The sequence below is a fragment of the Streptomyces sp. AK010 genome, from assembly GCF_014207295.1.
Lineage (GTDB): Bacteria > Actinomycetota > Actinomycetes > Streptomycetales > Streptomycetaceae > Streptomyces > Streptomyces massasporeus.
Genome location: NZ_JACHCX010000007.1, coordinates 1 through 54,915 on the forward strand (window position 1 = coordinate 1; position 54,915 = coordinate 54,915).

The following is a 54,915-nucleotide window of genomic DNA, read 5'->3' on the forward strand; positions in this document are numbered from 1 at the left end:
GTAGCTCCGCTACGAGGGCTTCCCGGCGCCTTGCGACGCACGGCACCAGACCACGCGCCCTGATCGGACACTCATAGTGAAAGGACCCCTTAGGGTCGCCGCAGGCAGGGCCGACCGGGCAACGGGCGGCTCCGCCGCATACGTTGTCGCGCTTTCGGTGAACCCCCGGGCGGCTTGGAGCTGCCGTGGGGGCGGTGAGGAGTAGCCCGTGCGGTTCGACCAGCGTCTTTCCACCGTCGCGACGGTTCTCCTGACCCTGGCCCTGACGGGCTGTGGACCGGCGCAGAAGCCTGCTGCCGAGGCACCTCCCTCCGCGCCCGAGGGCGCGACCCCACCGCGATCCGTTCGGCACTGCCCCGGCTCACCCAGGGCCTCGACGCCGGCCGCGCGCACACCGCCGAGGTGCGCCTCGCCGTCGCGGAAGCCACCTGTGCCCGCAGTACGGGCTTCGCCGAGACCGCCCGCCGGCTGGAACGGGAGCACAGCGCTCCCGTGCGCGCACGGTTCGCGCGGGACATCGCCACGCGTGACCGCCTCCAGCGAGCGGCACTCACCCGCGCCGAGCGGATCCTCGGCGAGTAGAGCCCCCGCGGCAGACCGCCGCGGAACACTCGAGACACAGGAGAGTCATCCATGCGCAAGGCACGACACCTTCTGGCGACACTGGTCACCACGGCGGCGCTCGGACTCGCCCTCCCGCTGCCTTCGGCTCAGGCGGCCGGCAACGCCGCGGCGGGGCCCGGCTGTGACGCCGAGTACTTCAAGTACAAGGGCGACGGCAAGGTCCGCGCCTACCACGAGACCGACTGCCGCATCCTGCTCGGCGCCGACGCGGGTGACGACCCCAACTGGGGTGACGGTGCGGGCATGTTCCAGGGAGGCGACAACGACAGCGCCTTCTCGGTCCTCAACACCGGCACGTACTCCGGTGGTTACGACGTGGTCGCCTTCTACGTCAGCCCCGACTACGACTGGCAGCGAGGTGGTTACAGCTGCCTCAAGCGCAGCGAGATCTACGTCGACGATCTCGCGCGCAACGACAGCACCGGGGGCTACCCCATGTGGTACAACATCAGCTCGCACCGGTGGGTCACCGCGAGTGCCTGCGCCAAATTCATGAGCTGATCTGCGGGAACGCACTGCGATCCGGGGTTCCGCCGGGCCGAGGAATCGGCTTCGGCGGCGCCCCGGCTGTCCGGGCACGGGTCGGTTGTCGGCGGGGAATCCGGCTGCGGCGGTTGATCGGCTTGAGCAACACTGTGCGGATGAGCTTCACAGCCGCCCGGTCATCACAGGACCGGGCCCTTGGTCATGTGGCCGAACTGGCGTCGGGCCCTCCGTTGGATCCGACGCACCGCCAAGAGGTTCGCGGTGTTGCCGCCGCCGACGTAGACGACGTCCTGGCTCAGCAGAAACGTCCGCAGGGCTGCGTCGTCCAGCTGTCGCCGGAACAGCTCCAGCACGGAAGGCTCGCAGTCGCGCGGCTTGAACGCGCTCAGGAACTGATCGACGTAGGCGGGTGCGTCGCCACTGGCTGTGGGGACGAAGCACACCTTGGGACGACTGCTCCTCGCGTGGCTGAGCAGCCAGTCGTCCAGCAGTCCGTCCTCATCCGTTGAGAACCCTCCGCCGAGGAGAGCCACGCCACGAGCCGGACCGCCCATCACTCATGCCCTTCCAACCACCCGCCACCCCTCGGGGTTCAAGGCGGTCACAGGTCCTCACTCCTCAGTCGAGACAGAACTCGTTGCCCTCGATGTCCTGCATCACGATGCACGACTCGTTGTCCTCATCGGCCTCCAGCAGTCGCTCTCGGACCGCGCCGAGTGCGACCAGTCGTGCGCATTCGGCCTCGAGCGTGGCCAGGCGCTCCTCACCCACGAGTCCGGTGCCGACGCGTACATCGAGGTGCACCCGGTTCTTGGCGACCTTGCCTTCCGGGACGCGCTGGAAATACAGGCGCGGGCCCACACCCGTGGGATCAAGGGCTACGAACCATGCCCCCCGCTCCTCGGACGGCAGCGAGCGGTTGAAGTCGTCCCAAGTCGTGAAACCCTCCGGGGGCGGCGGTACGACGTACCCCAGCACCTCGCACCAGAAGCGAGCGACTCGCTCGGGTTCCGCGCAGTCGAAGGTGACTTGGATCTGCTTGACCGTTGGCATCGCGCCACCATAGCAAGCAGCTGTGGCCCTCAACTCGGGTTTTTGATCAGCGTGTTGACGCTGAGACGGCCCGCACTTCGCCCGGGGCTACTGTCAGGTGAAGGTGACCCGCATATGGCCCTCGGCCAGGACTTCAAGCACCAGGGCGACCAGGTCGTACGGGTCGCCCTCGGGTGTCAGGACGTGGGACAGGTGCTCGCGCGCGGGCGCGATGTCACGCCAGAGCAGGGTCGCGGGGGCGGTGTACCCGAAACTGCCGCGCAGACAGTCCACGAGGGCGTCCACGCAGCCGCCGAAGTAGCCACCCGGCCCGTTGACTGCCTCGCCGAGAGCCAGGAAGAGGCTCGGCTCGTCGGTGATGTGCCGGCCATCCAGCTCGTAGACGCGTCCGGCCGGTCGGCCCTCGTGCTGCAGCCGGCAGCCCCGCTCGCGGACGAGATCGAGCCATGCCCCGCGCTGCCGGGTGTCCAGGCCGGCCCAGAGGCCGGGGGCCCGCGGCGGCCTGGCGAGCCAGCGGTTCCAGACGGGACGGGCATGTCGCGGGACGGGCGCGTCGAGCTCTTCGTCGAGTTCCAGGTCGATCAGGTCCGGCCCCTGCGCGGACGGGCGCCACGCCTTGATCCTCGGCCGCAGCAGCCGGTCGCTGAGCGGCTCGCCGCTGTCGTCGCGTATCCGCAGCCAGGCCTCGTCCAGGTCCAGCGCGCGCCGAGTGCCCGTGGCCAGGGCCCGCCGCAGCCGGCCGCTCGGCGAGAGGCCCCGCAGGACGAGAGGGGGAGCTGCCTGCTCGTCGGGCAGGACGCGCGTGAACTCCCGGGACGAGCCGAGCCACCGGTACCGGTCATGCACACGGATCGCAGCCCGGTGTCCCTCCGGCGGACCCATGTAGTCGTCCATGCCCGTGAGGACGAGAGCATCCCCCGGTCGCCGCCCCGGGAGGCTCTCCGCGTCCTCCAGCAGCCAGGGGTCCAACGTGTCGTCGTCCGGCACCAGCCACACCCGGTGTCCGACCCAACCGCGCACCTCGGCGCCGTCCGGCACCCAGCCGAAGAGTTCGTAGGTCGCGCGCCCGGGCTCCCTGAAGAGTCCCTCCACCTCGGCGCAGACGCCCCAGACGTGGCCGTTCTCCGACTCCGTCAGGGCGTATCGTCCCGGCTCGCGCTGACTCCTGCCTCCCTGCGCGGGGGAATCATGCCCGGATGGGGAGGGCACCGCGCAGCATTTCGCGCGAGGGCGGGATGCGCGGGTGCACCGTCCGCCCTCCACCGTTCGAGCGATCGGGCGCGACGTGTGGTGGGCGCAGCGATGACTTTCACAAGCGTGCCGGGTCTATTGGTACGAGGGTCACCGCAGGCCGCCGGAGGAGATCGCCGGTCTCGCCCCTGCCCACTCACACCGATCGACCTCACATGAGGAGCACGGCATGGCCGCCACGTACACCTTCGACGTCTTCTCCAGCCTCGACGGCTACGGTGCCGCCGGCGGCGACTGGACCGGCTACTGGGGCAAGCAGGGGCCCGAGCTGCTCGATCGCCGCCTCGCCCTCTACGGCGGGGAGCAGCGCATGGTCTACGGAGCCAACACGTTTCGCGCCTTCGTGGAGATGCTGGGCTCGAGCACCGAGGAATCCGACGTGCGGGACCCCTGGGTGACGCGGATGAGGAACCTGCCCACGACGGTGGTGTCGACGACGCTGGAAGGCCCCCTCGACTGGCCGGACGCGACCGTGGTCAGCGGTGACGCCGTCGACGTCGTCGCCCGGCTCAAGGCGGAGTCGGACGTGCCGTTGCGCTCGCACGGCAGCCTGTCGTTGAACCGGGCGCTGATGACCGCCGGCCTGGTCGACCGGCTGCAGGTGACACTCTTCCCCGTCATCACCGGCCGGACGGGGTTGGACCCGGTCTTCCGGGATGCGGCCGACTTCGATCTGGAGCTGGTCGAGCATCGCACGCTCGACGGTCACATCCAGGAGCTCGTCTACCGGCCGACCCTCCACTGACCCGGGCGCGGGTTGAAGACACGGATGGAACGGCGGAGTGGTGGAGCACGGGACGACGACTCGGCTGAATCCAACCGCGTCTGCCCGGTAGCCTCACGTCATGGACGGACTGCCCGCGAGTGTGGACCACGACATCCTGGCGCACCGGAGCATCGCCGCGATCGCGACGATCCGCGAGACCTTGGGCTGCACGGTTCACCAGGCTGTCGACGCCTACGCGCGGCGGTACGAGGAACTGCGCCGCGATCGGCCGGGCGACTTCCGGCAGGAACTCCGCGGCGATCGGCCAAAAGACTTCCGTCCGAGCCCGGAGGAGTAGGGCCGATGACGGCCCAGGGCCCGGGCTCCCCCCCCATCAGGCGTTGGCGTGCCGGCGCCAGGCCGTCCTCCGGGGAGCGGCATGGTGCACGGGTTCCTCCGCACGGTCGGCCTGCCGACGCCTCAGCCACAGAACCGTCATGCCCAGCAGAGCGGCGAAGACCATCAGGAACGCCACCGACACCCACATCGGCCGACCCCCGGGGTCGTCCCACCCCGCCGATGCGGCCGACGTCGCCCACAGGACGGCGCCCCCGGCGTAGAAGGTGCGCATCCGGCGCAGCTGCCGCAGGGCTCGTACGGATTCAACGTGATCGGTTTCCGAAGCCATGCCGACGCAGGTACCCCGGAACGCGCTCCCTATCAGCTTCGGCGTCGGGCTCTTGTCGTCGGGGCCCGCAGGCCCGGGTGCCGACCATCGGCGGCACGCCACGATCATGTCCCTTCTCGAAGCCTCGCGGCACGGGCCGAGTCAGGCACTGTCGGCCGACGGCTGCCCGAGCGGGTACTTGGCGCGGCTCTGCCAGCGTTCCCCGTCCCGGACGACCCCTCTGCGCTGCGGCGCCACTGGGACCGTCTGCTGCCTCTCCTGGAACGCACGCTGACCAAGAGCTGACACCGCCCTGATCGACGTGTCGGGCGTCCGGACGGTCCCGCATCGTCACCCCTCAGGGACTGTCTCCGCGGTAGTGGAAGCGGCACGCCACTCCGGGGCCGAGTGCACGCGGCTCGCCCGGGCCGGGATCGTACAGCGCGCGGCCGCCGGGGAACTGCCCGAGTTCAGTGGGCAGTGCTGCACCCGTGCCGATCTCGTCCGGCGTCCAGCCCGTGACATCCAGCAGCAACCCGTCCAACGGCCCTCCGACGAGGTGGGCATAGGTCCTCCCGGAGCGGGGTCCCGGGTCGGGGTCGTCGTGGTCGTGGCCGTAGACCCGGCCGCGCAGCAGTTGCTCGTCGCCGTTCATCCGTCCAGCGTTACAGCCACCACTGACAACGCGGCCGGCCGAGAGCCGGGGCGTCGGTCCGCGGGCCGGGGGGAACCTGGAGCCACCGCGTGCCGACGACCGAAATCGCGGGCATCGCGAGCACCTGGGCCCATGATGAAGACATGACCGACCGTGACGATTTCCTGGAGTGGGTCAGAACCGCCCTGTACGAGGCGGAGCTTGCGCTGCACAACGGCGATGCGGCTCCCCGCCGGGCACTCTGGTCGCGCAACGAACCGGTGAGCGTTCTGGGGGCGTGGCGAAACGCCTACGGGCAGCAGGAGCTGGACGAGCTCTTCACCACCCTCGGCAGGAGCTTCTCCGACTGCACGTCGTACGTCTTCGAACTCCAGGCGTACGACGTTGCGGGAGACCTGGCCTACACGGCCGGTCTCGAGCACACCTCGGCCTCCGTCGACGGAGTGCCGCGCACCTACACGCTGCGGGCCACTCAGGTCTACCGCCGCGAGGAGGGCCGGTGGAGGGTGGCCCACCGTCATGGCGACTCGGTGACCGAGTGAGTACTCGGTGACCGCGTGAGCGCACCGACGGGTTCTCCGCTGCCACCGTCTACGGAGTGATGCCGTCGATCAGGTTGGAGACCAGGGCGACGACGAAGTCGTCGGTCACCGGCTCGTCCGGGACGAGCATCCGGTGGTAGACGGCGCCCCACAACTGGTCGACGAGGATCTGGACGTCGACGTCGTCGCGGATCTGTCCCTGCTCCTTGGCGCGCAGCAGCCGCTCCCCCGCCAGTCGCCTGCGTTCGGAGGAGTACAGGGAGCGGAAGGCGGTGGCCAGGCCTTCGTCGGTCTGGGACTGGCCGATCAGCTCGGTCACCACCCGCCCGGCCGGCGTACCGGTCATGATGTGCGCGAACGCACGCAACTGGCGGGTGAGGTCGGCGCGGATGTCGCCGGTGTCCTCGAAGGCCGGCGTCTCCTCGACGGCGTGGAAGTAGCCGTCGAGGGCGAGGGCGCCCTTGGAGGGCCACCACCTGTACAGCGTCGTCTTGCTGACACCGGACAGGCGGGCCACCCATTCGAAGGGCAGGTCGGCGATCCCTTCCTCCAGGAGCACCTCTCCGAACACGCGGAAGACGTCCGCGCGGACCTCGTCGGCCGGGCGGCGCCCACGGGCCGGGCGCTCGGCGGCGCCTTCGGCCGGCTTCGTCACGATGTCTCTCCCTCGGGTGTTCCAGGTCGGCTCAGTCCAGGAAGCCGTGTGAGCGTAAGCCCCGGCCGGGCTGGTGCTCACGGCTCCCCTGACACGCAGGGGATGCGCCGGTGATGAGGACGACGGACGGCATGGGCTTCTCCAGCGGGAGTGCCGCGCGAGCGGTGCCCGAGCGGGGTGTCCCGAGGTCAGGCCAGGCCGCCGTTGGTGTAGAGGACCTGCCCGTTGACCCAGCGGGCCGGGCCGGCGAGGAAGGCGACCGACTCGGGGGATCCGGCGCGGACCGCACGTACCGGTTGTCGCGGGTCCTGGAGGCGGAGGAGATTTCCGAACCGGCACGGCGACCGGACCAGGTCCATCTGGACCGGGTCTGGCCCGAACGCTGCGCGCAGTTCTTGTCCGGCGACCGCATCGTCGTGCTGGTACGGGTGGCCCCGCAGCGGCGGCAGGACCTGATGAGCAGCGCCGTCGCCGTCCGCGCCGCGGCACCCGACCCGGACGGCCGACTGCGGCTGGAGGTGACGTACCAGGATCTGCGGCACGCCGAGTGGGCGTTGTGACAACTCGGCACGGATGCCGAGGTCTTGGCCCCGGGGGCGTTGCGCACCGCCCTGCGTGACCGCGCCACCGCGCTCGCTTCCCTCTACGGGGGCGGGGTCTGAGCCCGTGGGCCGTCAACCTACGGATTTATGCTGGTGGTTGGCCGCCCTGCCACTTCACCACCGGAGGCCGCCGCTTGTTAGTCTTTCCGGTCATGCGAGCCCTCTTCCCAGGATCCTTCGACCCTGTCGCTCAAGGGCACCAGGACGTACTACGGCGCGCTGCCCTCCTGTTCGACGAGGTCGTCGTGTGCGTGTGTTCAATGCGAACAAGACCGGCCGCTTGCCCATCACGAGTGCCGCCGACACCTTCCCGGACCAGAGGCCTCAGGTCCGTGTTTCCCGCCGTCGTTTCCGCCGCCCTTGCCGTCTCCGCGCTTTCCGCGCCTGCCGCGGCTGCCCAGGAGCCGGCGCCCGCCGCGTGTCCGGCGAACCTCGAGGACTCGGCGACCTGTTACACCGGGCTGAGCGCGGACGGCGCCTACTACGCGATCGCCGTTCCCGAGAAGTGGAACGGCTCTCTGGTCGTGCACGCACACGGCGGCCGGCTGCCCTCAGTGGGCATCGCGCCCTGAGGTGTCGAAACGGCCGCAGCACGATCCGCCGCATCCTTGCCAGGCCGCCAGTACGGATCAGTCGGGATGACCGTCAGGTAGTTGTCACTCATTGGCCCGCCTCCCCGTACCCGCCACTATCCGCTCCTCACTCATCAACCCGGCGAACCTATGCGGTCGGAGCACCAGGGGAACGTACTTCATGCGGCCCGGCCGCCCGCCTTCGCTGGTCACCCGTCGATCGTGCCAGGGGTCCCGCCGGCGATTCGGGACAGCTCACCAAGGCACCGGCCGTGTCAGAATGCCGACATGACTCTGATCCGAAAGGGCAATGCCGCGTAGGCGTCCGAAGGTTGTCCGCGCCGAGCGGTGGCGGCCACCCAAGCACCTGCCGGTTCGCCGGATTCCCTCCGTGTCAGCCCGAACTCGCGCAGCGATACGGCGAGTTGAGGCTGAGCATCTGTGGCCCGGCGCCGTCGCTGTCGATCTCAGCCGCTTCGAGCGGGCTTTCGGGGAGCCGGGGCGCCATCTGAGCGGCCCTTACGAGAGTCCCGGCATCGAGATCGAAGACGGTCGGGACGACCTGGACGAGGTCCTGCGGTATCTGCCCGGAGGGGCCCGCGTGGATCTCGGTCGCCTGGTGGCGCGTATCGACGCGGAGTTCGAGCGCCGCACCCTCCCGGATCCGGGTCGGGCGAGCGAGTGGACCGCCGGGCGCTGGTGGTGGTGGCGCATCAGAGAACGGTGACGGCGGCCGGTGCGGTGAAGGCGTTGATCTTGGGCAGACGGTGGGAGTGATCTTGCTGTTGTCCCAAGAGGGGGGATGTCATGACAGTGCCTGCGCCTCGTACGGCGTTTGTGGAGCGCCGCCGATACCGGTTCGACCTTCGGTCGACTGCCCTGTTCTTCGTGTTCCTCGCCGTGGTCGTGAGCGTCCTGGGCCTCGCCGCCCGCGTGGCGGCGGGCGCTGTCGAGCGGCGTCCGGCCTGGATGTTCGTGCTGCTCTTGATAGGTGTCGCGGCCTGTCTGGGCCTGCGGCGCCGGTGGCGCGTGGCGGGAGTGGCGCGTCGGGCCGCGGCCGCGCTCGACGAGGCGGCCAGGGAAGCGGCCGAGCAGCTACAGCCTCCGGCGGTTTCCCATCGGCGGACGGCAGTCGAGGCCGTCGCGGTCGACTACGCCGCCCTGACGCCGGAGGAGTTCGAGGAGGCGATCGCCGCGCTCTGCGAACGCGACGGCTGCTCCGGCGTCGAGGTCGTGGGCGGCGCCGGGGACCTGGGCGCCGATGTCCTGGCGGTCACGCCCGACGGGCGCCGGATCGTCGTCCAGTGCAAGCGCTACGACGCGTCCCACCGGGTCGGATCCCAGGATCTCCAGCGTTTCGGCGGCACGTGCTTCACCGTGCACGAAGCCGATGTCGCCGTGCTGGTCAGCACCAGTGACTTCACAGCGCCCGCGCTGGAGTACGCCGAGCAGTGCGGGATCCTGTGCGTGGACGGGGAGACCCTGGAGGCGTGGACGGCCGGCACCGGCCCCCGGCCCTGGGACGTCGCCCCGGAGGCCGGGACGGCCGGGGCGGCAGGCTGCGAGACAGCCGGCGCCGGGTTCTGAGCGGTATGCGCTGCCCGCCTCGCTGGTAATTCGCTTGATCGGGCGCGAGGCGGACGCGCAGGCTTGCGCGGTGATACCCGAGTTGGCCCCTGGATTTCTGAGCTGGGACGAGGTGGATCCGGCCCGCCACCCCTTCGACACCGCGTCGGCAGCGCGGGTGGTCCGCTCGCCCGGCCCGGTGCGTGCCGCGCAGGCCGGACGTCCCCTTCGCCGATCCGGCGATGAGCGCCTGGAGCTGGGGCGAGGCACGGTTGTGGGCCGACGCCATGTCGCAGGCGTTGGTGGAGCATTACGGCCCTTGGGCTGCGGGCTTCCGCTGGTCGCACGACGAAGGGGACTTCGACGGAGGGCCCGTCGGACACTGGTGCTGCCCGCGCGATTCGATCACCACTCCCGAGGAGACGCTCACCCGCGTGGTCGCGGCGCTGTGCGAGTGGCGCGCGTGGCTGGAGAGTCTCGGCACAGCCGCTCCCCCTGACCGCGCGTGCCGCACGCGCCTACCTCGACGTCTGCTTCTTCCATCCGTTCGACGACGGCAACGCCCGGTCCGCCTTCCTCGCACTGATCTTCGTCCTCGCCCGCGAAGGCATCGCCCTCGACGGGGTCGTCCGCCGCGTCACCTTCCAGGCCGACGAGCCCAAGGACGCACTCACGCTCGCCAGGTACATCGACTCGCACATCACCGAGACCCGGCGCCGTGCCATTTCCCCCGATCGAGTGCCGTGACTCCGGCGCTAATCCGGGCGCAGCGGGGTAATGGATGTCGACCAGCACCCTGTTGCGAAGGAGCCGAGGATGACCGACGACGCCTATTTGTTCCTGCTCGACGACGCGTCCGCGCAGCTCGGCGCGGTGCCGGCCGCCGTCGGTGAACTCGCCTGCATGGAGACTCCCGCCGTACGCGCCTGGCTCGAGGCCCAGGGAAGCACGCCGACCTCACCGCACCTGCGCCTGCTCCCGCCGGAGGAGCGGGCGGCCGTGCCCGAGGGGGCCGAACGACTGCCCGTTCCGCTGAGCGAGGAGGAACTGGTCCGCCTCCGCCACCACCTGGTGCCGGAGCCGCTGGCCCGGGTCGAGGAGGAACTGCTCGCCTACCGTGACTCTGCCGACGGGCGGGACGGCCTGATCGGTCGAGCACTGGCTGCCGGTGTGGCACCGCACCGCATCGTCGAACTGACCGGGGTGGACCCGGCGACCGTGACCGCCGCCGCGAGCAGTTGACGACGCCGCGGGCACGCCGTGCGCCGCGCCCGTTCCAGCATTGGGCCCCGCCGGGCGAACACCACCGGGCGGGGCCGATCAGTGTGTCCGCCCACCACCGGTGGCACCGCGTGGTGCCACGTGGCGCCATCTGACACCCATGCGGGCGCCACGAGGACGGTGGCACTACAGTGCCTCAAGATGCTCGGCACCGGGATCGGCCACAACGGATGGCTCGCGGTGGTCTGGTGCGTGGGGCTGGCCGCGCTCGGCTACCTCTGGTCCAAGTCGCTCTTCGACCGCGACCCGAAGTAGCCACGGCCGGCCCCTCTGCCAAGACGGGGCCGGCTCAGCGGCTGCGGGTGAAGACGTTGTTCTCCGTGGAGCCGCCGTCGCACAGTTTCTTCTCGTCGGCCGTCATCTTGCGGGACTTGACCACGACCGCGCTGTGCTTGCCGTCCGTGCCGTTCGGGGCCGGGCCGGTGACCGTGTCGGGCACGAACCAGTGGTAGTGGCCCCACTTGGGGTCGTCGTAGTGGGTCTGCCACGTGCCGGATATCTGCCGCATGACCTGGGCGCGGGAGATCCAGCCCACTTCTCCCGGCTTCACGGACACGGTGAAGGAACTCGTCTCCGTGTGCGAGCTCTGCCAGGTGTAGTTGTACGTCGCGGTCACACTGGCGGTGATGATGCCCTCGATGCCACCGCCCACGGTGACAGAGCCGCCCACCGAATGGGAGGAGCCCACGGTGTCGGCCCATGACATCGACTGGGAGGCGGCCGAATCGGTGCAGTTGAAGAGCAGTTCGGATACCTGGCGGGGCTCACCGAGATAGGCCTTGCCGAGCTCCGGGGAATTGAAACTGCACTTGCCTTCACCGGAAGCGCAGTCGGCCATGATCTGCTCCGCGGTGGGCTGTTCCTCGGCCGCGGCCGGCACGGCCGTCGCGATCACCCCGAGTGCGGTCGCCGTCAGCGCGAGCGTGCGGCTGCCGTACCGCAGGGCGTGGTTCATCGTCATCGTTGGTGCCTCTCGCCATTGCGTGGGGGGAAAGTGACCACAATGGCCCTTGTTCCGGCAGGGGTTGCGGTCACCGCGTGATGCCAATGAGGCTCACGTAATCGGCAGCCCAACTACACCAAGAGATCGCAAAGTTGTAATTGATTCCGTAACTGATGAATGGCCAACTTCGAGCACCGCAGATTGTTTTGGGAACAGCTTGCAGGTCAGCAACACAAAGCCGCCGGCACCACGATCGGATCGTGGTGCCGGCGGCGTGCGGAAGGCCGGTCAGTTGAGCGGTTCGAGCGTGAGGTAGGCCTGGCGCGGGTTGCCGTCGTGCACGAGTGATTCGTGGTGGCCGACGTCGTCGAAGGCGAACGCATACGCCTTCCCGTCCGCCATCTGGGCGTGGATCGTACGGGCGTAGTGGTTGGTGACGTCGTCCTTGTAGAAGTCGGTCGCACCGGCGTCGGGCTGGTTGGGGTTGACCAGCAGTGTGGACCGGTTGAAGCCGGCGCACAGGGTGCGCGAGATCGGGCCGCGCACCTGGTCGTTGGGGGCGTCCAGCCTCCGGTGGCAGCCGAAGACGGAGGAGGCGTCCGGCTTCTGGAAGCCGGTGACGACCGTCCCGGCACTGTTGGTGAAGTTCATGACGCCGCCGGAGACCCGGCCGAAGTACTTGGTGCCGGGCTGGTCGGCGAACGGGGTGACCGTCAGGGTCGAGCCGGCGTACTTCTGCCAGACGCGGTTGATGTAGTCGTCCATGACGGTGGCCGGCAGGGCGCCGGTCTCCAGGCCGTACAGCGGTGACAGGGCGCGCAGTACGGTGCCGTCGGGGCGGGTCTGGATCAGGTTCGCCCAGCCCCCCGGCTGCCCTCGGAGGGCGTTGAAGAAGCCGTTGTATCCGCCGGGCTTGAGCCGGCCGGTCGACGCGGTGCTGCCGTCGGCCCGCTGCACTCCCACCGCGTAGGGAGCGGAGAACATGTCGACCTGTGTGCTGTTGATCCACAGGCCTGAGTCGTTGAGTGTGTACTCCGACCAGTTGAACAGAATGTTCCGATTGGGGTCGGTCGGGTTCTGCACGGCGGGCTGGACCAGGCCGCCGGTGGTGAGCTTGAAGACCAGCTTCTGGCCGTAGGAGAAGTACACGCGGCCGGAGAACTTCGGCATGCGGATCGTGGCCGACTGCCCTGCCGCGGGGCCCGCGATCGAGGCGTCGGGGGCGGGGGTCGGCGGGTTGCCGCCCACCGGCCAGGGATGGAACGTGCCGCCTGCGTCGGCCCAGCCCTGCCGTCCGGTCGAGAGTTCCGTGCCGAGGTTGTAGATGTACAACTGCTCGCCGCGGGCCGAATTGTTGGTGATCTTCAGAGGGATCGTCGCCGGCACGGCGGCATGGGCCGGCGCACCCGTTCCGGTCGCCAGCAGTGAGCCGGCGAGGGCGGCGGTGAGGGCCATGGCGAGGGACAGCCTCGCGGCCGTGGCCCGGCGCCTGAGAGTTCGCAACACGCTCTGCCTCCGTTCGACAGTCGACCGATGGGTGAGAGCGCTCTCAGCGTTGCGCCTTGGTCCGTACCTGTCAACAGACCGGAAGCGATCGGTCAGCTCGGGCGCCCCTCGCGCAGGGATTCGCGCAGGCAGGAGAGGACCACCACGAAGGGCCACACAGACTGGAGGGTCGTCACGGCGCGCTCGGCCACGCCCGCCACACCGTGAAGGTGCAACTCGACCAGGAACCAGGCCGCTCCGACCGCCATGACCGCCGTGGCCCCCAGGGACGGGAACGGACGCAGGGCCCAGGGCACGGCGGTTCCGGCCCTGGCCGCCAGCACGGGCCATGCCGCGAGGACGGCGAACCCCACGGCGGCCACGGAACCATGGCTCAGCGAGCCGCCGCTGCTCGATGCCGGAACCACGGCCACGGCCAGCGCCGATACGCCTCCGGCCGCCAGGGCCATCCGCCCCGCCGTCGCGGCCGGCCGCAGGCCCCAGGCGGTCAGCAGGTGACAGAACCCCAATGCGACGAACGCCGCCGTCATCACCCAGGACCCCCTGTGTCCAGGGGCCGCCAGGACGCTGATCGTCTGGGCGGCGGGGTCGTAGGGGTGCCCCTCGATCGATGCCGCCACCAGCCAGCCCATGATCAGGAAGACCGGCGCACACCCGGATGACACCAGCGCCCATGGAGGAACAGATCGCATCAGAACACCGTAAAACGGCGTGTCCGCCTCTCAGGGTTCCCTCGAACCGCCCGCCCCGCGTGGCGTAACCGCACGCGGCACGATCGGGCCGCGTGGCGTAGCCGCACGGCCCGATCGGCTCGTCGAGCGCACGATGGAACCGTGCGACCGCGCGTCGAAAGGTGATCAGGCATGGAGCTCGCCCTCGTGGTGCTGATCATCATCGTGGGTCTGACGTTCGACTTCACCAACGGTTTCCACGACGCCGCGAACGCGATCGCCACCTCGATCTCCACCAGGGCGCTGACACCGCGGGCGGCCCTGGCCATGGCCGCGGTGATGAACTTCTGCGGCGCCTTCCTGGGGACCGGGGTCGCCCAGACCGTCGGCAGCGGGATCATCGAGGCGCCCGAGGCGAACTCAGGGCTGCTCCTCGTCCTGTGCGCGCTCCTCGGCGCCATCGGGTGGAACGTCTTCACCTGGTGGCGGGGGCTGCCCACCTCGTCGTCGCACGCCCTGATCGGCGGCCTGGTGGGTGCCGCGCTCGCCGCGTCCGCCACGGTGCAGTGGTCGGGCATCCTGGACAAGGTCATCCTGCCGATGCTGGTGTCCCCGCTGGTCGGCGTGGTGCTCGGCTATCTGCTCCATACGGGCATCCTCTGGGCGTTCCGGCGTTCGACGCCCCGGCGCACCATGGGGCGGTTCCGCATCGCTCAGACCGTCTCCGCCGCGGCCATGGGGCTGGGGCACGGGTTGCAGGACGCGCAGAAGACCATGGGGGTCATCGTGCTGGCGCTGGTCACAGCCGGATGGCAGGACGGCTTCTCGGTGCCGGTGTGGGTGATCGCCGCCGTGGCGCTCGCCATGGCCGCCGGCACGTACACCGGCGGGCGTCGCATCATCACCACCCTGGGACGGCGCATCGTGCACCTCGACCCGCCGCGCGGGTTCGCCGCCGAGACGGCTGCCGCGACCGTCCTCTACACGACCGCGTTCCTGGTGAAGGCGCCGATCTCCACCACGCAGACGATCACCGCGGCCATTCTGGGTGCCGGTGCCACCAGGCGCTTCTCCGCCGTACGCTGGCAAGTGGCTCGTTCGATCGGTACCGCCTGGATCCTCACGTTCCCCGGCGCGGGAATCCCGGCGGCGGCGCTGTATCTCCTGCTGCACGCCGTCACCGGTCTGTGATCACAGCCGGAGGCCGTCCATGACCGCTCTTCCCGGCCGCAGGGCGTCCGTCGAGTCCCCTGCCGGGGTCCCGGACAGCCTTCCGGTGCCCGGACGCTTCGCCCACCTGCACCCGGACGACGGCGCCTGCCTGATGGAGGCCGCCGCCGTCCTGTCCTCCGGCCGCTTCACCGACAGTCCTCCCGGAACGCATCCGGCGCTCGCGGCCCTGGCCCGTGTGGTCAACGACAGCGTGGGGGACGACGCCCGGCGCGCCCTGTGGCCGCTGGCCGCCGACCTCGCCGACGCCCGCCCCGCCGGCCGCGACTACGCGCCGCTGCTCGTCGGCGCGGTCGTGGATGCGGCCCGCCTGGTGCATCCCGCGTCCCGGCGGCTGGCGCGGCACGGCCGTGCGTGCCGCGCGAGGGCGGCGAGGCTCGCCGTCGCGCCCCCGGGCGGTCCGGCGGCCCGGATCGGCGATCTGCTGTGGTGGCGCGGGCCGGGGCGCCGTCACCTCGAGCAGGCGCTCGGTGTGCTGTGCGCCGCCCCGGACACCGATCAGCGGCTGTCGGTGCTGTTGCGGGAGGCCGTGGCCCAGGCGCGGGAGTGCACGGACGGCGGGGCTCCGAGCAGGGAGTTCCACTGCAACCGCTGAGCGGACGGGGTCGTCCTCCAGGACACCATGATCCCTGCAAGCCTCACCGGCCCCCTGGCCGCACCGGTCCGCCAGCTGCTCGCGTTCGCCTGGACACAGACGCGGGCCTGCGCATTCGCCATCGCCCTGCTGTCCGGCGTGGCCGTGTCCACGCTGCTGCCCGAACTGCCCGTGGCGCGCTACGACCTGCTGGTCGTCTACGGAGTGCTGCTCACGCTGGTGTTCTGGGCCCGCGGCTGGGAGAACGGACGGGACGTCGCCGTCATCGCGGTCTGCCATGTCATCGGCCTGGCCTTCGAGCTGGTGAAGGTGTCGCTCGGCTCCTGGAGCTACCCGGAGCCGGCCGTGCTGAAGTTCGCCGGCGTCCCGTTGTACGGCGGGTTCCTGTACGCGGCCGTGGGCAGCTACATCTGCCGGGCCTGGCACCTGTTCGACCTGGAGATCGTGCGCTATCGGCCGCGCGCGACGGCCCTGGTCGCCGCCGCCATATACGTCAACTTCTTCAGCCACCACTGGCTGCCCGACGCGCGCTGGGTGCTGGCCGGGCTGCTCGGGGCCGTCACGCTGGGGACGTCGGTGCGGTTCACGGTGCGTGGGGTGCGCCGGAAGATGCCGCTGGCGCTGTCGTTCGTGCTGATCGGGCTCTTCCTGTGGGTGGCGGAGAACCTGGCGACCCTGGTCGGCGCCTGGCGCTACCCGTATCAGCAGCACGGCTGGGAGCCGGTGGGGGTGGAGAAGTTCGGGGCCTGGGCGTTGCTGATCAGCGTGACGTTCGTGCTGGCGGCGGTGGGGCGTACGGATTCCGCGGAGGTGCGGGAGGGCCTCCAAGGCCCCCGAGGAGCCTGAAGTCGTGGCGGAGGCCTATGCCTGAGTATCATCCTATAAACGCAATTCGGGTGATCTGACCTGTCGGGTCGTGACTCACCGTGGCCATCCTCGCCGGAGTGATCCATGTCCCGCACCGGCACGACGGACGACGGCGACGAGCTGCTGGCCAGGCTCGGGGCCCTGACGGCTCAGGCGCGAGCGCAGGCCGAGATGCAGCGGTCCCGGGTCGAACTCGCGATCGCGCTGCAGCGCGGCATGCTCCCGCGGGACCTGCCCCTCGCCCGTCGGCTGCACCTGGCCGTGCGGTACACACCCGCGTGCCACGGTCTCAACGTGGGCGGCGACTGGTACGACGCCTTCACGCTGGGCGACGGCCGGATCGGCCTGTCCATCGGCGACGTCCAGGGCCACAACATCGAGGCCGCCGCCTTCATGGGGCAGGTGCGCGCCGGGATGCGGGCGCTGGCCTCGGTCACCAGCGAGCCGGGCGAGGTGCTGGCCCGGACCAACGATCTGCTGCTGTCCCTGGGCTCCGACCTGTTCGCCACCTGCACGTTCATGCGGCTCGACCCGTGTGCCGGCGTACTGGAGAGCGCTCGGGCCGGGCATCTGCCCTGCGTCTGGGCCACGGCCGACGGGAAGTCCGCTCTCACCGAGGACGAGGGCGGCCCTCCCCTCGGTGTACAGGCGGGGATGCCCTACCCCGTCACCCGCTACGAACTCACCACGGGCAGCATGTTCGTGCTGCTCACGGACGGTGTCGTGGAGGGACCGTCGATGCGGCTGGAGGAAGGCCTCGACCAGGTGACGCGGCTCGCGGGCATCGCGGCGGTGGCGGGTATGGACGTCGACGCGCTCGCGGCCGCCGTGATCAAGGGGGCAGAGCGCGTGGGGCACGACGACGACGCGGCCGTCCTGGTGGTCGGCCTCGACGGGCCGGACGCTCGGCCATAGGGCCGCACGAAGGCCGTTCCCGCCTCGCCTACGCGGCGGCGCCGGTGTCTCATGACTGCTGTGGTGGGTAGCCATGATCTGCGTACGCCGGCCGTCGTCGCTCTGCAGACGTCGGCCGTCGCCGCCTGCTACTACGGGTCGGCGCAGCTGGGGCTGCTGCGGGAACTGGTCGTCGAGGGCGCGGTCGTCACTCCCATCTGGCCCCCCACCGGCGTCGCCGTCGCCTGCCTGCTGCTCTTCGGACTGCGCTGCTGGCCCGGGATCGCCTTGGGCGCCTTCTTCGTCGTCCTGTCCCTCACCACCCCGGCGCCCTCGGCGCTCGCCGTCCTGGCGGGCAACACGGCCGCGCCGGTCGTCGGGTACCTGCTGCTGCGCCGCGCCGGTTTCCGGACCGGCCTCGCGCGGCTGCGGGACGGTCTGGCCCTGGTGTTCCTGGGCGCGTTCGCCGCGATGCTGATCAGCTCGACCACCGGCGCGGGCATCCTGATCGCCACGGACAGGATCGAATGGCCCGGCTTCTGGGCGGTGTGGCTGGCCTGGTGGGTCGGTGACGCGATGGGCGTGCTCATCGTCACGCCGGTGCTGCTCCTGCTGTCCCGCGTACGCCTGCCGCTGCCCATGTCGCGCTGGAAGGAGGCCGCGGGGCTCGCGGTCATCGCCTGCTGTCTGGTGCCGCTGGCCGCGCGCAGCTCGGTCAGTCTGCTGTTCCTCGTCTACCCCCTGCTGATCTGGGCGGCTCTGCGGTTCCAGCTGGCCGGCAGCCTGACGTGCGCCCTGTTCGCCTCGGTCATGACCACGGTGGCGGCGACCGACCGGGTCGGGCCGTTCGAACGGCTCAGCCGCGTCGAGGTGATGCTGAAGCTGCAGGCCTTCAACGGGGCGATGGCGCTCACCGCGCTGATCCTGTCCGCCGTGATCACCGAGCAGATCCACACGCGACGGTCCGTGGAGCGTGCCTGCCAGGAGCTGGTCGAGGTCCTGGAGCACCTCACGGCGGGCGAGGCGGACGGCCGGGCCCCGGTGGAGGACGGCGGGCTCGGGCGTCGGCAGGAGGAGTGACGGCCGACCCCCGGTCACCGGCACGTAGGGTGGCGTCATGACCGAGGTGGAGGTGCTGCAGCTGCTGGTGTCGCCCGCGCACCGGCTGGCCGGACGGCCGTCCGAGGGCCCCTCCCCCGGCCCGTCCGACGAGCGGGTCAACCAGGTGGAGGTACGGCGCGGGCTGGGACTGGTCGGCGACCGCTACTACGCCCGGCCGGCCCACCGGAACGCGGCGGTGACCATCATGGCCTCGGAGAGCCTCCCGGCCGACGCCGACCTGCGGCACACCCGCCGGAACATCCTGCTGCGCGGGGTCGACATCGATTCCTGCGCTGGCGCGACGATCTCACTCGACTGCGGCGCCGGACCGGTGGAGTTCGCCGTGAAGCGCCCCGCCCGGCCCTGCGCCTGGATGGACGTGACCATCGGCCCGGGTGCCCAGCGGGCCCTGCGCGGCCGGGGCGGTGTGCGGTGCACACCGCTGAGCGACGGGGTTCTCACGCTCGGCCCGGCCACGTTCGAGGTCGTGGCCGGGCCCGACGCCGGGTCGTGAGGCGCCCCGGGGCGCCTCAGCCGCCCGACGGTGGCGTGCGGATGGCAGCGATGTCGAGCTGCAGCCGCACCTTCTCGCTCACCATCGCACCGCCCTCGGCGAGCCTGCTGTTGTACGTCAGGCCCCAGTCCGAGCGGTTGATGGTGGTGGTGCCGTCGAAGCCGACCCGGTCATAGCCGAAGGGGTCGGTGACATTTCCGATGTACGTCATGTCGAGTACCACGGGGCGGGAGACGCCTTTGATGGTCAGCTCGCCCGACATGCTGAACAGGTCGGCGCCCGTCTGCTGCACCGCCGTGCTGGTGAAACGCATACGCGGATAGGTGGCGGCGTCGAGGAAGTCACGACCGACCAAGTGCGCGTCGCGTTGTTCCACTCCGGTGTCGACGCTGGCGGTGAACAGAGTGATGTCGGCCCGTGACCGTGCGGGTTCGTGCGCGTCGAAGTAGAGCCGGCTTTCGTACTCCAGGAAACAACCGCGCACGGTGGTCACCATGGCGTGCCGGACGGAGAAGCCGATCCTGCTGTGCGCGGGATCGACGACCCATTCACCGGACAGATCGGCCAGGTTGGGGTCCGGCAGCACGGCGGTGGAGGACGCCGGTGCGCCGGTGGGTCGCTGTGGGGGGAGCGGTGCCTGCCGGCGGGACGGCACAACGCGGTTGAACAGGTTCATGATTCATCTAGGTACTTGAGTTTGGTTATAGCCGCAAGTCCCCTCCCGATTTGCGGCTGTTGAGAACGAGCTCGTGACCCCTTATGCCGCCGCTTTCCACAAAATCCACACATCGCTGTCGCGGCGCGTCACCGAAACGACCATCCGGAACTCCCGGAATTTTCATTTCGGGCATTTCGGGGAATCGGTCTTACGTCACCTCTATCGCGAGGTCGTTGTCGACGGTGTAGTAGGGGCGGAAAGCGGATCCGTCCGCCTCGAGTGCCGGGTAGACGTGTACGTGCTTGCGGTCCGCCACATCGTCGAGCAGCCGGGCGACCCTGATCGGCGGTGCGTCGGCGGCGGGCCGGACGAAGACGTCCCAGATCCGGCCCGCTCCCTCGCCGTCCACCGTCAGATCCCCGGGGCCGGCCGTGAGGGAGAAGCCCCTTGCGTCGTCGTCGGCCCGGGGGCGGAGGGTCCGCACGGTGTCGGTGCCTCGCAGGCGCAGCCGCACGGTGGCGCCCTCGCGGAGCTCGGCTCCGTGCAGGCGGGCCGTGACCGTCAGGGCCCGGCCCTCGACGCCGATGGCGCGGGCCTCGGCGTGGGCGGTGCGCCGCCATGCCCGCAGGGCGAGGAAACCGTCCTTGGTGACGTACGGGACCCTGGCCGTGACGGGCGAGGGGCGGTCGCGCAGGTGACCGTCGACGAGGGTGCGCAGGTCCCGCAGGCCGGGGCGCAGCCGCCGGTGTTCGGCTCCGGGTTCCGGCAGCAGGTACACGTCCCAGCGGCCCTCGTCGAGGACCGGATGCGGTTCCAGGACGGCCTGCCGGTGGCCGTCCGCCCGGTCGGGCTCCAGGTCGAGGACGTGCGGGGTCGTCTCGGGGCGGCCCTTCTTGGGGCGCAGGCGCAGGAGCAGCTGGGGCCGGGGGGTGGTGGTCGGCGGGAGGCGGAAGGTGATCCGGCCGTCCGTGTCGATCGCGCAGTGGGCGCGCGGGTGGGTGTCGCGGGTGTCGTTCCCGGGGCTCGTCGCCGCGCCTTCCGGTGTTCCGGCCGGGCCCTCCGGCGTACCGGCCGCCGCGCGCTCGTGCGTGCTGGTCATCTCGTTCTCCGGCGTGCTCATCGGCGTCCCTTCCGTATCGATCGCAGTACGCCGGAGGCGGCGGCGTGGGCGGCGTCGCGGGCGGCGTGGCCCCGGCCGGTCAGAGCGCTCCGGGTGCCGTGGCTCTGCGGGGTGGCGCCCGGGCCGGTGCCCCTGGCCGCGGCGGCCGTCTCCAGCAGACGTTCGGCCTGGGCGACCACGGGTCCGGGGGCGAAGCGGCGCGCGTTGTCCAGGGCGGCCCGGCCCATGCGGCGGCGGCGCTCGTCGTCGCCGACGAGGTCCAGCAGGGCGGCGGTGAGCGCGTCACGGTCCCCGACCGGTACGAGCCGGCCGTCGGTCCCGTCCTGGATGATCTCGCCGGGGCCGTAGGGGCAGTCGGTGCTGACGACGGGGAGTCCGCAGCGCATGGCCTCGACGATGGTCATGCCGAACGGCTCGAAGTCGGACGCGGCGGCACCGATCGAGCCCTTGGCCCATTCGGCCTCCATGGGGGTGGCGGCCCCCATCAGGAACACGTTGTTCCACAGCCCGAGCCGCTCGATGAGCTCCCGCAGCCTGGGCTGCTCCTCGCCCTTGCCGTAGATGCGCAGCTGCCAGTCCGGGTGCGCGGCGGCGACCGGCGCGAACGCCTCGATGAGGAGGTCGTAACGCTTGACCGGGACCAGGCGGCCCGCGGCGATCACCATCTTGGCGGTGCTGTCGGCGGGCGGCAGGGCGGGGTCGGGAACGCTGTTGGGGAGGGCCTCCACATGGACGCCGGGCAGCCACATCCTGCGCCGGTAGGCGGCTGCGTCCGCCTCGGTCACCGTGGTGATCACGTCGAGGCGGCGGTAGGCGCGGCGCAGGGCCGTGCGCAGCCGCGGCGAGTGGTTGTCGAGCGTGAGGTGCTCCTGGCCGACGCGCAGCACGTGCTGCGGGGCCTGGCGGGCGATGTGCACGTTGAGGCCCGGGCGGGTGCCGATGACGACGTCGGCGTCGAGCGCCGCGAGGCACTCCCCGATGCGCTGGTCGGTCAGCTCGCTGTACTGGTGGTGGCGGTACTCGGCGGGCGGGAACACCTTCGCCGGTCTCTGGTGCAGCGGATGATCCGCCTCTTTGCGCAGATCCACCAGGGCCCGCAGCCGCACCCGCGGATCGAGCACGAGGTGGGGGTGCTCACGATGCCGTAAGACGGAGACGACCTCCACGTCGTGCCGCTCGGCCAGGGCCCCGGCCAGGTTGAACGTGGTGGTGATCGTGCCTCCGATTCCGTAGGCGTTGTGAATCAGGAAAGAGACCTTCATGGTGGCCTAGACCGTGTCAACGCCCCGTTCGTTGTTCGCCGTTACCACTCTGTGGCCGGTCCGGCGGGAGGACCGGTCTCGCCGATTCCGGAATGATCTCGGACATAAGCGGTCTGGGCCATATCGGTTTGCCCCCGATGTGTGGATAGCTGGATGTGTTTGCCCGCAGCAGCGTCGCGGCACGGGTGCACCCTCGTATCGATCTTCAGGAGACCCATGCGCCCCCGTACAGCCTCCGTCCCGCGCATCACCTCCCTGCCGCCCCTCGCCCTGGCCGGCGGCGCGCTGGCCGTGGGGGTGGGCGGTCTGTATCTCGCCGGGCTGGTCCTCACGGGCGGCCACATCGACTCCGGTACGACCGTGCGCGGGGTGGAGATCGGGGGGCTGAGCCGCGCGGAGGCGGTGCGGAAGCTGGAACGGGAACTCGGGGCGGACGGCGCCAGGGAGCTGGCACACGGGCGCGACCGCCTGGTTCCTGATGGCCGCGGCCCGCTTCAATCCGCTCCAGGCGTGACGGGACGGCCCGGTCCGCCGCCGCGTGCGGCGGACCGGGCGGCGTCTCAGGCGAGGCGCGTCACGGCCTGGGTCGTCAGTTCGTAGCGGGCGCCGACGATCGCCAGCTTGCCGGTGGCGATCCTGGCGGCGAGTTCGGGTTCCGCGGCCAGCCGGGAGCGTACGATCCGGACGTTGGCGCTCACGGTCGCGTCGATCCTGGCGTCCCCGTCCTGGCCGTGGTCTATGGCCGGACGTATCTGGTCGACCAGGTACTGCATGTGGGCCGGCAGGTGCTCCCCCGACTGCTCCGCCGCCACGGCGGCACGCACCGCACCGCACGACTGGTGACCGAGGACGACGACCAGCGGTATGCCGAGCTCCAGGACGCCGTAGGCGACGCTGCCGAGCACGGCCTCGTCCAGCACCTCACCGGCGGTGCGCACGGTCATCAGGTCCCCCAGCCCCTGGTCGAAGACCAGCTCCGGAGGTACGCGCGAGTCGATGCAGCCGAGCACGACCGCGAAGGGGTGCTGGGCAGTGGCCAGCGTCCGCCGGACGGCGGGGTTCTCGTGCGGGTGGCGTTCCCGGTAGGTGCGCCAGCGGCGGTTGCCCGCGGCCAGCTCCCTCAGGGCCTCGTCCGGGGTGCCGGGTCGCGGCTCTGCGGTGCCGGGATCCGCGGGGGCGGCGGTGGCCGCGCCGGTGGCTCCGAGGCCCGCGCCGAGGGCCGCGGCCCCGGTCAGCGCGGTGCGCAGCAGGGTGCGGCGGGCGGTGCCGCCGGGGGTCGGCCGTGCACCGGTGAAGGGGTGCGGTTCGGGGCCGGTGCCTCTGTGAGAGGTGGCATGTGAGTTCACGGCCAGAACGTATGCCCGAATGCGCGGCCGGCCGGGATCCTTGCCGTTTCATGGTGAGAGTTGGGTAAGTGATGTTCTTACCTTGAACGGTCTTTGACGGTCCCTCAGGCAACCAGCAGGAACGCCCGGGCCTGTCGGCCCGGGCGTCCTGTCATGCGGGGGTGATCAGACCAGGTCGAACCGGTCCAGGTTCATGACCTTGACCCATGCCGCGACGAAGTCGTGGACGAACTTCTCCTTCGCGTCGTCGCTCGCGTAGACCTCGGCGAGGGCGCGCAGCTCGGAGTTCGAGCCGAAGACCAGGTCGGCGCGGGAACCGGCCCACTTGACCTCGCCCGTGGCGGCGTCGCGGCCCTCGAACGTGGTCTGGTCCTCGGACGTCGACTTCCATGTGATGCCCAGGTCGAGCAGGTTGACGAAGAAGTCGTTCGTCAGCGAGCCGGGCGTCTTGGTGAAGGCGCCGAGCTGGGACTGCTGGTGGTTGGCGCCCAGCACGCGCAGGCCACCGACCAGGACGGTCATCTCGGGGGCGCTCAGGGTGAGCAGGTTCGCGCGGTCCAGGAGCAGGAACTCGGCCGGCAGGCGGTTGCCCTTGCCGTGGTAGTTGCGGAACCCGTCGGCGATCGGCTCGAGCGCCTCGAACGACTCGGCGTCGGTGTGCTCCTCCGTCGCGTCCACGCGGCCCGCGGTGAAGGGGACCTCCACCTGGAAGCCGGCTTCCTTGGCCGCCTTCTCGACGGCGGCGGTGCCGCCGAGGACGATCAGGTCGGCCAGCGAGACCTTCTTGGCGCCGGAGTTGAACTCCTGCTGGATGCCTTCCAGCACCCGCAGGACCTGGGCCAGCTCGTCGGGCTCGTTGACCTCCCAGCCGCGCTGCGGCTCGAGGCGGATACGGGCGCCATTGGCACCGCCGCGCTTGTCGCTGCCGCGGAAGGTGGACGCCGAGGCCCAGGCGGTGGACACCAGCTGCGAGACGGACAGACCCGACTCGAGGAGCTTGGCCTTCAGGGTCGCGATGTCGCCGCCGTCGATGGGCTCACCCTCGGCCTCCGGCAGCGGGTCCTGCCACACCAGGGTCTCGGCCGGGACCTCCGGGCCGAGGTACAGCGACTTCGGGCCCATGTCACGGTGGGTCAGCTTGAACCAGGCGCGGGCGAACGCGTCCGCGAACTCCTGCGGGTTCTCGTAGAACCGGCGGGAGATGGGCTCGTAGATCGGGTCGAAGCGCAGCGCCAGGTCCGTGGTGAGCATCTTCGGACGGTGCTTCTTCGAGGAGTCGTGCGCGTCCGGGACGATCTCCGGGGCATCCTTGGCGACCCACTGGTTGGCACCGGCCGGGCTCTGCTCGAGCTCGTACTCGAACTCGAAGAGGTTCTTGAAGAAGCCGTTGCTCCACTGGGTGGGCGTGCTGGTCCAGGTGACCTCGAGGCCCGAGGTGATGGCGTCGCCGCCCTTGCCCGTGCCGTAGGTGCTGCGCCAGCCGAGGCCCTGCTCCTCCATGGAGGCGGCCTCGGGGTCGGCCCCGACGCTGTCGGCCGGGCCGGCACCGTGGGTCTTGCCGAAGGTGTGGCCGCCCGCGATCAGGGCGACGGTCTCCTCGTCGTTCATCGCCATGCGGCGGAACGTCTCGCGGATGTCGCGGGCCGCGGCGATCGGGTCCGGGTTGCCGTTGGGCCCCTCGGGGTTGACGTAGATGAGGCCCATCTGGACGGCGCCGAGCGGGTTCTCCAGCTCGCGGTCGCCCGTGTAGCGCTTGTCGTCGAGCCAGGTGGTCTCGGGGCCCCAGTACACGTCCTCCTCGGGCTCCCAGACGTCCGCGCGGCCGCCGGCGAAGCCGAAGGTCTCGAAGCCCATCTGCTCCAGGGCGACGTTGCCGGTGAGGATCATGAGGTCGGCCCAGGAGATGCTCTGGCCGTACTTCTTCTTCACGGGCCACAGCAGACGGCGGGCCTTGTCGAGGTTGCCGTTGTCCGGCCAGCTGTTGAGCGGGGCGAAGCGCTGCTGGCCGGCGCCGGCGCCGCCGCGGCCGTCGCTGATGCGGTAGGTGCCCGCGCTGTGCCAGGCCATACGGATCATCAGCGGGCCGTAGTTGCCGAAGTCGGCCGGCCACCAGTCCTGCGAGGTGGTGAGCACCTCGGCGATGTCCTGTTTGACGGCGTCGAGGTCGAGGTTCTTGAAGGCCTCGGCGTAGTCGAAGTCCCCACCGAGCGGGTTGGCCACCTCGGGGTTCTTGGCGAGGATCTTCAGGTTGAGCCGCTCGGGCCACCACTGGCGGTTGCCGCCGCCCTGGGTCGGGTGCAGGGCGCGGCCGTGCGCCACGGGGCAACCGCCTCCCGCCTCCTGCGACTTGGAGTCGGTGACGATCGCGTCGTGGTTCTCAGTCATGGAAATCCTTCCGGACGGGGTGGATCACGGTGCTCGGGGGGGGATCACGTGCTCGGGAACGCTCGGGTGGATCAGGTGTGCTCGGGAACGCTCGGGGGGATCACGTGCTCAGTTGCTGCGGGCGGTGGAGCAGGCGGGGCACAGGCCCCAGTAGATGACCTCGGCCTCGTCGACGGCGAAACCGCGGTCGTCGGACGCGGTCAGGCAGGGGGCGTGACCGACCGCGCAGTCGACGTCGGCGACGGCTCCGCACGACCGGCACACGAGGTGGTGGTGGTTGTCGCCGACCCGCCCCTCGTAGAGGGCCGGGCTGCCGGGTGGGTCGAGGCGGCGTATGAGGCCCGCCGCGGTGAGCGCGTGCAGCCCCTCGTAGACGGCCTGGACGGAGATGTGGCCCACACGGCCGCGCACCTCGGAGGCGATCGCCTCGGCGCCGAGGTGGTCACCGTCCCGCACGGCCTCGAGCAGCGCGACGCGGGCGGCCGTCACCCTCAGGCCGGCACCGCGCAGCTCCTCGGCTGTGGTCGGGTTCCCGGATGCGGTCATGCGCCCAGCCTAGACACACAAACACGAGCGGTTCAAGAAAACGAACGGTTCAATTTTGATGTCGTGTGTGGAGCCTTTGCGGGGCGGCTTACTTACCGGCTGTGAGCTCAGTCACAGCCGCCATCATGACGTCCCGGCGGGCACCGGAGGGGGCGCGCACCGCCGTGTCGGTCAGCGGGTCACGCGTCCGACGAGGGTGAGGTCAGGCGTTCGAGGCGGGCGGCGGCCGTCGCGGCCTTGCGACCGGCCTCGCGGGCCCGGCGATCCGCCGTGCGCGCCCGCTCCCGGGCCGCCCGTTCGGCGAAGCGGGCCTGCTGGCGTTCGCCCCTGACCTGTTCCAATGCGCCGGTGAGCTCCTCGACGCGCCGCTGGAGGCCGTCCACCTGCTGTTTCGTCTCCGTCACCTCCCGGCCCGCGGCGTCCGCCTCGTCCCGGAGCTCCCGTAGCTCGCGTTCGGCGGCTGCGGCCTCTTCTCGGGCCTGGGCGAGCCTGCGCCGCTGCCGCTCACTCTCCTTCCCGCCCGGGCGGGAGGGGGCGGGTGCGGGTGGGGGTTCAGGGCGCCGCGGCCGGGCGCCCTCGGCGGTGGCGGGGAAGCCGACGGCCGCGCTGAGCGGCCTGGCCAGGCGGCCGTCCGCCCAGGCCCGGGCGGCCTCGGGGTCGGCCAGGACGGCGTGCAGCGTGTTCTCGACCTCGCGCTGCACGCTCTCGCCGATCGGATGGCCGGCCTCTTTGGCGAGCTGCCGGGCCTGGAGGGACAGGGCGCGGATGAGCGCGTACTGCCGGCGGCTCAGCTCGCGCAGCTGCGTGCCGTCCAGGTCCTGGTGGGCCTGCCGCAGCCCCTCCCCCAGGCGCAGCAGGGACTCGACCTCACCGGGGCTGCTGCGGACCAGGAGATTGCTGACCCAGGCGGCGAGGCTGGGTTTGCGCAACGCCCGGATGCGCTCGGCGAGTTCCCGGCCTCCGGCGGTGCGGGCGGAGGCCATGGCGGAGGCCCGGGCGGCGGTGAACTCCTCCGGGCGCAGGGCGTACAGCTCGTCGGCTACGGAGTCGTAGTCCATGGGCACCCCTTTCGCGCGGAAGATCCGCTTTCGATCGTCTCAAGCCCTGCCCTCAGGGGCGCGCGGAGTGCCCTCGGAACGGGGGTCGGAGGTACCCCCTTCAAGATCGGGAAATCGACGGTTTAACATATGAGCGCCGCCTAGCTCGAAAGATGGACTCGTGACTGTCAACGACGACTCGTTCACCAACTGGAAGATCCGCGAGGAGATCGCGGAGTCGATGATCCCGATCATCGGGAAGCTGCACCGCGAGCAGGACGTGACTGTCCTGCTGCACAGCCGCTCCCTGGTGAACAAGTCGGTGGTGAGCATCCTCAAGACCCACCGTTTCGCCCGGCAGATCGCCGGTGCGGAGCTCTCGGTCACCGAGACGCTGCCGTTCCTGCAGACCCTCGCCGAGCTCGACCTGGGTCCCTCCCAGATCGACATCGGCATGCTCGCCGCGACCTACCGCGAGGACGACCGCGGTCTGTCGGTCGCCGAGTTCACCGCCGAGGCCGTCGCCGGTGCCACGGGCGCCAACAAGATCGAGCGCCGTGAGGGCCGGGACGTCGTCCTCTACGGCTTCGGCCGCATCGGCCGGCTCGTGGCCCGCCTGCTCATCGAGAAGTCCGGCTCGGGCAACGGTCTGCGGCTGCGGGCCATCGTCGTGCGCGGGGGTGGCGAGCAGGACATCGTCAAGCGCGCCTCGCTGCTGCGCCGCGACTCGATCCACGGCCAGTTCCAGGGCACGATCACCGTCGACGAGGCGAACAGCACGATCGTCGCCAACGGCAACGCCATCAAGGTGATCTACGCCAACGACCCGTCCGAGGTCGACTACACGGCCTACGGCATCAAGGACGCCATCCTCATCGACAACACCGGCAAGTGGCGCGACCGCGAGGGCCTGTCCCAGCACCTGCGCCCCGGTATCGACAAGGTCGTGCTGACCGCGCCCGGCAAGGGTGACGTCCCCAACATCGTGCACGGCGTCAACCACGACACGATCAAGCCGGACGAGCAGATCCTGTCCTGCGCGTCCTGCACCACGAACGCGATCGTGCCGCCGCTGAAGGCGATGGACGACGAGTTCGGGGTCCAGCGCGGCCACGTCGAGACGGTTCACTCGTTCACGAACGACCAGAACCTGCTGGACAACTACCACAAGGCCGACCGCCGCGGCCGGTCCGCGCCGCTCAACATGGTCATCACCGAGACCGGTGCCGCCTCCGCCGTCGCCAAGGCGCTGCCCGACCTCAAGGCGCCGATCACCGGCAGCTCGATCCGCGTCCCGGTCCCGGACGTCTCGATCGCGATCCTCAGCCTGCGCCTCGGCCGCGAGACCACCCGCGAGGAGGTCCTCGACCACCTCCGCGACGTCTCGCTGACCTCGCCGCTCAAGCGCCAGATCGACTTCACCACGGCTCCCGACGCGGTCTCGAGCGACTTCATCGGCTCGCGCCACGCCTCGATCGTCGACGCCGGCGCCACCAAGGTCGACGGCGACAACGCGATCCTGTACCTGTGGTACGACAACGAGTTCGGCTACTCGTGCCAGGTCATCCGCGTCGTGCAGCACGTCTCCGGCGTGGAGTACCCGACGTACCCGGCCCCGGCGGTCTGACCCCGGAAGACGAAAGCGCGGGGCGTGCGGGCCCCGCGCTTTCGTGTGTCACCGACGGGTCAGCTCGATCCGGTACTCCCGCGCCTGTGAGCCGTCTTCGCTGGTCACGGACACGATGTGGGCCTTCTTGCCGCCGGCGGTGTCCCGCCGGACCGTTACCTTCGCGTAGGGATCACGCGATGTGGCGGTGATCTCGGCGCGGTCCGGGCGGTCGACCGCCACCCGGTAGCCCGTCCGGTCCGGCTCGAAGCCGCTCAGGGACTCGCCGTCCACCGCGATCGACGCGGCCGCGGCGTCGGCGGAAACGCCCGGTGCCTTGGCGAAGACCTCGATCTCCCCGAGGGTGATGTATCCGCCCGGACGGGCCGTCATCACCACGCGCACACCCGTCACCGGGCCGGTGCCACGCACCCTGACGTCGGCCACGGGCGTCCCCTCGGTGCCGACGGCGACCTGGTCGCTCGCGTCGGACCAGGTGCCGTCGATCCCACGCACCTGCACCTTGAGGGACTCCGCGAAACTGACGTTGGTGCCGTCGCGGTGGAAGTGGGTCACGACCCGGGTCAGATCGCGCGCCTCCGGCAGCGTGAAGGTGATGGTGTCGGACGGGTTCTTCGTGCCGGACTTCCAGTTCGACCAGGCCTTCTCGGACGTGGTGCCGTTGCGCAGCCCCTCGGCGGAGTAGCCGCCCTCGGTGTAGGTCGCGCCGACCGTGACGCCCTCGTCGCGCGCCGAGTCGGTCTCCTTCGGCGCGGTGACCTGGACGCGTACGGTCGCCGCGGCCGTTTCCCCGCCGGGTACCCGGGCCGTGCCGCGCAGGGTCACCACGCCGGTGTCGCCGAACGCGCCCTCGGGTGCGGCGTCCCAGGTGACCGGGAGGTCTGCCGTCCCGCCGTGCCGTCCCACGCCGGTGACCGTGGCGGGCAGGCCGGGCCGTCCGCCGGTGTAGGTCTTGGCGCGGGCCGGGAGGGTCGAGGCGATGGTGTCCACGGTGACGACCGCCTCGGCCGGGACGGTCCGGCCGAGGGCGTCGGTGGCCCTGCCCTTCACACGAACCGTTCCGGGCTTGCGCCAGCGCGACTCGGAGGGCAGCGTCCACTCGACCGGGAGCGCGCCCCGGGCGCCGTCGCGGAAGACGGGCGTCACGGTGCCGGACAGTTCGGGGGCGCGCCCGGGGACGGTGAACGCTGCCGCGGGTCGTGTCCGCAGGACCGTCTCGTCGGTCACGCCCCAGCGCTGGTTCGCGGTGGAGGTCGGGAGGAAGGCCGATACGCGGGCGCCGTCCGTGGTCGACTGGTTGACGACGTCGAGGAGGCGGCCCGTAGCGGCGTTGACGAAGGTCCAGGTGCCGTCTCCGGTGGTGGACATGATCCACTGTGCGGCCGGTGTGTTCCCGTCCTCCAGTACGGCCTCGTTGTCGCGTACGGCCAGGCGCCTGCCGTCAACCGCGTTGACGAGGGCGTAGCGCTCGCGGTTGCTCTCGCCGCGGGTCAGCCGCTTCACGCTCCACAGCTGCGACTTGGCGGCCGGGTCGGACGTACGGACGACGACGCCGTTGCCGTCGGCGGACGGGGCCAGGGACTTGCCGCTCTGGGCGCCCTGGAGGCGGTAGGTGTGGCCGGGCTGGACGAGCGCGGCGTCCTTCGCGGTGCCGGACACGCCGTCGACGAGGAGGGTGGTGACCGACTTCGCAGGGACGGTCACGGTGGCCGAGCGGTCCTCGACCCTGACGGGCGTTCCGCGGACGAGTGCGCCGGAGGCGCTGGTCACGACGGGGGTCACGGTGGCGCCGGGTGTGACCCGACGGAACTTCGAGAGGTCCAGGGTCACCGCGCGCGGGCTCGTGCCGTTGTTGACGTGCACCACCTTCGCTCCGGGGCCGGACCCCCGCACGGCGGCGACGCTGGAGGGGTCGTCGGCCTTGACGAAGTGGTCGCCGGGGCGGATGTGGTGGGTGAAGTTGCGCAGGGTGTCGAACTTCGTGTTGGCCTTGACCGGGCAGGTCTCCAGGGTGTCCTTCGCCGTGCAGTTGAACGGGATGTGGATGCTGCCCCAGTTCTTGCCGGCCTGCGCCTGGGGGATGGAGTCCTCGATCGGCTGCCACAACACCCAGGCGGACGGCTCCAGTTCACGCATGTCCTCGACGACCCGGGTGGCGATGCCGAGTCCCGGTTCCATGCCGGTGAAGTCGGTGCCGGTCCCCCAGGTGCCCTCGACCTCGCTCATCCAGAACCGCTTGTCCGCTGCCTTGGCGCTGTCGCGGGCGCTGGTGCGCATGCCGGTGCCGTAGGTGTGCACGTTGAGCTGGTCGACGGCGGCCCGGGCGGATGGGTCGTAGGCGTTCCAGTTGCGGACGAAGGTGCTGGGGTTGGTCTCGTCCATCGCGGAGATCGTGGCGCGGGTCCGTGCCTTCTCCAGCGCGCGGTGCAGGGCCAGGACGATCTTCTGCTGGAGTTCGGGGCCTGCGTGCGCGCCCTCCTGGCGGCCGCCGGTGGGCTGTCCGTCGGCGCCGATCTGGGTGCCCCAGTAGTTGGTGTTGGGCTCGTTGAGCGGGGCGATGGTGTCGAACGTGATGCGGTGCTTCTTCTCCAGCTGGTCGGTGACCTTGACCAGGTAGGTGGCGAAGTCGTCGACGCGGTCCGCCCGTATCTGGTCCGTGTTGGCGTCGAAGCCGCCGGAGACGTAGCCGCTGACGGTCTGGAACCAGGGCGGCGAGTTGCTGAACGCCTCCCAGCGGGTCACCTTGCCCTTGACGCGGTCCACCCACCAGCGCTGGCCGGCGTCGGCGGACCAGTCCCAGTGCCCGGGGTCGTCCGGCTTCCACCAGTCGGTGTCCTCCCTGGTGGTGCCCGCGGGGGCCTTCCAGAAGCCGTCCATCGTCGCGCCGGTCTTCATGTAGTCCTTGCGGACGTCGGGGGCGTTGCCGCCGCCGATGTTGTAGCGCGCGATGTTGAGGCGGAGCCCGTCCTCGCCGAACAGCAGGTCGGCGAGCTTCTGCCGGATGGGTTCGGGGTAGTGGCCGGTGATGTTGGCGAACCAGACGAGGCTGGTCCCCCATCCTTCGAACTCCTGTTGCCGGTAGGACGGGTCGATCCGTACCGTCACCGCACTCGCGGGCGGATCGGCGGCAGCGACGGCGGGAGGCACGGTCACGAGGCCCGCGCCGAGTGCCAGGGGGACGGTGATCGCCGGCGCCGTCCGGGCAAGGCGATGTCTGCTGGACATGGATTCCCTTCGGGAGCGAACAGAACCGCGCAGAATCAATCGAGCTTCCCGAATGTTTTAGGACGGCAATCAACACGTCAAGAGGTGGGGCGAGTTGGGAACCGGCACTCTGCCGCACGCGAGGGAGGGGTGAGACGGCGACGGACGAGGGAGGGGAGGCGAATCTGCCGACCCTGGAGGACCCCGGTTCGATCAAGCCGGAGGTGTGGACGCGTGAGGCGCCGATCGGCGCTCTGGTTGCGCGGCGCCCACCGTGCCGACATGCGTGAGGACACGGGGCGCGGCCCTTTCGGGCGAGGCGGTACCGTGTCGGCGGCGGAGCGGACGTGACGCCCGCTCGGCGTGTCCATGTGCTGGGCGATCACCGTGAGACCGGCTGGCTCTCACGGTATGCGGGGGCGGATCTCCTGCGATCTGCCGGCCGGCATGGCAATGTGCCGCGTCCCCCATGGGACGCGGCACCGCCACAGGACCTCAGTGCTTGAAGACGTCCTTGGTCTTCTCCTTGGCCTGCCGGGCGTCGCCCTTCGACTGCTCGGCCCGGCCCTCTGCCGTCAGGCGCTCGTTGCCCACCGCACGGCCGATCGTCTCCTTGGCCTTGCCCTTGGCCTGCTCGGCCTTGGCCTTGCCCTTCTGGTCTCCAGCCACTGTTCGTTCACTCCAAGTCGTGTCCGACTGCGGGGTCACCCCACGAGTGACCGTGAAAGGGCAGCTCAAACGTGCCGCGCGGGTGTCCGGTCCATGAGAGCCTTGCCCCGACCATGATCAACGATCCCGGAGGGCGGGTCATGACCATCCATCGGCCGGGGCTGCCCGGGGACCTTCCGTCGGCCGAGGTGCTGTGGGCGCGCTGGGCGCTCATCGCCGTACTGGAGGCCACCACGGAGGGTGAGCAGGAGCGTCACCACCGCACGGGTACCTGGGTGGACGGCGAGGGGCTCCATCTGGACGACGCCGGCCGCACGTGGTGGGGCTTCGCACCACGGGGCGGGGGGGGCGGTACGTGCTCTTCGGCGAGGACGAGTCGAGCGGCGCCAAGTGGCACGAGCCGCCGGTCGACATGCTGGCCGGCGCTCCGCAATGGCTCCCCCACGAGCAGCTGAAGGATCTGCTGAGCGGGTGGCGGCTGGACTGCGTCTACTGGTACGAGGACGGGGCCTGGGCTCGCGCCTCCTACCCCGGCACCCTGGACGACGACGGTCTCGACTGCGGCATGAGCCGCTTCGTCGACCGGGCCGATGTGCTGCGCACGATCGCCGACGAGGATCACGGCGCGACGTCGGCGCAGGACGCGGAATCCCTGCTGGCGCACGCGGAGAACCGGCGCCTGTCACCGGAGCTCCTGATGTCCCTGACCTCCGATCCCGGCCGGCGGCAGCGGGAGCGGGCGGCCATGACCGGGGCGCTGGAGCGGGCGGGCCTGTACCGGCCGTGAGCCGCTGAGGTCAGTGGCAGCACCCGTCGGCCGCCTGCGGGCCGGGCGTGGTGTCCAGGCGGCAGTAGCAGGACGCGTGGATCGGTACGTCGGCCAGCGCGGTCGCGAGCTTGAGCTGGTGGGCCACGAGGGCCGCCTCGCCGGTCTTGCCCGTGCGGAGCAGGCACTCGTGGAAGCCGTGCAGCGCCCAGACGTTGTTGGGGTGCTGGAGCGGGCGGGGCAGGGTGTCGTCGAGGCCGAGGTCGGCGCGGTAGACGGCTTCCGCCTCCGCCACCCGGCCCTGTTCCAGCAGCAGCGCGCCGTAGGCGTGGCGGGTGGGCTGCATCCAGCCCCAGGGCTCGTCGTAGGGCAGGTTGTCGTCCAGCTCGATGGAGCGTTCCAGGGCGGCGAAGGCGAGGTCGTGCCGGCCCCTGCGGTATTCGAGTTCGCCGTCCAGCATGGCGGAGGCGATGGCGAGGATGTCCTCGCAGGTGTTGTTGAACAGCATGCGCGTCCCTGGCACCCGGCCCACCGCAGCGCGGAACAACTCGCGCTCGGCCTCCGCCCGGTCGACCTCGCCGGTCGCGGAGAGGGCGACGCCCCGGGCGTAGTGCCGCATGGCGACGGTCGTCGCGTAGAGCTCCGGATCGGCGGGGGCGGGCAGTTCGAGGATCTCGGCCCAGCGGCCGAAGCGGATCAGGACGTGCACGCGCATGGCCAGGAAAGCCTCCAGCCAGTCGGCCATCGGGGGGCTCTGGACGCGGAGCAGGTCCTCGGGGATGGCGGCTTCCAGCTGGGCGGCGGCGTCGAGGGCGACCTGTGCCTGGCCGAGGAGCATGGCACCGTAGATCTTGAAGTGGTGGTTGTGCGCCCGGTACAGGGTGTAGAAGTTCATCGCGCCGGACCGCCGGTGGTACTTCTCGTCGGCGGCGATCGCGTCGCTGTTGGCGGAGACCACCTGGCGGTAGTCGCCGCACAGGACGTCCAGGTGCGAGGGCATGTGCAGCAGGTGCCCGGCGTCGGGCACGAGGCGGCGCAGGCGGTCGGCGACGGTGAGGGCCTGCTCGGGTGTCGGGGACATCTCCATCAGGTGGATGTAGAGGTGCAGGATCCCCGGGTGGCGCACTCCGGCCTCGGTGGCGAGGGCGCCTTCCAGTACGGCCCTGGCCTCGGTGGTCCGGGCGCCCTCGGCCGGCTGCCCGGTCTTGAGGTTCCACAACTGCCAGGGGGTGAGGTTCATCGCGGCGTCGGCGTGGAGGGTGGCGACGTCCGGGTCGCCGGGCGCCAGTTCGTAGACCACGCGCATCGCGTCCGCGTAGGGCTCGTTCCACACCGAGCAGTCCTCGACGGCCTGGGACTGCGGGTAGCGGGCCCGCAGTGCGCCGATGAGGGCCTGCTCGACCGGGGTGCAGCGGGCGGCCTTCTCATGGGCCCGTTCCACGGCGGTGTGCGTGCGCTCGACCGTCTGGACCAGTTCCTCGCCGTCGAAGAATTCCCAGGGCTTGTTGTAGTTCGGGCCGAGCGCGTAGGCAATGCCCCAATGGGCCATCGCGCACTCCGGATCGGCCTCGGCCGCCTTTTCGAAACAGGCGACCGCTTCCTCATGATGGAAGGCGTATGTCCACATCAGGCCGCGACCGAACCAGAGTTGGGCATCGGCGGAGGACGTGGTGACGGGACGGCTGTAGGTGCCTAGATCGTAATAGTCGCCCATGGGTTTCTCCTGGGAAAAGCGGCCGGGGCCGTGAGAACAGCGGTTACGGACACGCCCTCGACTTCCGATTAATTCTCGTTCTCGTATTTCCAGATTAGCGGTTCGCGTAGCGGGCGCAGGACGCCGGTGCCGCACGGGCGCAGGACGCAGGGCGCAGGGCGCCGGTGCCGCTCCCCACGCGCCGCTCCCGATCGCCTCGGGCTACACCGTGGCTGCCCCTGGGCATGGTTGAGGGCATGACTGACTTCCCGAGTTTTCCGCCGGGCTTCGTGTTCGGGGCCGCGACCGCCTCCTACCAGATCGAGGGGGCGGTGCGGGAGGACGGGCGCGGGCCGTCCATCTGGGACACCTACAGCCACACTCCGGGGCGGGTGGCGAACGGGGACACCGGTGATGTCGCCTGTGACCACTACCACCGGTATCCGCAGGACGTGGCGTTGCTGCGCGAGCTGGGCGTGGACTCCTACCGGTTCTCGATCGCCTGGCCGCGGATCGTGCCGGACGGGTCCGGCCCGGTGAACGTGAAGGGGCTGGACTTCTACTCGCGGTTGGTCGACGAGCTCCTGGCGGCGGGGATCGAGCCCGCTGCCACGCTCTACCACTGGGATCTTCCGCAGGCTCTGGAGGACGGCGGCGGCTGGCGGGTACGGGAGACGGCGGAGCGGTTCGGTGAGTACGCGGCCGTCGTCGCGGAGCACCTGGGCGACCGGGTGCCGCGCTGGATCACCCTCAACGAGCCGTGGTGCAGTGCCTTCCTCGGCTACTCCGTCGGCCGGCACGCCCCCGGCGCCCGCGAGGGCCACGGCGCGCTGGCCGCCGCCCACCACCTGCTGGTCGGGCACGGCCTGGCCGTACAGGCACTGAGGGCGGCCGGAGTGCGCGAGGTGGGCATCACCCTCAACCTCGACCACCACCTGCCCTCGACCCGCTCCCCCGCCGACGAAGCGGCCGTGACCCGGGCCGACACCCTGCACAACCTCGTGTGGACCGAGCCGGTCCTCCGGGGTCGCTACCCGGCCACCGAGGAGGACACCTGGGGCGCGTTGATCACTGCTCAGAGCTTCCGCCGGGACGGCGACCTGGAATCGATCTCCCAGCCGCTCGACTTCCTCGGCATCAACTACTACCGGCCGATCATGGTGGCCGACGCCCCGCACCGCGAGAGCGACCCGGCGCGGCGCGTCGCGACGGACAACCGGTACGAGGAGGTGCCCCTGCCCGACGTGCGCCGCACCGCCATGGGCTGGGCCGTGGCACCCCACACCTTCACCGACCTGCTCGTGGACCTCAAGGAGCAGTACGGCGACGCCCTGCCACCCGTCCACATCACCGAGAACGGCTCGGCGGAGGACGACGAGGTGAGCCCCGACGGCGCCGTCCACGACGCCGACCGGGTCGCCTACCTGCGCGACCATCTCACCACCCTGCGGGCCGCGATGGACGCCGGGGTGGACGTGCGCGGCTACTACGTGTGGTCGCTCCTGGACAACTTCGAGTGGGCCTTCGGCTATGACAAACGCTTCGGGATCGTCCGCGTCGACTACGCCACGCAGCAGCGGACCCCCAAGGACAGCTACCACTGGTACCGGTCCCTGATCGCCGCGCAGCGACGGTGACCGTGACGGCGCCGACCCTGACGGCAGTGACCGCGGCGGAGGTGACGGCCCCGGTCAGACACCGGCCGACAGCTGCGGGGCCAGGATCTTGATCATGGTGTGGTCGAGGCCGTGCTCGCACCCCGCGTCGGCGAGACGGACGGTTCAGGAATGGTTACATACCGCACATGGGTGGCACGACCGGCAATCATCTTGTCGTTCGATCATGGGCACCTTCGCCAGTGGGCTGGCACCCCCCAACTCCCGCTCCCTAGGATGTACTTCCTGTCCGGCCAGTCCGTTGGCGCGGCACCTTGCAGGGGGAACGATGCACTCCGAGAAGCGGCTGTCCACCGAGATCGACGCGAACGTGCCGACGGCAGCGCGCATGTACGACCACTACCTGGGCGGCAAGGACAACTACGCGGCCGACCGCGCCGCGTGCGAGGAACTCGACAAGGTCGTGCCGAGCACGCGCCGCCTCGCCCTGAACAACCGGCGCTTCCTCCAGAGGGTCGTGAGGACCCTCTCCGAGGAGTACGGCATCCGGCAGTACCTGGACCACGGATCCGGCCTGCCGACGCAGGACAACGTGCACCAGGTCGCCCAGCGCGTCGACCCCAAGACCCACGTGGTCTACGTGGACAACGACCCGATGGTGCTGGTCCACGGCCGCGCGCTCCTGGAGCAGGACGAGCGGACGACCGTCATTCACGCGGACATGCGCGAGACCGACCAGATCTTCGGGCACGCCGACACCTTGCGGCTGATCGACTTCTCCGAGCCGGTGTGCGTGCTCTTCAACTCGGTGTTCCACTGCATCCCGGACAGCGACACGGACGGGCCGCTCGCGGTGGCCCGCCGCGTGCGGGAACGGCTGGCGCCCGGCAGCTTCATGGTGATGTGCCAGCTGGTCAGCGAGGACCCGGAGGTCCGCGCCTTCGTCACGAACTTCATGGACCAGGCGACCCAGGGCAACTGGGGCCGCGTGCGCGAACCGAAGGACGTGGAGAAGTACTTCGAGGGGCTGGAGATCCTGGAGCCGGGGCTCGTGGAGGTGTCCACCTGGCGCCCGGACACCGAGGTGGCGCCCCGTCAGCTCACACACGAGTGGATCGAGTTCGGCGGCGTCGGACGGATCCCCCTGGAGAAGTGACCACGCCGATGCCTCGCGCGGGACGGTCTTCGTCCCGCGCGAGGCATCCGTGCGTCACGGGTAGCGCTGGTCCATCGTCTGCCGCAGCAGCTCCATCGAGTCACGGGGCTTGAGCGCCTCGTCCGCGAGCCGGTCCAGCGCGATCCGGTATTCCTCGGTCTCGTCCCGGTCCTCGAGGAAGTTCGCGCTCTTGATGTGCTCCAGGTAGACCACATCGGGGAGATCGAGGCCGCCGAAGCGCAGATACGTGATCGGAATGGCCGGTGCCGAGGCGTTGGTGACGCTCAACGGCACGATCTGCAAGGTGACGTTGGAACGCTGGGCCATCTCGACGAGGTGCGCGAGCTGCTCCCGCATCACCTCGGTACTGCCGAGGACGCGCAGCAGCACGGACTCGTCGATGATCGCCCAGAGCTGCGGGGCGTCGGTCCGCGACAGCAACCGGGCACGGTGCCTGCGCAGTTCGACGCGCCGCTCCACCTCACCGGCCGGCGCGTTGGGCAGGCCGCGCTCCACGACGGCCTTGGTGTAGGCGGGCGTCTGCAACAGGCCGGGCACGTACTGGATCTCGAAGGTACGGATGGTGGCCGCGGCCTCCTGCAGCCCGACCAGCCGGTCGAACCACTCGGGCATCAGCCGTTTGTCGTAGCGCTGCCACCAGCCCGGCTCTCCCGCCCGCTGCAGCAGCTTGAGCAGCACGGAGGCTTCGTAGTCCTCGGTTCCGTACAGCTCCAGCAGAGCGCGGACGTCGTTCTCCGTCGGCGGGCGGCGGCCCTTGCCCGACTCGATGCGGGACAGCTTCGCGGGACTGAACCCGACAGCGCGCGCAGCCTGGTCCTGGGCGAGCCGGGCATCCTCGCGGAAGCCGGCGAGCTGCACACCGACCAGCATCTTCAGCAGAGTCGGCGCGGGCTCGGGCCTGTCAAGGTAGGGTTCCAGGCGGGAGATGCGATGCGACGCGGCGGACATCCTGACTCCCAGCAGACCGGCACAAGGGCGACTCACACTATCGCACTTCACCGGTCCTTCACGCATCCGCCCGCAGCACCCCCGCAGAAGTAGGCAGTTGGGCTCCGCTTCGCCCCGAGGGGGTCGCGCCGCGGGCGGGTCGTCACCGCGGTCTCACAACAGGTGGTCGAACTCGCCGTCCTTCGCTCCGGCCAGGAAGGCCGCGACCTCCGCCGACGTGTAGACGAGGGCGGGTCCGTCGGGGTCGCGGGAGTTGCGCATCGCGATCCCGCCGTCGACGAGAGGGGCGACTTCGACGCAGTTGCCCTCGGCGTTGCTGTGCCGGCTCTTCATCCAGCAGGCTTCCAACGAGCTTGCCCGCACTCCGTTCTGCACTGGTGGCACCGCAGTCTCCTTGCTGTTCTCGTTCCCCGCCGCACGGTGTGCCGGCCGTTGACCCGAGCACGGCCGCGTCCCTTCGACCGCACCCGTCCCGGCTTGCGTACCCACAACGGCTTGATTCTCACGCAATTTCTCGTGCAATTGCACGCGAGCGCCCTTCAGCGTGGATAATAGCTGCGGCGTCAACCCCCGGGCTGGCGCCGCGTCCTGACGTCGCATCGGGGAGATGCCGTGTCATCACCTGCGCAGCACGTGCTCCGGCCGCCGAGTGGGGCTGCGGCGCACGCGGGCGCTCCCACGGCGGGCCAGTCCTCGCCGACCGGCCCGCACACGGTCCCGTCGTACGGGAGCCCGCCCTCGGTGCCGACGACACTGCCGCAGTTCTCGGGTGCCCTGTCCGCCTCGACCGCCCTGCGTGTCGAGTGCAGCCGGGAGGGGTTCGCACGAGCCCGGTCCTTCACCCGCGACACGCTGCACGGCTGGTCCCTCGACCACCGTTGCGACGACGCGACGCTCGTCATCACCGAACTCACCGCCAACGCCGCGACGCACGCGGCGCGAAGATGCCCGGGTGTGCCGGAGATCCGGCTCGGATTCCTCCTGGACCCCACCCATCTGCTGGTCACGGTCGCCGACGCCGACGACAACCCGCCCGTGTACGCGCCGACGGGCGCCTCCCTGGAGGAGCACGGCCGGGGGCTCTGCATCGTCGACGCCCTGTCCGAGGAGTGGGGCTGGGCCCCTACTCCCCCTGCGGGCAAGACGGTCTGGGCCAGGTTGTCGACCCGGCCGGCAACACCCTGCCCACCCCTCTGACACGACTGCCGCGGAAAGGCCCCTCGCCATGCGCAGCGCTTCGACGGAACACCCGAGCAGCGAGCGCCCCCAGCGCCCCGACGCCCCGGCCGGGGTGGCCCGGAAGACACCGCTCACGGCACTGGACCGCGTGCCGTGGGGCGACATCCAGGACTCCACCGGCTCGGCGGCGGCCATTCCCCACCTGCTCGACGGCATCGCCCGGGGTGATGCCGACACCGCCCGCTCCGCCCTCGACGACCTGCGGAAACGGATCTGCCAGTTCGGCTTCGTCGTCGAACAGGCGACCGCGGCCACCGTTCCGTTCCTGTGGGAGCTGGCGAAGCTGCCGCAGGTGACCTGCCGGGCCCAGATCATCGGGCTGCTCAAGAACATCGCCGACGCCCGGCAGTGGGAGAGCACCGCGGCCATCTATCCGAAGCTGCTCAACCACCGGGAGAATCCGGTGGTGTGGGAGCGTGCGGCGCGCCAGGCGGTGCGGGCCCGGCGCGACGAGCTCGGTCGGCTGATGGCGGACGAGGACAGCGAGATCGCCCGGGCCACGTCCGAGCTGGCGCGCTCACTGGGCGCCTGAGCGTGTTGCACCCTTCCGTCGTACGTTGTCGGTGATCAGGGAGCCCTGCACGCCCGCAGACGTGACGAAACGGTGAGGACCCCCTGCCACCATGGGTGATGCCCCTCGCCTCCCGGGGCCGGGCAGTGTAGACATGGCACATGGTCCGACTCTTGGGTCGATCCGGGACTCGATCGCCCCTGCGGCCCGGCACTGCGCCGTCCCCACCGCAGCGGCGGGAGGCGGGCTCGTCACGGTGGCAACCGGTGACGGGGCTGCGGTCGGTGCTGGGCGGACGCAGCGTCGCCGGACAGGTGTTCCTGCTCGTCGTGGTGATCGTGCTGCTGCTGGTCGTGGCGGCCGTGGTGGCGCTGGTGCTCCAGGTACGGCACGACACGACGCAGGAGGCCCGCAACCGCTCGCTCGCCGTCGCGGAGACCTTCGCGAACGCGCCGGGCACCGCCGCGGCGCTGCAGAGCCCCGATCCCACCGCCGTGCTCCAACCGCGCGCCGAGGCCGCCCGCGAGGCGTCGAAGGTCGACTTCATCGTCGTCATGAACACCGACGGGATCCGTTACACCCACCCCAAGCCGGACCGTATCGGCCAGAAGTTCGTCGGGACGATCGCCCCGGCGCTGGCCGGGGAGTCGTTCACCGAGGAGACCGAGGGCACGATCGGCCCGCTCGTCCAGGCCGTGGTGCCGGTGAAGGGCCCGGACGGCCGGGTCGTGGGGCTGGTCTCGGCGGGGATCACGACCAGGAACGTCGGCGGCACCGCCGACCGTCAGCTGCCCCTCGTGCTCGCCGCCGCCGCGGTGGCGCTGACCCTGGCGACGGCGGGTGCCGCGCTGGTGAGCCGGCGGCTGCTGCGACAGACCCACGGTCTCGGGCCGCACGAGATGACCCGGATGTACGAACACCACGACGCCGTGCTGCACGCCGTCCGCGAGGGCGTGCTCATCGTCGACGACGGGGGCACCCTGCTGCTCGCCAACGACGAGGCGCACCGCCTGCTCGGGCTGCCCGCCGACGCCGAGGGCGGGCACGTCCTCAGCCTCGGTCTGGACCCGGGCATCGGGGACCTGCTGGCCTCCGGACGGGTCGCCACGGACGAGGTGCACCTGGTCGGGGACCGGCTCCTCGCTGTCAACCAGCGGACCACGGACCGTGCGGGCGTCCCGCCCGGCAGCGTCGCCACCCTGCGTGACTCCACGGAACTGCGGGCCCTGTCCGGGCGGGCCGAGACCGCGCGCGAGCGGCTCAACATGCTCTACGACGCCGGAGTGGGCATCGGGACCAGCCTGGACGTGACCCGCACGGCCGAGGAACTCACCGAGCTGGCCGTGCCCCGGTTCGCCGACTTCGTCACGGTGGACCTGTTCGACGCGGTGCTGGGCGGAGGGCAGCCGACCGCGGCGGCGGCGCTCAGCCGGACGGCGGTGAGCGGGATCCGCAAGGACGCGCCGCTCTACCCGGTCGGCGAGCGGATCAGGTTCGTCGCGTCCTCCCCGCAGGGCCGCAGCCTCGCCACGGGCCGCCCGGTCCTGGAGCCCCGGCTGAGCGAGGCCCCGGGCTGGCAGGCACAGGACCTGAAGCGCTCCGCGCAGATCGTCACGTACGGCATCCACTCGCTGATCACCGTGCCGCTGCGGGCAGGCGCCCTGGTGCTCGGCGTGGTCAGCTTCTGGCGCTACGAGAAGCAGGAGCCCTTCGACACCGACGAGCTGGCCCTGGCCGAGGAGCTGGTCGCGCGGGCCGCCGTCTCCATCGACAACGCACGCCGCTACACGCGCGAGCACAGCATGGCGGTGACCCTCCAGCGCAGCCTGCTCCCCCGCAGCCTGCCCGAGCAGGGCGCCCTGGAGATCGCCTACCGCTATCTGCCCGCGCAGGCGGGGGTGGGCGGTGACTGGTTCGACGTGCTGCCGCTGTCGGGGGCCAGGGTCGCGCTCGTGGTGGGAGACGTCGTCGGCCACGGGCTGCACGCCGCGGCGACGATGGGCCGGCTGCGCACCGCGGTGCACAACTTCTCCTCCCTCGACCTGCCGCCCGAGGAACTGATCGCCCTGCTGGACGAGTTGGTCGGCCGCATCGACCAGGACGAGACGGAGGACGAGGGCAGCGCCCCGGTCACCGGCGCGACCTGTCTGTACGCCGTCTACGACCCGGTCTCCCGGCGCTGTACCGTCGCGCGGGCCGGGCATCCCCCGCCGGCGCTGATCCACCCGGACGGCACGGTGGAGTTCGCCGACGTGCCGGCCGGTCCCCCGCTGGGGCTCGGTGGTCTGCCGTTCGAGACGGCGGAGCTGGAGCTGGCGGAGGGCAGCCGGCTGGTCCTCTACACCGACGGGCTGGTCGAGGACCGGGAGCGGGACATCGACGTCGGTCTGGAAATGCTGCGCGAGGCGCTGGGCCGGGCCGACGAGTCGCCGGAGGACACCTGCCGGGTCGTGCTCGACTCGCAGCTCACGGCCCGTTCCAGCGACGACATCGCGCTGATCGTCGCACGTACCCGGGCGCTGGCCGCCGACCAGGTCGCCGAGTGGCCGGTGCCGGCCGATCCCGCGGCCGTGGGCGAGGTGCGGGCGGCGGTCAGCCGGCAGCTGGCCGAGTGGGGCCTGGACGAGCTGACGTCCAGCACGGAGCTGATCCTGAGCGAGCTGGTCACCAACGCGCTCCGTCACGGCGACGGGCCCATACGCGTACGGGTGCTGCGCGAGCGCAACCTGATCTGCGAGGTGTTCGACAGCAGCAGCACCTCACCGCACCTGCGGTACGCGACCATGACGGACGAGGGCGGGCGGGGCCTGTTCCTCGTCGCGCAGCTCGCGGAACGCTGGGGGACGCGCTATCTGCCCGCGGGGAAGGTGATCTGGGCGGAGCAGCCCCTGCCATAAGTGCCACTGGGGACTCCCCATAAAGTAGCCTTATGAGCTCATAGACTGGACCCTCGTACCGACTTAGGCATGCCTCAGTTTAGGCTTCCCGTCGAGATCGCTTGTCGCCGCTCGAAGGGAACCTGACCATGCCCCGCCCCCTGCGGGTAGCCATCGTCGGATCCGGCCCCGCCGGGATCTACGCCGCCGACGCCCTGCTCAAGTCCGAGGTGGCCGCCGAACCCGGTGTGTCCATCGACATCTTCGAGCGCATGCCGGCGCCGTTCGGACTGATCCGCTACGGCGTCGCCCCCGACCACCCGCGGATCAAGGGCATCATCACCGCCCTGCACCAGGTGCTCGACAAACCGCAGATCCGGCTCTTCGGCAACGTGGACTACGGCACCGACATCGGCCTGGACGACCTGCGCGCGTTCTACGACGGTGTGATCTTCGCCACCGGCGCGACGGCCGACCGGGCGCTCTCCCTGCCGGGTATCGACCTCGACGGCTCGTACGGCGCCGCCGACTTCGTCTCCTGGTACGACGGCCACCCCGACGTGCCGCGCACCTGGCCGCTGGAGGCGGAGAAGGTCGCCGTGCTCGGTGTCGGCAACGTCGCTCTGGACGTCGCGCGCATCCTGGCCAAGACGGCGGACGAGCTGCTGCCCACCGAGATCCCGGCGAACGTCCACGAGGGCCTGAAGGCCAACCGGGCCAAGGAGATCCACGTGTTCGGCCGCCGCGGCCCGGCGCAGGCGAAGTTCAGCCCGATGGAACTGCGGGAGCTGGACCACTCCCCCAACATCGAGGTCATCGTCGACCCCGAGGACATCGACTACGACGAGGGCTCGATCACCACGCGGCGCGGCAACAAGCAGGCCGACATGGTGGCGAAGACCCTGGAGAACTGGGCGATCCGCGACACCGGCGACCGTCCCCACAAGCTCTTCCTGCACTTCTTCGAGTCCCCGGTCGAGCTCCTCGGCGAGGACGGCAAGGTCGTCGGCCTGCGCACCGAGCGCACGGAGCTGGACGGCACCGGCAACGTCAAGGGCACCGGCACGTTCCACACCTGGGACGTGGGCGCGGTGTACCGCGCGGTGGGCTACCTGTCCGACAAACTCCCCAAGCTGCCCTGGGACATCGACTCCGGCACCGTCCCGGACGAGGGTGGCCGGGTCATGCAGGAGTCGGGCGAGCACCTGCAGTCCACGTACGTCACCGGCTGGATCCGGCGGGGCCCCATCGGCCTCATCGGGCACACCAAGGGCGACGCCAACGAGACCGTGGCGAACCTGCTCGACGACTACCGCAACGAGCGGCTGCACACGCCCGCGACTCCCGCCCCGGAGGCCGTGGACGCGTTCCTCGCCGAGCGCGACATCCGCTTCACCACCTGGGACGGCTGGTACAAGCTGGACGCGGCGGAGAAGGCTCTGGGTGAGCCCGAGGGCCGCGAGCGCGTGAAGATCGTCGAGCGCGAGGACATGCTGCGGGCCAGCGGCGCCTGACGCTTCACACCTGACGTTCTACATCCCGCGGGGCGGGTTCGGTGGCAATGTCACCGGACCCGCCCTTCTGCGTACTTGAACCGTGTACGATCCGGATGCTTCACCGAACCATCACATCGCCTTCACCTGAAGGCCATGCAGGGGGGACGAACGTCCAATGCGTATACGCCTTGTCGCCACCACGGCCGTCGCCGCCGGGGCCCTGACCGCTTTGTCGGCGGTTCCGGCCCAGGCCGCCGAGTACGACTCCGCGCTGAAGATCCGGGGGATCCAGTACGACGCCCCCGGGAGCGACTCCAACCGCTGCTCGGGCGGGAACACCGCCGAGGAGTACCTGACCATCAAGAACTACTCGCGCTCCACGACGGTGAACCTCAAGGGGTACGTCGTGAAGGACGCCGCGGGGAACAAGTTCACCTTCACCGCGAGCCACACCCTTCAGCCGGGCGACTACGTGAAGCTGCGCGGCGGCAACGGGTCCGACTCCGACACGAAGAACGTCGTCTACCGCGACAACTGCAACTTCATGTGGAACAACGACAAGGACACGATCTACGTGTACAAGCCGTCCGGCAGCCGTGCCGACGTGCACTCGTACACCCGGAGCGGCTCCGACGCGGACCGCAACGGGTACATCACGTACCACGGCTGATCCCTTCGCCGAACCGGCTGCCGGCCCCTCGTCTAAGGGGTCCTTTCACTATGAGCGTCCGATCAGCGCGCGTGGTCTGGTGCCGTGCGTCGCAAGGCGCCGGGAAGCCCTCGTAGCGGAGCTACTAGGGCTTTTCGGCAACGCGGCGAGGTGCGGTGCCAGACCACGCGACCCGGACGGGCATAGTGAAAGGACCCCTAAGGGGCCGGCAGCCAGTGGTCGAGGTAGGCGCGCAGGCCCGTGAGATCGGTGCCGCGCGCCAGGTATCCCACGTAGCCGTCGGGTCGTACGAGGGCGTGTGTGATGCCCGGCCACGGGCTCCGCGTGCCGAGGCGGTGCACGCTCACCAGGTCGTGGCGTCCGCCCGGCGGCGGGTCTTCGGGCCAGGCCCGGTCGGGGCCGGTGAGCAGGAAGTGGTAGCCCGGTCCGGCGATACGTCGTTGGAGCCCGGCCGGGGTGTCGGGCAGGCGGTCTCCGGCGCGTGGACCCTGCCGTGGACGGTGCGGTCCGGTGATGGAGGCGGGGCCGCGGCGGTAGTGGACGGCGAGTTCGGACACCGTACGGAACAGGCGGGCTCGGGCGGCGGTCGCGCGCAGCAGAAGCGGGGCCACATGCGGGGCGAGACGCGTCCGTGCCAGTCGCAGGGCGGGGTGGCTGCTCGTACCGACGGTGAACGCGCGGTCGGTGAGGCGGCGGACGCCGCGGCCGACCGGGGCGCGCTCCGCCTCGTACGTCTCCAGCAACTCCTCGTTGCCGCGGTCGGCGAGGTCGTCCGCCACGCCGAACGGGGTCAGCATCTCCGGGGTGCGGGGCTGGACCGCCGGGGCGCGCGACTCCCGGGCCCGGTCCAGTGAGCGGTCCACGATCCGCAACGGGGTTGCGTAGGAACGCAGTTGGGTCGCGAGTGCGAGTCCGGTGGGGCCCGCGCCCACCACGAGCACATCCAGGGGTGCCGTCATGACACACACCGTAGACGCGGCCGGTCGGGCGCATGTGGTCGCCGTGCGGCGTGCCGGGGCCCTCCGCGACATGTGCGTGGCGGAGGACTCCCGTCCGGTGTACTGGTCTCAGACCTCCAGGTCGGCTTCGATGCGGCGCAGTTGGTGGCGGGCCATCGCGAGGTTGGCCCGGCTCGCGTCGAGCACGAGGTAGAGGAAGAGTCCGCTGCCTCCGCGCCCCTTCAGCAGGCGGATGAGGTGGTACTGGGTGTTCAGGGTGATCAGGATGTCCTCGATCTCCTCCTTCAGTCCCAGGTGCTCCATGGTGCGCAGTTTGGACCGCACGACGTCGGTGTTGCCCGCGGCGGCGACTTCGAGGTTGAAGTCCTTGGTGCCGCCGAGGGTGCCGAGGGCCATGCCGCTGGTGTAGTCGACGAGTGCGACGGCCGTCGCTCCGTCGATGGAGCTCAGGCATTCCTTCAGCGCGGTCTCCGTGTTGGCCATGCGCTCGGTTCCTTTCCTTCGGTCATCTACTTCGGTGGGTCAGAAAAGTTCGAGTGGCTCAGCTGCCGGTCTGCGGGCGCGACTGGTGCGTGGGCCGCTGCGGGGTGCGTACCGGGAGGGTGCCGATGGGCCGGTCCATGGCCGGGGCCATCGTGGCGAGGTGTTCTTCGGGCGCCGGCCGGTCGGCGTGGCGGCCGGTGCCCGGGCCCACGCGCGTGGCCAGCAGGTCGGCGATCCGGGCTCCGCTGCGACGGCCTTCGAGGTGGAGGCGGCCGACGTTGACGCGGTCCTCGGCCAGGAGGGTGAGGACGGCGGTGGTTCCGGCGGCGTAGGTCGCGACGTAGCCTCCGGTGCCCCGCACCAGCAGTTCGCGGAAGTCTCCGCGGGAGGCGGCGTCGGTCATGCGGTAGGCGACGCCGAGGGCGGCGACGGTGAGCGCCGCGAGTCCCTCGGGCTCGGTGTCCGGCACGTCGTGGGCGAGGACGAGTCCGTCGACGGTGGCCGCGAGGGAGCCCGTCAGCCGGGGTATGCGGGTGCGGAGCCGACGCAGTTCGTCCAGGACGTCGGTCTCGACGGCCATGAGCAGTCTCCTTTCGGCACGCTGTCTTCGCGCGCGGATCACAGTGCCTCCAAGGCGTGCAGGAGCCGTCGCAGCAGTGCGGTTTCGGGCTCGTCCGATGCCAGGGGACGGGGGACGGGCCCCGGCTCGGCGGACACGGTGGCGGGGGCGGACGCTGGGGCTGGGGCCGGGGCTGAGGAGGGGCCGGGTATGAGCGGGGCCACGGGAGCCACCAGCCCGGCCGCGGCCAGGCGGCGGAGCTCCACGAGGGTGTGAAAGGTGCGGCAGGCGAGGGCCGTCGCGATCTGGGCGGCGGTGCGGACACCGTCGACCTGGGCGAGAGTCCGGCCGCGGCGGGCCGGCAGATCCGTGGCGTCCTGCCCGGGCACCCGGGCGAGCGGCGCCCGGTCGACGGCGGATTCGGGCCATATGCGGTGCAGGAGTTCGCGGCGGCGTCCGGACTCACGCAGGACCGTGTCCACCGGCACGGACCGGACCGCGCCGAGCCAGTGTGCGGCTCCGGGACGGAACCGGAGCGCCGGCCCGTCGTGGGCGAGGACGAAGTACGCCGCGTCGAAGAGGGCGCCCAGATGGCACAGTTCCAGCGCGCCGGCGGCGAGGTGGCCGCTGTCCACCAACTGCCGTCCGACACTGCAGCGGCGGCCGGCCTGGTCGATCGCCTCCCACCAGCCGTCCGGGGCGAGCGCACCGCTGTGGGTGAGCAGGTCGCCGAGGTCGGGAGTGACGGCGGATTCGACGTGGACGACGTGTCCCGCGGCGAGGTAGACGATGCCCGTCTCGGTGGACAGGGCACCAGTGGCACCTTGTGCGGCGAGTGTGCCGAGCCGGGCCGAGGCGGGCTCGTCCGTGCGCAACGTCGGGGTCGACATGGTCATCCGAGCACCAGCCGGTCCGCCATCTCGGCCAGCCGTATGCGGGCCAGAGCGAGGTTCCCTTCGCCGCGGTCGAGCCATAAGTGCACGAACACGGTGCTGTCGAAGGCCGTGGTGACGAACCTGAGCAGGTGGTACGAGTCGGCGTTCGTGATGATCAGGTCCTGTACCGGGGGTTCCTTGCCGGACAGCCCGCCGGTCTCCCCCCTGGCGTCGTCGCCGCCGGTGAGGCCGAGGACGCCGCTCTCGGTGGCGAGCCGGGCGAGTTCGGCGGTTTCCGCCGCCGTCGCCTCCGCGTCGCCACCGGGTGCGTCACCCACCGCGCCCAGCGCAAGACCACTGATCCAGTCGACCACCGACGCCCCTCGAGCACCTGGCAGCCGCATGGCCTCCAGCAGACTCTCGTCGATTCCGGGCACGCCGAACCCCCTCCCCCTGCACGGCCGTTCCCGCGAACGTGAGCACGACACTACGGTGGGTGCTCGACGCAGGTGAACGCTTTGGCATTTTCCAAAGGAATGTGCAGGGGAGCGATCGAGGGGTGAGCGGGGCCGGACCGAACCGGGCAGGATGGGTCGCGCACACCCCGGTGACGTGGACCGCCCGCCTTGACCAGCCGCTTCCCGGGGCTTCGGGACACCGAGCGGCTACCGTGGCGGTCCCTCACGAAGGTGGCCCGGCATGGCGGTTCAGTGGATGGACGACGTCCTCATCGTCGTCGACGACCTGGAGGCCGTCATCGCGTTCTTCGTCGAACTCGGCTTGGAGCTCGAGGGCAAGGGGCCACTCGAAGGGCGCGGCGCGGAGCGGGTCATCGGGCTCGAGGACGTCGAGCAGGGCGTCGCCATGCTGCGGGTACCGGACGGCCCCGGGCGGGTGGAGCCGGCGAAGTTCCACAGGCCGGCGGCCGTCGCCCCCGAGCCGAAGGACGCTCCGGCGAACACCCTCGGCCTGCGTCGCGTCATGTTCGCCGTCGACGCCATCGAGGACGCCGTCGCCCGCCTGCGAGCCCAGGGTGCCGAACTGGTCGGCGAGATCGTGCAGTTCGAGAACATCTATCGGCTCTGCTGCGTCCGCGGGCCCGAGGGGATCGCCGTAGGACTCGCCGAGCAGCTCGGCTGGCCTGCGGCCAAGAAGTTTTGAGCTCCGGCAGATACCGCCGTGGGCGACGACGTAGAGCTCATCGCTCGCATGGTCTGCGAGGTCAGGAAGACGGGCCGGGAGATCGACACCGCGTTCGCCCTGCACACCACGGTAGGGGACGGGCGGATCACCCTCTACCACCTCTACGAGGACAGTTGCGCCGTCGCCGAGGCCTGCTTCGGCGACTGTCCGTCCCGGAGCGGCTGAAGCCGCCCGGGCACCCGCAGTCGCTCAGACACCGGGGATCGTCTGCTCCGCCCAGATGACCTTGCCGTTCGTCGTGTGCCTGGCTCCCCAGCCCTGGCACGTCTGGGCCACCAGGAGCAGCCCCCGTCCGCCCTCGTCGTAGGTGCGGGCCCGTCGCATGTGCGGGGCGGTGGTGCTGCCGTCCGACACCTCGCAGATGAGGGTTTGGTCGTAGATCAGCCTCAGCTCGATGGGGGGCTCGGCGTGCCGGATGGCGTTGGTGACCAGCTCGCTGACCACCAGCTCGGTGACGAACACGCAGTCGTCGAGTCCCCACTCGGCCAGTTGCCGGCACGCGTTCTTGCGTGCCGCGGCGACGGCGGCGGTGTCGGCCGGTACGTCCCAGGAGGCCACGTGGAAGGTGTCGAGCGCGCGGGTGCGGGCCACGAGCAGGGCCACGTCGTCGGCCGGCCGTTCCGGAAGCATGGCTCGCAGGACCGCGTCGCAGGTGCCCTCGAGTGAGGCGTCGGAGGTCCGCAGGATCCGGAGGAACTTGTCCATGCTGTCGTCGATGTCCCGGGACCCGGCCTCGAGAAGACCGTCGGTGTACAGCGCGAGGACGCTGCCCACGGGCAGCTCGCGTTCGAGGACCTCGAAGGGCAGACCGCCGAGCCCCAGCGGAAGTCCCGAGGGTACGTCGAGGAACTCCGCCTGTCCGTCCGGTGTCAGCAGCGCCGGGACGGGATGCCCGGCTCGCGCCAGGGAGCAGCGTCGGGAGACCGGGTCGTAGACGGCGTACAGGCAGGTGGCGCCGATGTCGCCGGTGCCGTCGGCGCCCGCGGCCAGGTGGCTGACGAGGTCGTCCAGGTGGGTGAGCAGTTCGTCGGGAGGGAGGTCGACGTCGGCGAGGGTCCGCACGGCGGTCCGCAGCCGCCCCATGGTCGCCGAGGCCTGGATGCCGTGGCCGACGACATCGCCGACGACCAGCGCGACGCGGGCCCCGGACAGCGGGATGACGTCGAACCAGTCGCCGCCCACCCCGGCTTGTGTGGTGGCGGGCAGGTAGCGGGAGGCCGCGTCGAGGGCCGACTGTTCGGGCAGTCGTCGCGGCAGGAGGCTGCTCTGCAGGGTGAGCGAGGTGGCGCGCTCCCGGGTGAACCTGCGGGCGTTGTCGATGCAGAGGCCGGCTCTGTCGGTGATCTCCTGGCCGAGCAGCAGGTCGTCCTGTTCGAAGGGCTCCGGGTTCCGGTGGCGGGAGAAGGTAGCCACGCCGAGGGTGAGGCCGCGCGCTCGCATGGGCACGGCCAGGACCGAGTGGAACCCGAACCGCCGCATCCGTTCCCCTCGCTCGGGGGTCTGGCGCAGCACGTCCGCCATGACCTCGCCGGTGATCTGCTGGATGAGCGGCCGGCCGGCGGCCAGGCACTCGGCCGCCGCCGACTTGTCCGGGTAGACGGCCACGGTCCCGTTCGGGACGACGGCCTCGGGACAGCCTTCGAGTACCGACTGGTGGGCGACGCGGCGCAGCCGCACGGGACCGTGCGGGGAGCCCGCGGGCGGGTCGTCGCCGTCGTCGATGGAGGGCAGCAGGTCGACGGTGACGAAGTCGGCGAACCACGGAACGGCCACGTCGGCGAGCTCCTGCGCGGTGCGGTCCAGGTCGAGTGTGCTGCCGATGCGCAGACTGGCCTCGTTCAGCAGGGCCAGCCGCTGCCGGGCGACGTGCTGCTCGGTCATGTCGTGCGCCGAGAGCAGCACCCCTTGCGTCCGGCCGTCGCCGTCCCGTACCGGGGCGAGGGACACGTTCCACACGCTGGGGCGTTCATGGCCCGCGAGCTGCAGCGAGACCTGGAGATCCTGCCGCTCACCGGTGTCCAGGGCACGCCGCATGGCCTCTTCGGTGCGGTCGGCCTGCGGGTGGCGGACGATCTCCGAGACCCGCAGTCCGTACATCGCCTCCTCGGGCAGGCCGATCACCCGTTCCATGTCCGCGTTGGCCCTGACCAGCCGCAAGCCGGTGTCGTACAGCGCCGTCGTGCAGGTGGACTGGGTGAAGCTCCGCCTGAGGAACGCGTCGTCGTCGGGGCTCACCCCGGGGCGGCCGACCGCCGTGAGCAGGAGCCACTCTTCGTGACCGTCTCCGTCCTGCCGGAGGTGAGCCAGGAGGTTCACGGTGAGGGCGTGTCCCTCGCGGTGCAGCAGCGTCGCCCGTCCGTTCCACCTGGGGAGCGTGAGCAGGGAGCTCAGGGCCTCCTGCGGGGGCCCGTCGGCGAGCAGTGCCGAAGCGGGCCGGCCGATCACCTCCGAGGCCCGGTGGCCGAGCAGTCGGCGTGCCCCCTCACTCCACCCCGTGACGATGCCATGCCCGTCCACGACGGCCTTCGCGGTGGTCACGGTGGCAGCCTCGTCGACGAGGTCCTCGGGCGGTGGCCCACTGCCCTCGCCCGGGACGGACGCAGATCTCGCCATGGAGCCTCAACCCGCCTCACCCGCTAGGCATTCTCACTGCTTCGATCGGATATGTCCCAAGAATGACAGATAGCCCCGTCCCGGGTTGAATGGCCAGAGACGCTGATGGGCCGCATGGGAGCATCCGAGGGCCAGGGCGGAGGTCGTGACCATGCCTGTCGACGGCGAGCGGACCTGGCCGGACGCGACCGAGTGGACGGGGAAGATCTACAGCGAAGGCTGGCGGACCGCCGAGGGCGGCACCAGCCCCGTGATCGAACCGGCCACCGGTGAGCCTCTGGCGCGGGCGGGCGTGGCCTCTCCCGCCGATGTCGCACGGGCGGGCGCCGGCGCCGCCCGGACCGCGCCGAAGTGGGCGGCCGCCCCCGCGTCCGAGCGGGTCGCCGTTCTGACGCATGCCGGTCACGCCCTGCGGGAGCACAGCGAGGTGATCCGCGAATGGATCGTCCGGGAGTCGGGGGGCGTCCCGGCCAAGGGTGACTACGAGATCACGGCCGGCCTCGCCCAGCTCCAGCACGCGATCGGGCTCGCGTCGCAGCCCCTGGGCGAGGTCCTCGCACCGCCGGTGTCCGGCGGGACGAGTCTGGCGTGGCGGGTACCGCTGGGCGTCGTCGGGGTGATCACCCCGTGGAACGCGCCGCTGCTGTTCGCGATGCGGGCACTGGCGCCCGCTCTGGCCCTCGGCAACGCGGTGCTGCTCAAGCCCGACCCTCTGACTCCCGTGTCCGGCGGCGTCCTGGTCGCTGAACTGTTCCGGGAGGCCGGGCTGCCCGAGGGCGTGCTGCACGTCCTGCCCGGTGACGCGGCGACCGGGCGGGCGGTCGCCGCCGACCGGCATGTCGCGATGGTCGCGTTCACCGGTTCCACCGCGGTGGGGCGTGAGGTGGCCCGGATCGCCGGCGAAGGGCTCAAACGCGTGTCGCTGGAGCTCGGCGGCAAGAACTCGATCATCGTGCTGGAAGACGCGGACGTGGAGGCGGCCGCCGCGGCGGGTGCCATGAGTTCGTTCGGCTACCAGGGCCAGGCCTGCGTCGCCGCGGGACGCCATGTCGTCCACGCGGATGTCGTCGAGGCGTACACCGAGGCGCTCGTCCGGCAGGCTCAGGCGCTGCCGGTCGGCGATCCCCGCGTCGAGGGCATGGCGCTCGGTCCGGTGATCAGCGAGCGGCAGGCGGCCCGGATCGAACGGATCGTGGACGAGAGCGTGGCCGCCGGAGCACGCGCGCTGACCGGCGGCAGCCGCGAGGGGCTCTTCTACCCGCCCACCGTGCTGGACCATGTCGAACGGTCCATGCCGGCCTTCCACGAAGAGATATTCGGACCTGTCGCTCCCGTCGTCCCGTTCCGCGGCGAGGACGAGGCCGTGGAGATCGCCAATGACACGGCGTACGGCCTGACCGCCGCCGTCCACTCACGGTCCGTGCCCCGGGCGACCGCGCTGGCGCAGCGGCTGCGCACGGGCATGATCCACATCAACGACGTGTCCGCGAAGGACGCCGCGAACGCGCCCTTCGGCGGCATGGGCGTCTCGGGCAACGCCTCCCGCATCGGCGGCACCGCCAGCCTGGAGCAGTTCACTCAGTGGCGCTGGATGACGGCGCCAGGGCGGCTGTAGCCGCTGGCCCTGGGCGAAACATTTCGAGCCCAACACCGAATGCTGCGGGAAGGATTGACGCCCGTTGGCGTTGTTCGCCCGCTATGTCATCAGCCCTGGTCCCGAGCGTCCCCATGCTTGTGGCGACCCCCTCGCCTTACCTTTGGCAGCCTGGCGTCGTCGGGCTGGTGAGACCTTATCGATCTACCGCCCGACGGCGGAAGAGAGGACTGTGACGCCACTCAGGTGACAGCGACGGCGCGGCGCGGGTCCACGTTCCTTCAGATCACGATCGCCCTGCGGACGTTGACCATCTTCCTCCAGGCGGTCTCCGCCGGCCTGCTGCTGACCTCGTCCTGTGGAGAGGTGCTGCACAGTGTCGGAGCCCGGGTGATGTACGGGGCGTCGATGCTGTACCTGCTCGCCGCGGTGCCGGCGTGGAAGCCGGGCGGCGGCTCGCCCCGGCCTGTCCGGCACGCGACGGGTTTCCTCGTGCTCGCCTCGGGTCAGGTGGTCTGGGGCATCGCACGCGTTCCGTCGCTCCATCTCCCCCTGGGCGTCCTGAGGTTCGGCCTGAGCGTGCTGGCGCTGACGTCAGGCACACCTGCCGGCGCGACGCGGGGGTTGAGATAGGTTGCCGGCCATGGCTGAACTCGGAAGCGGCACCTGGCCACCTGCCACGTCGAGGACCGAACGGCTCGTGCTTCGCACGTCCGAGGCCCGGGACCGTGCCGCGTTCATCGAGCTGTTCGCATCGCCGGAGGTGGGCACCTACGTCGGCGGCTCCCGGCCGCGTGAGGAG

57 protein-coding genes and 5 pseudogenes (1 of these 62 only partly in view) are annotated in these 54,915 nt (G+C 70.8%); 34 read left to right on the top strand and 28 right to left on the bottom strand.

The window, feature by feature from the left end:
• The first annotated feature begins 402 nt into the window (after positions 1–402).
• On the top strand, positions 403–582 hold the full coding sequence (locus HDC93_RS15135) for a hypothetical protein (protein WP_185011086.1): 180 nt from the start codon (positions 403–405) through the stop codon (positions 580–582).
• Between the two features lie 51 nt (positions 583–633).
• Positions 634–1,125, top strand: coding sequence for a hypothetical protein (locus tag HDC93_RS15140; protein ID WP_185011088.1), 492 nt, complete (start codon positions 634–636; stop codon positions 1,123–1,125).
• 221 nt (positions 1,126–1,346) lie between these two features.
• Here HDC93_RS15140 and HDC93_RS15145 read toward each other — a convergent pair.
• From HDC93_RS15145 to HDC93_RS15155, 3 genes and pseudogenes are all read right to left on the bottom strand, one after another.
• Positions 1,347–1,664: pseudogene (locus tag HDC93_RS15145) on the bottom strand (Type 1 glutamine amidotransferase-like domain-containing protein); the annotation flags it as partial.
• Positions 1,665–1,728: 64 nt separating this feature from the next.
• Positions 1,729–2,163, bottom strand: a complete 435-nt coding sequence (locus HDC93_RS15150; RefSeq protein WP_185011090.1) for a VOC family protein — start codon at positions 2,161–2,163, stop codon at positions 1,729–1,731.
• Between the two features lie 93 nt (positions 2,164–2,256).
• Positions 2,257–3,300 carry a barstar family protein gene (locus HDC93_RS15155; RefSeq protein WP_221516765.1) on the bottom strand — a complete coding sequence of 348 codons (1,044 nt, stop codon included), beginning with the start codon at positions 3,298–3,300 and terminating at the stop codon, positions 2,257–2,259.
• Between the two features lie 283 nt (positions 3,301–3,583).
• Here HDC93_RS15155 and HDC93_RS15160 point away from each other — a divergent pair, with 283 nt between their 5' ends.
• Positions 3,584–4,159: a dihydrofolate reductase family protein gene (locus HDC93_RS15160; protein ID WP_185011094.1), complete on the top strand. Its 576-nt coding sequence runs from the start codon at positions 3,584–3,586 to the stop codon at positions 4,157–4,159.
• A gap of 100 nt (positions 4,160–4,259) precedes the next feature.
• On the top strand, positions 4,260–4,478 hold the full coding sequence (locus HDC93_RS15165; RefSeq protein WP_185011096.1) for a hypothetical protein: 219 nt from the start codon (positions 4,260–4,262) through the stop codon (positions 4,476–4,478).
• A gap of 36 nt (positions 4,479–4,514) precedes the next feature.
• Here the strand turns inward: HDC93_RS15165 and HDC93_RS15170 are convergent, their stop codons facing one another.
• Together HDC93_RS15170 and HDC93_RS15175 are read right to left on the bottom strand one after the other, a co-directional pair.
• Complete coding sequence (locus tag HDC93_RS15170) at positions 4,515–4,808, bottom strand: hypothetical protein (protein ID WP_185011098.1); 294 nt, start codon at positions 4,806–4,808, stop codon at positions 4,515–4,517.
• Positions 4,809–5,145: 337 nt separating this feature from the next.
• Positions 5,146–5,442 (bottom strand): hypothetical protein, encoded by a 297-nt coding sequence (locus tag HDC93_RS15175; RefSeq protein ID WP_185011100.1) that lies wholly within the window; start codon positions 5,440–5,442, stop codon positions 5,146–5,148.
• A gap of 143 nt (positions 5,443–5,585) precedes the next feature.
• Here HDC93_RS15175 and HDC93_RS15180 point away from each other — a divergent pair, with 143 nt between their 5' ends.
• Complete coding sequence (locus HDC93_RS15180) at positions 5,586–5,984, top strand: nuclear transport factor 2 family protein (RefSeq protein ID WP_185011102.1); 399 nt, start codon at positions 5,586–5,588, stop codon at positions 5,982–5,984.
• Positions 5,985–6,033: 49 nt separating this feature from the next.
• Here the strand turns inward: HDC93_RS15180 and HDC93_RS15185 are convergent, their stop codons facing one another.
• Together HDC93_RS15185 and HDC93_RS38355 are read right to left on the bottom strand one after the other, a co-directional pair.
• Positions 6,034–6,639, bottom strand: a complete 606-nt coding sequence (locus HDC93_RS15185; protein WP_185011103.1) for a TetR/AcrR family transcriptional regulator — start codon at positions 6,637–6,639, stop codon at positions 6,034–6,036.
• A 188-nt stretch (positions 6,640–6,827) separates the two neighbouring features.
• A pseudogene (locus HDC93_RS38355) lies at positions 6,828–6,905 on the bottom strand (3-ketoacyl-ACP reductase); the annotation flags it as partial.
• 6 nt (positions 6,906–6,911) lie between these two features.
• Here HDC93_RS38355 and HDC93_RS15190 point away from each other — a divergent pair.
• From HDC93_RS15190 to HDC93_RS15225, 8 genes and pseudogenes are all read left to right on the top strand, one after another.
• Positions 6,912–7,301, top strand: a pseudogene (locus HDC93_RS15190) (helix-turn-helix transcriptional regulator); the annotation flags it as partial.
• A 92-nt stretch (positions 7,302–7,393) separates the two neighbouring features.
• Positions 7,394–7,459 (top strand): annotated as a pseudogene (locus HDC93_RS39660) (pantetheine-phosphate adenylyltransferase); the annotation flags it as partial.
• Between the two features lie 114 nt (positions 7,460–7,573).
• On the top strand, positions 7,574–7,813 hold the full coding sequence (locus tag HDC93_RS38360) for a hypothetical protein (RefSeq protein WP_185011717.1): 240 nt from the start codon (positions 7,574–7,576) through the stop codon (positions 7,811–7,813).
• Between the two features lie 391 nt (positions 7,814–8,204).
• A complete protein-coding gene (locus tag HDC93_RS15205) occupies positions 8,205–8,540 on the top strand; it encodes a hypothetical protein (protein WP_311774553.1) in 336 nt (111 codons plus the stop codon).
• A gap of 80 nt (positions 8,541–8,620) precedes the next feature.
• On the top strand, positions 8,621–9,400 hold the full coding sequence (locus tag HDC93_RS15210) for a restriction endonuclease (RefSeq protein ID WP_185011105.1): 780 nt from the start codon (positions 8,621–8,623) through the stop codon (positions 9,398–9,400).
• Positions 9,401–9,874: 474 nt separating this feature from the next.
• Positions 9,875–10,126: a Fic family protein gene (locus HDC93_RS39315; RefSeq protein WP_311774568.1), complete on the top strand. Its 252-nt coding sequence runs from the start codon at positions 9,875–9,877 to the stop codon at positions 10,124–10,126.
• Between the two features lie 69 nt (positions 10,127–10,195).
• Positions 10,196–10,621 (top strand): DUF6003 family protein, encoded by a 426-nt coding sequence (locus HDC93_RS15220; RefSeq protein WP_185011108.1) that lies wholly within the window; start codon positions 10,196–10,198, stop codon positions 10,619–10,621.
• 180 nt (positions 10,622–10,801) lie between these two features.
• Positions 10,802–10,915, top strand: a pseudogene (locus HDC93_RS15225) (ABC transporter permease); the annotation flags it as partial.
• 34 nt (positions 10,916–10,949) lie between these two features.
• Here the strand turns inward: HDC93_RS15225 and HDC93_RS15230 are convergent.
• The 3 genes from HDC93_RS15230 to HDC93_RS15240 all read right to left on the bottom strand — a co-directional run bounded on the left by HDC93_RS15230 (position 10,950) and on the right by HDC93_RS15240 (position 13,801).
• Entirely contained in the window at positions 10,950–11,621 is a 672-nt protein-coding gene (locus tag HDC93_RS15230) for a hypothetical protein (RefSeq protein WP_185011110.1), read from the bottom strand.
• Positions 11,622–11,891: 270 nt separating this feature from the next.
• Positions 11,892–13,109: a glycoside hydrolase family 64 protein gene (locus HDC93_RS15235; RefSeq protein ID WP_311774554.1), complete on the bottom strand. Its 1,218-nt coding sequence runs from the start codon at positions 13,107–13,109 to the stop codon at positions 11,892–11,894.
• Between the two features lie 92 nt (positions 13,110–13,201).
• On the bottom strand, positions 13,202–13,801 hold the full coding sequence (locus HDC93_RS15240) for a DUF998 domain-containing protein (protein WP_185011112.1): 600 nt from the start codon (positions 13,799–13,801) through the stop codon (positions 13,202–13,204).
• Positions 13,802–13,972: 171 nt separating this feature from the next.
• Between HDC93_RS15240 and HDC93_RS15245 the strand changes: the two genes are divergently transcribed.
• The 6 genes from HDC93_RS15245 to HDC93_RS15270 all read left to right on the top strand — a co-directional run bounded on the left by HDC93_RS15245 (position 13,973) and on the right by HDC93_RS15270 (position 18,981).
• On the top strand, positions 13,973–14,971 hold the full coding sequence (locus HDC93_RS15245; protein ID WP_185011114.1) for an inorganic phosphate transporter: 999 nt from the start codon (positions 13,973–13,975) through the stop codon (positions 14,969–14,971).
• Between the two features lie 19 nt (positions 14,972–14,990).
• The gene (locus HDC93_RS15250) at positions 14,991–15,605 is read left to right on the top strand and encodes a hypothetical protein (protein ID WP_185011116.1); all 615 of its coding nucleotides are present in this window, start codon (positions 14,991–14,993) and stop codon (positions 15,603–15,605) included.
• A gap of 27 nt (positions 15,606–15,632) precedes the next feature.
• Entirely contained in the window at positions 15,633–16,451 is an 819-nt protein-coding gene (locus tag HDC93_RS15255) for a DUF817 domain-containing protein (RefSeq protein ID WP_185011118.1), read from the top strand.
• A 105-nt stretch (positions 16,452–16,556) separates the two neighbouring features.
• Positions 16,557–17,387, top strand: coding sequence for a PP2C family protein-serine/threonine phosphatase (locus HDC93_RS15260; protein ID WP_185011120.1), 831 nt, complete (start codon positions 16,557–16,559; stop codon positions 17,385–17,387).
• Between the two features lie 60 nt (positions 17,388–17,447).
• Positions 17,448–18,446 (top strand): MASE1 domain-containing protein, encoded by a 999-nt coding sequence (locus tag HDC93_RS15265; protein WP_311774555.1) that lies wholly within the window; start codon positions 17,448–17,450, stop codon positions 18,444–18,446.
• Positions 18,447–18,483: 37 nt separating this feature from the next.
• A complete protein-coding gene (locus tag HDC93_RS15270; RefSeq protein ID WP_185011124.1) occupies positions 18,484–18,981 on the top strand; it encodes a molybdenum cofactor biosysynthesis protein in 498 nt (165 codons plus the stop codon).
• A 16-nt stretch (positions 18,982–18,997) separates the two neighbouring features.
• Here HDC93_RS15270 and HDC93_RS15275 read toward each other — a convergent pair whose 3' ends face one another.
• From HDC93_RS15275 to HDC93_RS15285, 3 genes are all read right to left on the bottom strand, one after another.
• Positions 18,998–19,657 carry a YceI family protein gene (locus tag HDC93_RS15275; protein WP_185011126.1) on the bottom strand — a complete coding sequence of 220 codons (660 nt, stop codon included), beginning with the start codon at positions 19,655–19,657 and terminating at the stop codon, positions 18,998–19,000.
• A gap of 190 nt (positions 19,658–19,847) precedes the next feature.
• On the bottom strand, positions 19,848–20,759 hold the full coding sequence (locus HDC93_RS15280) for a transferase (protein ID WP_260419580.1): 912 nt from the start codon (positions 20,757–20,759) through the stop codon (positions 19,848–19,850).
• The gene (locus tag HDC93_RS15285) at positions 20,756–22,021 is read right to left on the bottom strand and encodes a glycosyltransferase family 4 protein (RefSeq protein WP_185011128.1); all 1,266 of its coding nucleotides are present in this window, start codon (positions 22,019–22,021) and stop codon (positions 20,756–20,758) included. The genes HDC93_RS15280 and HDC93_RS15285 overlap by 4 nt, the downstream gene beginning before the upstream one ends.
• Positions 22,022–22,237: 216 nt before the next feature.
• Here HDC93_RS15285 and HDC93_RS39665 point away from each other — a divergent pair, with 216 nt between their 5' ends.
• A complete protein-coding gene (locus HDC93_RS39665; RefSeq protein WP_398985149.1) occupies positions 22,238–22,621 on the top strand; it encodes a hypothetical protein in 384 nt (127 codons plus the stop codon).
• Here the strand turns inward: HDC93_RS39665 and HDC93_RS15295 are convergent.
• The 4 genes from HDC93_RS15295 to HDC93_RS15310 all read right to left on the bottom strand — a co-directional run bounded on the left by HDC93_RS15295 (position 22,582) and on the right by HDC93_RS15310 (position 27,356).
• On the bottom strand, positions 22,582–23,367 hold the full coding sequence (locus tag HDC93_RS15295) for a carbonic anhydrase (RefSeq protein ID WP_185011130.1): 786 nt from the start codon (positions 23,365–23,367) through the stop codon (positions 22,582–22,584). The genes HDC93_RS39665 and HDC93_RS15295 overlap by 40 nt on opposite strands.
• Before the next feature lie 165 nt (positions 23,368–23,532).
• Entirely contained in the window at positions 23,533–25,752 is a 2,220-nt protein-coding gene (katG, locus tag HDC93_RS15300) for a catalase/peroxidase HPI (protein ID WP_185011132.1), read from the bottom strand.
• A 108-nt stretch (positions 25,753–25,860) separates the two neighbouring features.
• Entirely contained in the window at positions 25,861–26,298 is a 438-nt protein-coding gene (locus HDC93_RS15305; RefSeq protein ID WP_031111199.1) for a Fur family transcriptional regulator, read from the bottom strand.
• A 179-nt stretch (positions 26,299–26,477) separates the two neighbouring features.
• The gene (locus HDC93_RS15310; RefSeq protein WP_185011134.1) at positions 26,478–27,356 is read right to left on the bottom strand and encodes a hypothetical protein; all 879 of its coding nucleotides are present in this window, start codon (positions 27,354–27,356) and stop codon (positions 26,478–26,480) included.
• Between the two features lie 160 nt (positions 27,357–27,516).
• Between HDC93_RS15310 and HDC93_RS15315 the strand changes: the two genes are divergently transcribed.
• On the top strand, positions 27,517–28,962 hold the full coding sequence (locus HDC93_RS15315) for a glyceraldehyde-3-phosphate dehydrogenase (protein WP_184915931.1): 1,446 nt from the start codon (positions 27,517–27,519) through the stop codon (positions 28,960–28,962).
• Between the two features lie 48 nt (positions 28,963–29,010).
• Here the strand turns inward: HDC93_RS15315 and HDC93_RS15320 are convergent, their stop codons facing one another.
• Together HDC93_RS15320 and HDC93_RS15325 are read right to left on the bottom strand one after the other, a co-directional pair.
• Positions 29,011–32,187, bottom strand: coding sequence for an RICIN domain-containing protein (locus HDC93_RS15320; RefSeq protein WP_185011136.1), 3,177 nt, complete (start codon positions 32,185–32,187; stop codon positions 29,011–29,013).
• A gap of 474 nt (positions 32,188–32,661) precedes the next feature.
• A complete protein-coding gene (locus HDC93_RS15325) occupies positions 32,662–32,835 on the bottom strand; it encodes a CsbD family protein (protein ID WP_078615249.1) in 174 nt (57 codons plus the stop codon).
• A 355-nt stretch (positions 32,836–33,190) separates the two neighbouring features.
• On the opposite strand from HDC93_RS15325, the gene HDC93_RS15330 reads away from it, so the two are divergent.
• Positions 33,191–33,622, top strand: a complete 432-nt coding sequence (locus HDC93_RS15330; RefSeq protein ID WP_260419581.1) for a hypothetical protein — start codon at positions 33,191–33,193, stop codon at positions 33,620–33,622.
• A 10-nt stretch (positions 33,623–33,632) separates the two neighbouring features.
• Here the strand turns inward: HDC93_RS15330 and HDC93_RS15335 are convergent, their stop codons facing one another.
• Positions 33,633–35,315, bottom strand: a complete 1,683-nt coding sequence (locus tag HDC93_RS15335; protein ID WP_185011138.1) for a hypothetical protein — start codon at positions 35,313–35,315, stop codon at positions 33,633–33,635.
• A 236-nt stretch (positions 35,316–35,551) separates the two neighbouring features.
• Between HDC93_RS15335 and HDC93_RS15340 the strand changes: the two genes are divergently transcribed.
• Together HDC93_RS15340 and HDC93_RS15345 are read left to right on the top strand one after the other, a co-directional pair.
• Positions 35,552–36,931, top strand: a complete 1,380-nt coding sequence (locus HDC93_RS15340; RefSeq protein WP_185011140.1) for a GH1 family beta-glucosidase — start codon at positions 35,552–35,554, stop codon at positions 36,929–36,931.
• A 307-nt stretch (positions 36,932–37,238) separates the two neighbouring features.
• On the top strand, positions 37,239–38,066 hold the full coding sequence (locus HDC93_RS15345) for an SAM-dependent methyltransferase (RefSeq protein WP_185011142.1): 828 nt from the start codon (positions 37,239–37,241) through the stop codon (positions 38,064–38,066).
• A 54-nt stretch (positions 38,067–38,120) separates the two neighbouring features.
• Here the strand turns inward: HDC93_RS15345 and HDC93_RS15350 are convergent, their stop codons facing one another.
• Positions 38,121–39,035, bottom strand: a complete 915-nt coding sequence (locus HDC93_RS15350; RefSeq protein WP_185011144.1) for a helix-turn-helix transcriptional regulator — start codon at positions 39,033–39,035, stop codon at positions 38,121–38,123.
• Positions 39,036–39,188: 153 nt separating this feature from the next.
• Positions 39,189–39,419, bottom strand: coding sequence for a DUF397 domain-containing protein (locus HDC93_RS15355; protein WP_185011146.1), 231 nt, complete (start codon positions 39,417–39,419; stop codon positions 39,189–39,191).
• A 204-nt stretch (positions 39,420–39,623) separates the two neighbouring features.
• Here HDC93_RS15355 and HDC93_RS15360 point away from each other — a divergent pair, with 204 nt between their 5' ends.
• The 5 genes from HDC93_RS15360 to HDC93_RS15380 all read left to right on the top strand — a co-directional run bounded on the left by HDC93_RS15360 (position 39,624) and on the right by HDC93_RS15380 (position 45,827).
• Positions 39,624–40,232 (top strand): ATP-binding protein, encoded by a 609-nt coding sequence (locus HDC93_RS15360; RefSeq protein WP_221516768.1) that lies wholly within the window; start codon positions 39,624–39,626, stop codon positions 40,230–40,232.
• A 28-nt stretch (positions 40,233–40,260) separates the two neighbouring features.
• On the top strand, positions 40,261–40,806 hold the full coding sequence (locus HDC93_RS15365) for a hypothetical protein (protein WP_185011150.1): 546 nt from the start codon (positions 40,261–40,263) through the stop codon (positions 40,804–40,806).
• A 140-nt stretch (positions 40,807–40,946) separates the two neighbouring features.
• The gene (locus HDC93_RS15370) at positions 40,947–43,682 is read left to right on the top strand and encodes a SpoIIE family protein phosphatase/ATP-binding protein (RefSeq protein WP_185011152.1); all 2,736 of its coding nucleotides are present in this window, start codon (positions 40,947–40,949) and stop codon (positions 43,680–43,682) included.
• Positions 43,683–43,810: 128 nt separating this feature from the next.
• Positions 43,811–45,175 carry an FAD-dependent oxidoreductase gene (locus HDC93_RS15375; RefSeq protein WP_185011154.1) on the top strand — a complete coding sequence of 455 codons (1,365 nt, stop codon included), beginning with the start codon at positions 43,811–43,813 and terminating at the stop codon, positions 45,173–45,175.
• Between the two features lie 157 nt (positions 45,176–45,332).
• Positions 45,333–45,827, top strand: coding sequence for a lamin tail domain-containing protein (locus HDC93_RS15380; protein ID WP_185011156.1), 495 nt, complete (start codon positions 45,333–45,335; stop codon positions 45,825–45,827).
• Positions 45,828–46,024: 197 nt separating this feature from the next.
• Here the strand turns inward: HDC93_RS15380 and HDC93_RS15385 are convergent, their stop codons facing one another.
• From HDC93_RS15385 to HDC93_RS15405, 5 genes are all read right to left on the bottom strand, one after another.
• The gene (locus HDC93_RS15385; RefSeq protein WP_260419582.1) at positions 46,025–46,786 is read right to left on the bottom strand and encodes an FAD-dependent monooxygenase; all 762 of its coding nucleotides are present in this window, start codon (positions 46,784–46,786) and stop codon (positions 46,025–46,027) included.
• 108 nt (positions 46,787–46,894) lie between these two features.
• Complete coding sequence (locus tag HDC93_RS15390) at positions 46,895–47,269, bottom strand: hypothetical protein (protein ID WP_185011160.1); 375 nt, start codon at positions 47,267–47,269, stop codon at positions 46,895–46,897.
• A 58-nt stretch (positions 47,270–47,327) separates the two neighbouring features.
• Positions 47,328–47,849: a roadblock/LC7 domain-containing protein gene (locus HDC93_RS15395; RefSeq protein WP_185011162.1), complete on the bottom strand. Its 522-nt coding sequence runs from the start codon at positions 47,847–47,849 to the stop codon at positions 47,328–47,330.
• Positions 47,850–47,887: 38 nt separating this feature from the next.
• The gene (locus HDC93_RS15400; protein WP_398985346.1) at positions 47,888–48,718 is read right to left on the bottom strand and encodes a hypothetical protein; all 831 of its coding nucleotides are present in this window, start codon (positions 48,716–48,718) and stop codon (positions 47,888–47,890) included.
• Between the two features lie 2 nt (positions 48,719–48,720).
• Positions 48,721–49,140 (bottom strand): hypothetical protein, encoded by a 420-nt coding sequence (locus HDC93_RS15405; protein WP_185011166.1) that lies wholly within the window; start codon positions 49,138–49,140, stop codon positions 48,721–48,723.
• Between the two features lie 262 nt (positions 49,141–49,402).
• Here HDC93_RS15405 and HDC93_RS15410 point away from each other — a divergent pair, with 262 nt between their 5' ends.
• Both HDC93_RS15410 and HDC93_RS15415 read left to right on the top strand, forming a co-directional pair.
• A complete protein-coding gene (locus tag HDC93_RS15410) occupies positions 49,403–49,864 on the top strand; it encodes a VOC family protein (protein WP_185011168.1) in 462 nt (153 codons plus the stop codon).
• 18 nt (positions 49,865–49,882) lie between these two features.
• Positions 49,883–50,071 carry a hypothetical protein gene (locus HDC93_RS15415; protein ID WP_185011169.1) on the top strand — a complete coding sequence of 63 codons (189 nt, stop codon included), beginning with the start codon at positions 49,883–49,885 and terminating at the stop codon, positions 50,069–50,071.
• Positions 50,072–50,095: 24 nt separating this feature from the next.
• On the opposite strand, the gene HDC93_RS15420 is transcribed toward HDC93_RS15415, so the two are convergent.
• Positions 50,096–52,519 carry a SpoIIE family protein phosphatase gene (locus HDC93_RS15420; RefSeq protein ID WP_185011171.1) on the bottom strand — a complete coding sequence of 808 codons (2,424 nt, stop codon included), beginning with the start codon at positions 52,517–52,519 and terminating at the stop codon, positions 50,096–50,098.
• 151 nt (positions 52,520–52,670) lie between these two features.
• Here HDC93_RS15420 and HDC93_RS15425 point away from each other — a divergent pair, with 151 nt between their 5' ends.
• The 3 genes from HDC93_RS15425 to HDC93_RS15435 all read left to right on the top strand — a co-directional run.
• Positions 52,671–54,134, top strand: a complete 1,464-nt coding sequence (locus HDC93_RS15425; protein ID WP_185011671.1) for an aldehyde dehydrogenase family protein — start codon at positions 52,671–52,673, stop codon at positions 54,132–54,134.
• A 225-nt stretch (positions 54,135–54,359) separates the two neighbouring features.
• Positions 54,360–54,746, top strand: a complete 387-nt coding sequence (locus HDC93_RS15430) for a hypothetical protein (protein WP_185011173.1) — start codon at positions 54,360–54,362, stop codon at positions 54,744–54,746.
• A 10-nt stretch (positions 54,747–54,756) separates the two neighbouring features.
• Positions 54,757–54,915 carry the 5' portion of a GNAT family N-acetyltransferase gene (locus HDC93_RS15435; RefSeq protein WP_185011175.1) on the top strand. Its footprint extends 390 nt past the window's final position, so only the first 159 of its 549 coding nucleotides appear in the window; the start codon lies at positions 54,757–54,759; the stop codon falls past the right edge of the window.

Bases quoted from the DNA above. Each gene is read 5' to 3' on its own strand.
- HDC93_RS15140 (WP_185011088.1), top strand. From the start codon at position 634: ATGCGCAAGGCACGACACCTTCTGGCGACACTGGTCACCACGGCGGCG.
- HDC93_RS15150 (WP_185011090.1), bottom strand. From the start codon at position 2,163: ATGCCAACGGTCAAGCAGATCCAAGTCACCTTCGACTGCGCGGAACCC.
- HDC93_RS15160 (WP_185011094.1), top strand. From the start codon at position 3,584: ATGGCCGCCACGTACACCTTCGACGTCTTCTCCAGCCTCGACGGCTAC.
- HDC93_RS15165 (WP_185011096.1), top strand. From the start codon at position 4,260: ATGGACGGACTGCCCGCGAGTGTGGACCACGACATCCTGGCGCACCGG.
- HDC93_RS15170 (WP_185011098.1), bottom strand. From the start codon at position 4,808: ATGGCTTCGGAAACCGATCACGTTGAATCCGTACGAGCCCTGCGGCAG.
- HDC93_RS15175 (WP_185011100.1), bottom strand. From the start codon at position 5,442: ATGAACGGCGACGAGCAACTGCTGCGCGGCCGGGTCTACGGCCACGAC.
- HDC93_RS15180 (WP_185011102.1), top strand. From the start codon at position 5,586: ATGACCGACCGTGACGATTTCCTGGAGTGGGTCAGAACCGCCCTGTAC.
- HDC93_RS15210 (WP_185011105.1), top strand. From the start codon at position 8,621: ATGACAGTGCCTGCGCCTCGTACGGCGTTTGTGGAGCGCCGCCGATAC.
- HDC93_RS15220 (WP_185011108.1), top strand. From the start codon at position 10,196: ATGACCGACGACGCCTATTTGTTCCTGCTCGACGACGCGTCCGCGCAG.
- HDC93_RS15230 (WP_185011110.1), bottom strand. From the start codon at position 11,621: ATGACGATGAACCACGCCCTGCGGTACGGCAGCCGCACGCTCGCGCTG.
- HDC93_RS15240 (WP_185011112.1), bottom strand. From the start codon at position 13,801: ATGCGATCTGTTCCTCCATGGGCGCTGGTGTCATCCGGGTGTGCGCCG.
- HDC93_RS15245 (WP_185011114.1), top strand. From the start codon at position 13,973: ATGGAGCTCGCCCTCGTGGTGCTGATCATCATCGTGGGTCTGACGTTC.
- HDC93_RS15250 (WP_185011116.1), top strand. From the start codon at position 14,991: ATGACCGCTCTTCCCGGCCGCAGGGCGTCCGTCGAGTCCCCTGCCGGG.
- HDC93_RS15255 (WP_185011118.1), top strand. From the start codon at position 15,633: ATGATCCCTGCAAGCCTCACCGGCCCCCTGGCCGCACCGGTCCGCCAG.
- HDC93_RS15260 (WP_185011120.1), top strand. From the start codon at position 16,557: ATGTCCCGCACCGGCACGACGGACGACGGCGACGAGCTGCTGGCCAGG.
- HDC93_RS15270 (WP_185011124.1), top strand. From the start codon at position 18,484: ATGACCGAGGTGGAGGTGCTGCAGCTGCTGGTGTCGCCCGCGCACCGG.
- HDC93_RS15275 (WP_185011126.1), bottom strand. From the start codon at position 19,657: ATGAACCTGTTCAACCGCGTTGTGCCGTCCCGCCGGCAGGCACCGCTC.
- HDC93_RS15280 (WP_260419580.1), bottom strand. From the start codon at position 20,759: ATGAGCACGCCGGAGAACGAGATGACCAGCACGCACGAGCGCGCGGCG.
- HDC93_RS15285 (WP_185011128.1), bottom strand. From the start codon at position 22,021: ATGAAGGTCTCTTTCCTGATTCACAACGCCTACGGAATCGGAGGCACG.
- HDC93_RS39665 (WP_398985149.1), top strand. From the start codon at position 22,238: ATGCGCCCCCGTACAGCCTCCGTCCCGCGCATCACCTCCCTGCCGCCC.
- katG (WP_185011132.1), bottom strand. From the start codon at position 25,752: ATGACTGAGAACCACGACGCGATCGTCACCGACTCCAAGTCGCAGGAG.
- HDC93_RS15305 (WP_031111199.1), bottom strand. From the start codon at position 26,298: ATGACCGCATCCGGGAACCCGACCACAGCCGAGGAGCTGCGCGGTGCC.
- HDC93_RS15310 (WP_185011134.1), bottom strand. From the start codon at position 27,356: ATGGACTACGACTCCGTAGCCGACGAGCTGTACGCCCTGCGCCCGGAG.
- HDC93_RS15320 (WP_185011136.1), bottom strand. From the start codon at position 32,187: ATGTCCAGCAGACATCGCCTTGCCCGGACGGCGCCGGCGATCACCGTC.
- HDC93_RS15335 (WP_185011138.1), bottom strand. From the start codon at position 35,315: ATGGGCGACTATTACGATCTAGGCACCTACAGCCGTCCCGTCACCACG.
- HDC93_RS15340 (WP_185011140.1), top strand. From the start codon at position 35,552: ATGACTGACTTCCCGAGTTTTCCGCCGGGCTTCGTGTTCGGGGCCGCG.
- HDC93_RS15345 (WP_185011142.1), top strand. From the start codon at position 37,239: ATGCACTCCGAGAAGCGGCTGTCCACCGAGATCGACGCGAACGTGCCG.
- HDC93_RS15350 (WP_185011144.1), bottom strand. From the start codon at position 39,035: ATGTCCGCCGCGTCGCATCGCATCTCCCGCCTGGAACCCTACCTTGAC.
- HDC93_RS15365 (WP_185011150.1), top strand. From the start codon at position 40,261: ATGCGCAGCGCTTCGACGGAACACCCGAGCAGCGAGCGCCCCCAGCGC.
- HDC93_RS15370 (WP_185011152.1), top strand. From the start codon at position 40,947: ATGGTCCGACTCTTGGGTCGATCCGGGACTCGATCGCCCCTGCGGCCC.
- HDC93_RS15375 (WP_185011154.1), top strand. From the start codon at position 43,811: ATGCCCCGCCCCCTGCGGGTAGCCATCGTCGGATCCGGCCCCGCCGGG.
- HDC93_RS15380 (WP_185011156.1), top strand. From the start codon at position 45,333: ATGCGTATACGCCTTGTCGCCACCACGGCCGTCGCCGCCGGGGCCCTG.
- HDC93_RS15385 (WP_260419582.1), bottom strand. From the start codon at position 46,786: ATGACGGCACCCCTGGATGTGCTCGTGGTGGGCGCGGGCCCCACCGGA.
- HDC93_RS15390 (WP_185011160.1), bottom strand. From the start codon at position 47,269: ATGGCCAACACGGAGACCGCGCTGAAGGAATGCCTGAGCTCCATCGAC.
- HDC93_RS15395 (WP_185011162.1), bottom strand. From the start codon at position 47,849: ATGGCCGTCGAGACCGACGTCCTGGACGAACTGCGTCGGCTCCGCACC.
- HDC93_RS15400 (WP_398985346.1), bottom strand. From the start codon at position 48,718: ATGTCGACCCCGACGTTGCGCACGGACGAGCCCGCCTCGGCCCGGCTC.
- HDC93_RS15410 (WP_185011168.1), top strand. From the start codon at position 49,403: ATGGCGGTTCAGTGGATGGACGACGTCCTCATCGTCGTCGACGACCTG.
- HDC93_RS15420 (WP_185011171.1), bottom strand. From the start codon at position 52,519: ATGGCGAGATCTGCGTCCGTCCCGGGCGAGGGCAGTGGGCCACCGCCC.
- HDC93_RS15425 (WP_185011671.1), top strand. From the start codon at position 52,671: ATGCCTGTCGACGGCGAGCGGACCTGGCCGGACGCGACCGAGTGGACG.